At 71.1% G+C, this 56167-nt stretch carries 54 protein-coding genes, 1 pseudogene and 1 riboswitch (1 of these 56 running past the window's edge); of the genes and pseudogenes, 40 read left to right on the top strand and 15 right to left on the bottom strand.

Features of this window, described 5'->3' with window-relative positions; translation table 11 throughout:
• The 4 genes and pseudogenes from murA to CGQ25_RS09100 form a co-directional block, all read left to right on the top strand.
• Nucleotides 1-885, top strand: a pseudogene (gene murA / locus CGQ25_RS09115) (UDP-N-acetylglucosamine 1-carboxyvinyltransferase) (it extends 421 nt beyond the left edge of the window).
• An 86-nt stretch (nt 886-971) separates the two neighbouring features.
• A complete protein-coding gene (locus CGQ25_RS09110) occupies nt 972-1733 on the top strand; it encodes a lysophospholipid acyltransferase family protein (protein WP_369802327.1) in 762 nt (253 codons plus the stop codon).
• Between the two features lie 62 nt (nt 1734-1795).
• Nucleotides 1796-2794 carry an NAD(P)H-dependent glycerol-3-phosphate dehydrogenase gene (locus CGQ25_RS09105; RefSeq protein WP_208713006.1) on the top strand — a complete coding sequence of 333 codons (999 nt, stop codon included), beginning with the start codon at nt 1796-1798 and terminating at the stop codon, nt 2792-2794.
• A 3-nt stretch (nt 2795-2797) separates the two neighbouring features.
• Nucleotides 2798-3916 carry a D-alanine--D-alanine ligase family protein gene (locus CGQ25_RS09100; protein WP_208709011.1) on the top strand — a complete coding sequence of 373 codons (1119 nt, stop codon included), beginning with the start codon at nt 2798-2800 and terminating at the stop codon, nt 3914-3916.
• Here CGQ25_RS09100 and CGQ25_RS09095 read toward each other — a convergent pair.
• Nucleotides 3913-4416 carry a DUF3515 domain-containing protein gene (locus CGQ25_RS09095; RefSeq protein WP_255405216.1) on the bottom strand — a complete coding sequence of 168 codons (504 nt, stop codon included), beginning with the start codon at nt 4414-4416 and terminating at the stop codon, nt 3913-3915. The two genes, CGQ25_RS09100 and CGQ25_RS09095, sit on opposite strands and share 4 nt — an antisense overlap.
• A gap of 79 nt (nt 4417-4495) precedes the next feature.
• Between CGQ25_RS09095 and CGQ25_RS09090 the strand changes: the two genes are divergently transcribed.
• The 6 genes from CGQ25_RS09090 (at nt 4496) to CGQ25_RS09065 (ending at nt 10032) form a co-directional block, all read left to right on the top strand.
• A complete protein-coding gene (locus CGQ25_RS09090) occupies nt 4496-5515 on the top strand; it encodes a thiamine-phosphate kinase (protein ID WP_255405215.1) in 1020 nt (339 codons plus the stop codon).
• 22 nt (nt 5516-5537) lie between these two features.
• Nucleotides 5538-6530: a DAK2 domain-containing protein gene (locus tag CGQ25_RS09085; protein ID WP_208713004.1), complete on the top strand. Its 993-nt coding sequence runs from the start codon at nt 5538-5540 to the stop codon at nt 6528-6530.
• Nucleotides 6520-8763 carry an ATP-dependent DNA helicase RecG gene (locus tag CGQ25_RS09080; protein ID WP_208713192.1) on the top strand — a complete coding sequence of 748 codons (2244 nt, stop codon included), beginning with the start codon at nt 6520-6522 and terminating at the stop codon, nt 8761-8763. Before CGQ25_RS09085 ends, CGQ25_RS09080 begins: the two co-directional genes overlap by 11 nt.
• A gap of 18 nt (nt 8764-8781) precedes the next feature.
• Nucleotides 8782-9381 (top strand): 16S rRNA (guanine(966)-N(2))-methyltransferase RsmD, encoded by a 600-nt coding sequence (rsmD, locus tag CGQ25_RS09075; protein WP_208709009.1) that lies wholly within the window; start codon nt 8782-8784, stop codon nt 9379-9381.
• The gene (locus CGQ25_RS09070) at nt 9378-9764 is read left to right on the top strand and encodes a hypothetical protein (protein WP_208709007.1); all 387 of its coding nucleotides are present in this window, start codon (nt 9378-9380) and stop codon (nt 9762-9764) included. Before rsmD ends, CGQ25_RS09070 begins: the two co-directional genes overlap by 4 nt.
• Before the next feature lie 67 nt (nt 9765-9831).
• Complete coding sequence (locus tag CGQ25_RS09065) at nt 9832-10032, top strand: hypothetical protein (RefSeq protein WP_208709005.1); 201 nt, start codon at nt 9832-9834, stop codon at nt 10030-10032.
• A 9-nt stretch (nt 10033-10041) separates the two neighbouring features.
• On the opposite strand, the gene CGQ25_RS09060 is transcribed toward CGQ25_RS09065, so the two are convergent.
• The gene (locus CGQ25_RS09060; RefSeq protein WP_208712768.1) at nt 10042-10812 is read right to left on the bottom strand and encodes a spermidine synthase; all 771 of its coding nucleotides are present in this window, start codon (nt 10810-10812) and stop codon (nt 10042-10044) included.
• A complete protein-coding gene (locus CGQ25_RS09055) occupies nt 10809-12005 on the bottom strand; it encodes an aminotransferase class I/II-fold pyridoxal phosphate-dependent enzyme (RefSeq protein ID WP_208712767.1) in 1197 nt (398 codons plus the stop codon). Before CGQ25_RS09055 ends, CGQ25_RS09060 begins: the two co-directional genes overlap by 4 nt.
• 68 nt (nt 12006-12073) lie before the next feature.
• On the opposite strand from CGQ25_RS09055, the gene coaD reads away from it, so the two are divergent.
• The 6 genes from coaD to smc all read left to right on the top strand — a co-directional run bounded on the left by coaD (nt 12074) and on the right by smc (nt 18865).
• The gene (coaD, locus tag CGQ25_RS09050; protein WP_208712766.1) at nt 12074-12565 is read left to right on the top strand and encodes a pantetheine-phosphate adenylyltransferase; all 492 of its coding nucleotides are present in this window, start codon (nt 12074-12076) and stop codon (nt 12563-12565) included.
• A 147-nt stretch (nt 12566-12712) separates the two neighbouring features.
• Complete coding sequence (locus CGQ25_RS09045) at nt 12713-13243, top strand: DUF177 domain-containing protein (RefSeq protein WP_208712765.1); 531 nt, start codon at nt 12713-12715, stop codon at nt 13241-13243.
• 31 nt (nt 13244-13274) lie between these two features.
• A complete protein-coding gene (rpmF, locus tag CGQ25_RS09040; protein ID WP_066498296.1) occupies nt 13275-13478 on the top strand; it encodes a 50S ribosomal protein L32 in 204 nt (67 codons plus the stop codon).
• Between the two features lie 18 nt (nt 13479-13496).
• Nucleotides 13497-14195 carry a ribonuclease III gene (rnc, locus tag CGQ25_RS09035; RefSeq protein ID WP_208712764.1) on the top strand — a complete coding sequence of 233 codons (699 nt, stop codon included), beginning with the start codon at nt 13497-13499 and terminating at the stop codon, nt 14193-14195.
• A 15-nt stretch (nt 14196-14210) separates the two neighbouring features.
• Complete coding sequence (gene mutM, locus CGQ25_RS09030) at nt 14211-15161, top strand: bifunctional DNA-formamidopyrimidine glycosylase/DNA-(apurinic or apyrimidinic site) lyase (protein ID WP_208712763.1); 951 nt, start codon at nt 14211-14213, stop codon at nt 15159-15161.
• Between the two features lie 107 nt (nt 15162-15268).
• Nucleotides 15269-18865 (top strand): chromosome segregation protein SMC, encoded by a 3597-nt coding sequence (gene smc, locus CGQ25_RS09025; protein ID WP_208712762.1) that lies wholly within the window; start codon nt 15269-15271, stop codon nt 18863-18865.
• 5 nt (nt 18866-18870) lie between these two features.
• Here smc and CGQ25_RS09020 read toward each other — a convergent pair whose 3' ends face one another.
• Together CGQ25_RS09020 and CGQ25_RS09015 are read right to left on the bottom strand one after the other, a co-directional pair.
• Entirely contained in the window at nt 18871-19722 is an 852-nt protein-coding gene (locus CGQ25_RS09020) for an enoyl-CoA hydratase/isomerase family protein (protein WP_208712761.1), read from the bottom strand.
• Nucleotides 19719-20975 (bottom strand): CaiB/BaiF CoA-transferase family protein, encoded by a 1257-nt coding sequence (locus tag CGQ25_RS09015; protein WP_208712760.1) that lies wholly within the window; start codon nt 20973-20975, stop codon nt 19719-19721. Before CGQ25_RS09015 ends, CGQ25_RS09020 begins: the two co-directional genes overlap by 4 nt.
• A gap of 150 nt (nt 20976-21125) precedes the next feature.
• Here CGQ25_RS09015 and CGQ25_RS09010 point away from each other — a divergent pair, with 150 nt between their 5' ends.
• A complete protein-coding gene (locus tag CGQ25_RS09010) occupies nt 21126-22064 on the top strand; it encodes a LysR family transcriptional regulator (protein ID WP_255405702.1) in 939 nt (312 codons plus the stop codon).
• Between the two features lie 93 nt (nt 22065-22157).
• On the opposite strand, the gene CGQ25_RS09005 is transcribed toward CGQ25_RS09010, so the two are convergent.
• The gene (locus tag CGQ25_RS09005; RefSeq protein ID WP_208712759.1) at nt 22158-23555 is read right to left on the bottom strand and encodes an MFS transporter; all 1398 of its coding nucleotides are present in this window, start codon (nt 23553-23555) and stop codon (nt 22158-22160) included.
• 153 nt (nt 23556-23708) lie between these two features.
• Between CGQ25_RS09005 and ftsY the strand changes: the two genes are divergently transcribed.
• Nucleotides 23709-24923, top strand: a complete 1215-nt coding sequence (gene ftsY, locus CGQ25_RS09000) for a signal recognition particle-docking protein FtsY (protein WP_255405701.1) — start codon at nt 23709-23711, stop codon at nt 24921-24923.
• A 33-nt stretch (nt 24924-24956) separates the two neighbouring features.
• Here ftsY and CGQ25_RS08995 read toward each other — a convergent pair whose 3' ends face one another.
• Nucleotides 24957-26171, bottom strand: coding sequence for an MFS transporter (locus CGQ25_RS08995; protein WP_208712757.1), 1215 nt, complete (start codon nt 26169-26171; stop codon nt 24957-24959).
• A gap of 277 nt (nt 26172-26448) precedes the next feature.
• Between CGQ25_RS08995 and CGQ25_RS08990 the strand changes: the two genes are divergently transcribed.
• The 4 genes from CGQ25_RS08990 (at nt 26449) to CGQ25_RS08975 (ending at nt 30195) form a co-directional block, all read left to right on the top strand.
• Complete coding sequence (locus tag CGQ25_RS08990) at nt 26449-27840, top strand: ammonium transporter (protein ID WP_208712756.1); 1392 nt, start codon at nt 26449-26451, stop codon at nt 27838-27840.
• Nucleotides 27837-28175 carry a P-II family nitrogen regulator gene (locus CGQ25_RS08985; RefSeq protein ID WP_208712755.1) on the top strand — a complete coding sequence of 113 codons (339 nt, stop codon included), beginning with the start codon at nt 27837-27839 and terminating at the stop codon, nt 28173-28175. The genes CGQ25_RS08990 and CGQ25_RS08985 overlap by 4 nt, the downstream gene beginning before the upstream one ends.
• 284 nt (nt 28176-28459) lie before the next feature.
• Complete coding sequence (locus CGQ25_RS08980; RefSeq protein ID WP_208712754.1) at nt 28460-29860, top strand: ammonium transporter; 1401 nt, start codon at nt 28460-28462, stop codon at nt 29858-29860.
• Nucleotides 29857-30195, top strand: a complete 339-nt coding sequence (locus tag CGQ25_RS08975; protein WP_208712753.1) for a P-II family nitrogen regulator — start codon at nt 29857-29859, stop codon at nt 30193-30195. Before CGQ25_RS08980 ends, CGQ25_RS08975 begins: the two co-directional genes overlap by 4 nt.
• Before the next feature lie 19 nt (nt 30196-30214).
• Here the strand turns inward: CGQ25_RS08975 and CGQ25_RS08970 are convergent, their stop codons facing one another.
• The gene (locus CGQ25_RS08970) at nt 30215-31648 is read right to left on the bottom strand and encodes a glucose-6-phosphate dehydrogenase (RefSeq protein ID WP_369802311.1); all 1434 of its coding nucleotides are present in this window, start codon (nt 31646-31648) and stop codon (nt 30215-30217) included.
• 132 nt (nt 31649-31780) lie between these two features.
• On the opposite strand from CGQ25_RS08970, the gene ffh reads away from it, so the two are divergent.
• A complete protein-coding gene (ffh, locus tag CGQ25_RS08965) occupies nt 31781-33367 on the top strand; it encodes a signal recognition particle protein (protein WP_208712751.1) in 1587 nt (528 codons plus the stop codon).
• Between the two features lie 308 nt (nt 33368-33675).
• On the opposite strand, the gene thiC is transcribed toward ffh, so the two are convergent.
• Nucleotides 33676-35433, bottom strand: a complete 1758-nt coding sequence (gene thiC, locus CGQ25_RS08960; protein WP_208712750.1) for a phosphomethylpyrimidine synthase ThiC — start codon at nt 35431-35433, stop codon at nt 33676-33678.
• A riboswitch (TPP riboswitch) is annotated at nt 35431-35538 on the bottom strand. Its footprint overlaps the gene before it by 3 nt.
• Nucleotides 35539-35569: 31 nt before the next feature.
• Here thiC and CGQ25_RS08955 point away from each other — a divergent pair.
• The 17 genes from CGQ25_RS08955 (at nt 35570) to CGQ25_RS08875 (ending at nt 48815) form a co-directional block, all read left to right on the top strand.
• Nucleotides 35570-36676, top strand: a complete 1107-nt coding sequence (locus tag CGQ25_RS08955; protein WP_208712749.1) for an amidohydrolase family protein — start codon at nt 35570-35572, stop codon at nt 36674-36676.
• An 86-nt stretch (nt 36677-36762) separates the two neighbouring features.
• Nucleotides 36763-37644 (top strand): VOC family protein, encoded by an 882-nt coding sequence (locus CGQ25_RS08950; protein WP_208712748.1) that lies wholly within the window; start codon nt 36763-36765, stop codon nt 37642-37644.
• Nucleotides 37645-37743: 99 nt separating this feature from the next.
• Nucleotides 37744-38202 (top strand): hypothetical protein, encoded by a 459-nt coding sequence (locus CGQ25_RS08945; protein ID WP_208712747.1) that lies wholly within the window; start codon nt 37744-37746, stop codon nt 38200-38202.
• 196 nt (nt 38203-38398) lie between these two features.
• Complete coding sequence (gene rpsP, locus CGQ25_RS08940; RefSeq protein WP_208712746.1) at nt 38399-38809, top strand: 30S ribosomal protein S16; 411 nt, start codon at nt 38399-38401, stop codon at nt 38807-38809.
• Nucleotide 38810: 1 nt separating this feature from the next.
• Nucleotides 38811-39053: an RNA-binding protein gene (locus CGQ25_RS08935; protein ID WP_208712745.1), complete on the top strand. Its 243-nt coding sequence runs from the start codon at nt 38811-38813 to the stop codon at nt 39051-39053.
• A 107-nt stretch (nt 39054-39160) separates the two neighbouring features.
• The gene (gene rimM / locus CGQ25_RS08930; protein WP_208712744.1) at nt 39161-39718 is read left to right on the top strand and encodes a ribosome maturation factor RimM; all 558 of its coding nucleotides are present in this window, start codon (nt 39161-39163) and stop codon (nt 39716-39718) included.
• Nucleotides 39719-40528, top strand: coding sequence for a tRNA (guanosine(37)-N1)-methyltransferase TrmD (gene trmD, locus CGQ25_RS08925; RefSeq protein ID WP_208712743.1), 810 nt, complete (start codon nt 39719-39721; stop codon nt 40526-40528).
• A gap of 220 nt (nt 40529-40748) precedes the next feature.
• Nucleotides 40749-41108, top strand: coding sequence for a 50S ribosomal protein L19 (gene rplS, locus CGQ25_RS08920; RefSeq protein WP_208712742.1), 360 nt, complete (start codon nt 40749-40751; stop codon nt 41106-41108).
• A 33-nt stretch (nt 41109-41141) separates the two neighbouring features.
• Nucleotides 41142-41807, top strand: a complete 666-nt coding sequence (lepB, locus tag CGQ25_RS08915) for a signal peptidase I (RefSeq protein ID WP_208712741.1) — start codon at nt 41142-41144, stop codon at nt 41805-41807.
• Nucleotides 41804-42565 (top strand): signal peptidase I, encoded by a 762-nt coding sequence (lepB, locus tag CGQ25_RS08910; RefSeq protein WP_369802310.1) that lies wholly within the window; start codon nt 41804-41806, stop codon nt 42563-42565. Before lepB (CGQ25_RS08915) ends, lepB (CGQ25_RS08910) begins: the two co-directional genes overlap by 4 nt.
• The gene (locus tag CGQ25_RS08905; protein WP_208712740.1) at nt 42562-43356 is read left to right on the top strand and encodes a ribonuclease HII; all 795 of its coding nucleotides are present in this window, start codon (nt 42562-42564) and stop codon (nt 43354-43356) included. Before lepB (CGQ25_RS08910) ends, CGQ25_RS08905 begins: the two co-directional genes overlap by 4 nt.
• Entirely contained in the window at nt 43353-43676 is a 324-nt protein-coding gene (locus CGQ25_RS08900; protein WP_208712739.1) for a DUF2469 domain-containing protein, read from the top strand. Before CGQ25_RS08905 ends, CGQ25_RS08900 begins: the two co-directional genes overlap by 4 nt.
• 117 nt (nt 43677-43793) lie before the next feature.
• The gene (locus CGQ25_RS08895) at nt 43794-44150 is read left to right on the top strand and encodes a YraN family protein (RefSeq protein ID WP_208712738.1); all 357 of its coding nucleotides are present in this window, start codon (nt 43794-43796) and stop codon (nt 44148-44150) included.
• Nucleotides 44150-45694 carry a YifB family Mg chelatase-like AAA ATPase gene (locus tag CGQ25_RS08890; RefSeq protein WP_208712737.1) on the top strand — a complete coding sequence of 515 codons (1545 nt, stop codon included), beginning with the start codon at nt 44150-44152 and terminating at the stop codon, nt 45692-45694. The genes CGQ25_RS08895 and CGQ25_RS08890 overlap by 1 nt, the downstream gene beginning before the upstream one ends.
• A 53-nt stretch (nt 45695-45747) precedes the next feature.
• Nucleotides 45748-46947, top strand: a complete 1200-nt coding sequence (gene dprA, locus CGQ25_RS08885) for a DNA-processing protein DprA (protein WP_255405700.1) — start codon at nt 45748-45750, stop codon at nt 46945-46947.
• A gap of 253 nt (nt 46948-47200) precedes the next feature.
• On the top strand, nt 47201-48127 hold the full coding sequence (locus CGQ25_RS08880) for a tyrosine recombinase XerC (protein ID WP_222703731.1): 927 nt from the start codon (nt 47201-47203) through the stop codon (nt 48125-48127).
• A 184-nt stretch (nt 48128-48311) separates the two neighbouring features.
• Nucleotides 48312-48815 carry a DUF3145 domain-containing protein gene (locus CGQ25_RS08875; RefSeq protein ID WP_208712734.1) on the top strand — a complete coding sequence of 168 codons (504 nt, stop codon included), beginning with the start codon at nt 48312-48314 and terminating at the stop codon, nt 48813-48815.
• A 118-nt stretch (nt 48816-48933) separates the two neighbouring features.
• On the opposite strand, the gene fabF is transcribed toward CGQ25_RS08875, so the two are convergent.
• The 6 genes from fabF to aceE form a co-directional block, all read right to left on the bottom strand.
• Nucleotides 48934-50169: a beta-ketoacyl-ACP synthase II gene (gene fabF, locus CGQ25_RS08870; RefSeq protein WP_208712733.1), complete on the bottom strand. Its 1236-nt coding sequence runs from the start codon at nt 50167-50169 to the stop codon at nt 48934-48936.
• 93 nt (nt 50170-50262) lie between these two features.
• Nucleotides 50263-50508 carry an acyl carrier protein gene (locus tag CGQ25_RS08865; protein WP_208712732.1) on the bottom strand — a complete coding sequence of 82 codons (246 nt, stop codon included), beginning with the start codon at nt 50506-50508 and terminating at the stop codon, nt 50263-50265.
• 95 nt (nt 50509-50603) lie between these two features.
• The gene (locus tag CGQ25_RS08860; RefSeq protein ID WP_208712731.1) at nt 50604-51665 is read right to left on the bottom strand and encodes a beta-ketoacyl-ACP synthase III; all 1062 of its coding nucleotides are present in this window, start codon (nt 51663-51665) and stop codon (nt 50604-50606) included.
• Nucleotides 51662-52618, bottom strand: a complete 957-nt coding sequence (locus CGQ25_RS08855) for an ACP S-malonyltransferase (protein ID WP_208712730.1) — start codon at nt 52616-52618, stop codon at nt 51662-51664. The genes CGQ25_RS08860 and CGQ25_RS08855 overlap by 4 nt, the downstream gene beginning before the upstream one ends.
• Before the next feature lie 110 nt (nt 52619-52728).
• A complete protein-coding gene (locus tag CGQ25_RS08850; RefSeq protein WP_208712729.1) occupies nt 52729-53967 on the bottom strand; it encodes a CdaR family transcriptional regulator in 1239 nt (412 codons plus the stop codon).
• Nucleotides 53968-54124: 157 nt separating this feature from the next.
• Nucleotides 54125-56167 (bottom strand): pyruvate dehydrogenase (acetyl-transferring), homodimeric type (aceE, locus tag CGQ25_RS08845; RefSeq protein ID WP_255405699.1); only part of this gene is annotated, 2043 nt, incomplete at its 5' end.

Genomic DNA, 56167 nt, shown 5'->3' with positions numbered 1-56167 from the left:
TCGTGGACAAGCGCCCCGGCGGGATCAGCATCTCCGCGCCGCGCGGCCTGCGCGGCGCCAAGATCTCCCTCCCGTACCCGAGCGTCGGCGCGACCGAGCAGGTCCTCCTGAGTGCGGCCCGCGCCGAGGGGATCACGGAGCTCTCCGGAGCGGCGACCGAGCCCGAGGTCATCGACCTCATCGCGGTGCTGCAGAAGATGGGTGCGCTCATCAGCGTCCAGTCCGACCGCACGATCAGGATCGAGGGCGTCCCCGAGCTCGGCGGATACCGGCACCGCGCCCTCCCGGACCGCAACGAGGCCGCCTCGTGGGCCTCGGCGGCGCTCGCGACCCGCGGCGACATCTTCGTCGAAGGCGCGAGCCAGAGGGACATGATGACGTTCCTGAACGTCTTCCGGAAGCTCGGCGGCGGCCTCGCGATCGAGGACGACGGGATCCGCTTCTACCACCGCGGCGGCAAGCTCTCCCCGCTCGTCCTCGAGACCGACGTCCACCCCGGCTTCATGACCGACTGGCAGCAGCCGCTCGTCGTCGCCCTCACCCAGGCACGAGACGGTGTACGAGAACCGGTTCGGCTTCACCGAAGCGCTGCGCCGCATGGGGGCCACCATCCAGGTCCACCGCGAGTGCCTCGGCAGTGTCCCGTGCCGGTTCGGCCAGCGCAACTTCCTCCATTCGGCCGTGATCTCCGGCCCCACCAGGCTGCACGGGGCCGACTTCGACATCCCGGACCTCCGCGGGGGCTTCAGCCACCTCATCGCGGCCCTCGCCGCCGAGGGCGTCTCCCGCGCGACCGGCATCGACGTCATCAAGCGCGGCTACGAGCACTTCACGGACAAGCTCGCGGCGCTGGGCGCAGACTTCGACCTCGAGGAGGCCCGGTGAGCGCGGGACCCGTGAAGAGGGGCACGAGCGAGACGGCGGGGGAGCGGTTCGCGTTCGCCGTGGCAGCCACCATCGTGCGGCCGCTGATGAACTTCCTGATGGCCAAGGAGTGGCGCGGCACCGAGAGGCTCCGGGACCTTCCCGGCGGAGGCGGCTTCATCGCGTGCCCCAACCACTGCACGGAGATCGACCCGCTCACGGTGGGGCACATGCTCTACAACCACGGCCGTGCGCCGCATTTCCTCGCCAAGGCGGGCCTGTTCAAGCCGCCCGTGCTCGGGCAGATCATGCGCGGCACCAAGCAGATCCCGGTCGAGCGCGGCGGGGCAGGCGCGGGCACGTCCCTCGAGGTGGCGCGCCAGGTCATCGATGAGGGCGGGGCCATCATCGTGTACCCCGAGGGGACGCTGACGAGGGACCCCGCGCTCTGGCCGATGAAGGGCCACACCGGCGCAGCGCGGCTCGCGCTCAAGACGGGTGCACCGGTCGTCCCGATCGCGCACTGGGGCGACCACGAGGTCTTCCCCCGGTACGCCAAGCGCTTCCACCTCTTCCCGCGCAAGAAGGCCGTCGTCCTCGTGGGCGAGCCGGTGGACCTGAGCGACCTCCAGGACCGGCCCATGGACAAGACGACCCTCGTCGAAGCCACGGACCGGATCATGGACGCCATCACGGCCCTCCTCGCCGAGCTGCGCGGCGAGGAGCCCCCGGCCGAGCGGTGGGACCCCAGCGCCCACCAGCAGAGCCTGCACGGCCGCGACGTCGAGCGCGGTTCCAAGGCCGCGCGGCAGCCGAACCGTCAGGCCAGCCCGGCCGAAGCGCCCGACGACGCCGGGCGGAGCGCGTGAGCGCACCGCACCCGGGGCCGGGGGACCCACAGGGCCGCGGCCCGCTGCGGCGCATCGCCGTGATGGGCGCGGGCAGCTGGGGGACCACCTTCGCGAAAGTCCTCGGGGACGCCGCGGCGAGCCACGGTGCTGACCGGACAATCCGCGTCTGGGGACGGAGCCCCGAGGTCGTCGCAGACATCAACGCGCACCGCAACGCGAAGTACCTCGACGCGATGGAGCTCCCAGACTCCATCAGCGCCTCGACCGACCCGGCCGAGGTCCTCGCCGGAGCCCAGCTCGTCGTGCTTGCGGTTCCGGCACAGTCGCTCCGGGACCAGCTGCTTCTCTGGCGCGGCCACATCCCGGACGGGGCCATCGTCATGTCCCTCATGAAGGGCCTGGAGATCGGCACCGACAAGCGCATGAGCGAGGTCATCGCCGACGTCGCGTCCATTCCGGCAGAGCGCATCGCGGTGCTCTCGGGTCCCAACCTCGCCTTGGAGATCGCCCGGTGCGAGCCGACCGCGTCCGTGGTCGCCTGCACCGACCCGCAGGTCGCGCACTGGATCGCCGAGGCCTGCACCGCGCCCTACTTCCGCCCCTACATGAGCACCGACGTCGTGGGGGTCGAGATTGGCGGGATCGTCAAGAACGTCATCGCCCTCGCCGTCGGGATCTGCGAGGGCAAGAGCATGGGCGACAACACCAAGGCCACCGTCATCACCCGCGGCCTGGCGGAGACCACCAGACTCGCCGTCGCGCTCGGCGGCGACCCCCAGACCATGGCCGGGCTCGCCGGCCTCGGGGACCTCGTGGCCACGTGCTCGTCGAAGCTCTCCCGCAACCACACCGCCGGCACCCTGCTCGGACGGGGACTCACCGTCGAGGAGGTCGGCCTCCGCATGACCCAGGTGGCCGAGGGCATCAAGTCCGCGGCAGCCGTGCACGAGCTCGCGCAGCGGCACGGCGTGGACATGCCCATCACGGCCGCGGTCGTGGCGGTGCTCAAGGGCAAGCTGCCCGTGGACCAGCTCGAACCGCTGCTGCTCGCGCGGCAGCTCAAGTCAGAAGGCGACTGAACAGTGACAGACTCAAGGAAGATCCGCGTCGCACTGCTCTTCGGGGGGCGCTCGAGTGAGCACGCCGTGAGCTGCGTGACCGCGGCTGGGGTGATGGGCGCCATCGACACGGACAAGTACGAGGTCGTGCCTGTGGGCATCACACGCCGCGGCCAGTGGGTCCTCTCGGACGGCGACTGGCACCAGTGGGCGCTCAACACCGGGCACGCACCCGAGGTGTCGCCCGCCCAGGCCACGGTCCAGCTGGCGGAGGGAGGCGGCAGGCCGCGGCTCGTGGTCTCCGAGCCGAACCGCGTTCCCCGCGAGCTGGGGGATGTCGATGTCGTCTTCCCCCTCCTCCACGGTGCATTCGGAGAGGACGGGACCGTCCAGGGGCTCCTCGAGCTCGCCGACGTCCGGTACGTCGGGGCGGGCGTTCTCGCCTCGGCTGTCGGCATGGACAAGCACTTCATGAAGGTCGCCTTCGAGGCCGCCGGACTCACGGTCGGCCCGTACGTTGCGGTGACCGACAGGCAGTGGCGCCGAGACCCGCAGTCGGTGCGCGACGCCGTCGGCCGCCTCGGCTACCCGGTCTTCGTCAAGCCGTGCCGGGCCGGCTCCTCGGTGGGGATCTCGAGGGTGGAGGGTCCCGAGGGCCTCGACGCCGCCATCGAGGAGGCGCGCCGCCATGACCTGCGGCTCGTCATCGAGGCCGGGATCGTGGGCCGGGAGATCGAGTGCGGCGTCCTCGAGGGACGGGGCTGCGACGCGCCCCGGACCTCCCTCCCCGGCGAGGTCGCGGTCCGGAAGGACGGCCACTCCTTCTACGACTTCGAGGCCAAGTACGTCGAGGACGACGCCGCCGCGCTCTCCTGCCCGGCGGACCTTCCCGAGGAGGCGATCGCCCGGGTGCGCGAGCTCGCGGCCGTGGCGTTCGACGCCGTGGCGGCCGAGGGACTGAGCCGTGTCGACTTCTTCTACACGCCCGAGGGCGAGTTCGTCATCAACGAGATCAACACGATGCCGGGATTCACGCCCATCAGCATGTACCCGCAGATGTGGGCTGCGACGGGCATGTCCTACCCCGAGCTCATCGACGAGCTCATCCAGCTCGCCCTGGCGCGCCCCACCGGGCTGCGCTAGCCCTTCGCGGGCAGGCTCGCGAGGTCCTCCTGGCCCACGCAGTGCCGCGTGGCCGGGACCTTCGAGACCGCCGAGGAGAGGCTCGCGAGCACGGTCGCGGAGCTGATGCGGTCATTGTCCAGGAGGAGCTCAGTCGCCGGTTCGCGCCCGAAGGTCGTCAGGGTGTAGTACTTGTCGCCCTCCTTGATGACCCAGTCGACGCCGTTGACGCTCACGCAGCGGTCGGTGGTCGGCCCGGGCGAGGCGACCCCGCAGCGGAGCACGACGGCGGAAGGGTCGCCCCACGCCGCGGTCGCCTGGCTCGTGGTCTTGCGTAGGGCCGCATCCCCGAGCGTGTCCGGAAGGGCGAGCATGAGGGGCGCGCACGCGGGGTTCGCGGCGTCCGGCGCTGCCTGGACGGAGACGGGGGAGGAGCATCCCGCGAGGAGGGCCGCCGCGGCGACGAGGGCGACGGGGGCCGCGCGCCTGATCATGCGTGCGGGGCGACGGCGTGCGGACATGCTTCTCCATCCGGAACTCGAGGGGTCCATCCAGCGTACCGCCCGGGATGGCGGCCGGGCGCCGGACTAGGCTGGGGGCGTGACCGAGACCCAGAGGAGAACGATCCGCGTCCGCGAGCTGAGCGAGGCGGAGCTCCTGGCGAGGATCTTCCCCCGGCTCGCTGTCCTGGGCTCCGCGCTCCTGGGCCCGGGCGACGACGCCGCGGTCATCGCTGCCCCCGACGGGCGCGTGGTCGTGAGCACGGACACCCAGACCCAGGATCAGGACTTCCGCCTCGTCTGGCCCTCCGGCTACCGCAGCTCGGGCCAGGACGTGGGGTGGAAGGCCGCCGCCCAGAACCTGAGCGACATCAACGCGATGGGTGCCGTCGCAACCGCCATGGTGGTGAGCCTCACCCTTCCCGACGACACCGAGGCGGCCTGGGTCGAGGGACTCGCCGACGGGCTCGTCGACGCCGTCCGGTCCCTGGGCGCCACGGGGTGCACGGTCGCGGGCGGAGACCTCGGCCGCGGCGGCGAACTGTCCGTGACCGTGACCGTGCTCGGAAGCCTCGAGGGCAGGGACCCTGTCCTGCGCTCGGGCGCCCGCGTCGGGGACCTGCTCGCGGTCGCCGGCCGCGTGGGCGACGCCGCCGCCGGCCTTGCGCTCCTCGAGCACGGGCCCGGACACGAGGCGCTTGGCCCGGACCTCGCCGCCGTCGTGGCCGCGCACTGCCGCCCCAGGCCGCCGCTCGGCGCGGGACCGGCGGCCGCCGCGGCCGGAGCGCATGCGCTCATGGACCTCTCCGACGGCCTGCTCAAGGACGGCGACCGCATGGCGCGGGCGAGCGGCGTCGTGCTGGACCTCGACCCGGCGGCGCTGGAGGAGCATGCCGGCAGGCTGGCCGGGCCGGCGGCGGCGGTGGGCGCGGACCCGCTCACGTGGGTCCTCGGCGGCGGGGAGGACCACGGCCTTCTCGCCGCATTCCCTGCCGCGTCCCAGCTCCCGGAGGGCTTCGCTGCGATAGGCTCGGTGCTGCCTGCGAACGGCGGGACCGGCGGGGTCGCCATCGGCGGGCGCCCCGTGCAACCGAGCGGATGGGATCACTTTGCACGCTAAGATCGCCTCGAACGCAACGGCCATGCGCCGCTGGCTCGCGGATGCGGAGACCGTGCTCGCCAACCACAGCGACCGCCTCAATGCGATCAACATCTTCCCCGTCGCCGACGGCGACACGGGCACCAACCTCTACCACACGGTCAGGGCGGCGGCGCTCGCCGCGGCCGGGGACCCGCGCACGGACCTGGGCGAGCTCCTCGGGGGGGCAGGGCAGGCTGCCATGGAGGAAGCCTGGGGCAACTCCGGAACGCTCTTCGCGGTGTTCCTCGACGCCTTCGCCGCATCCCTCAAAGGACATACGAGGCTCAGCGGGCCGCTGCTCGCCACCGCGCTCCACCGGGCGCAGATCCGGGCGTGGTCGGCGCTGAGCGAGCCGGTCTCCGGGACCATGCTCTCGGTCCTCGAGGCCGCCGCGGAGGGCGCCGCCTCGACCGAAGCATCGGAAGCCGGCGCGGACAGCAACCACGCGCTCGCGGCGGCGCTCGACGCCGTCGTGGAGGCGGCCCTCGGCGCCGTGGTCGACACCGAGGCGCAGCTCGGCGTGCTCACGAGCGCCCGGGTGGTCGACGCCGGCGGTGTCGGGCTCCTCCTTGTCCTCGCCGCGCTGCGCTCCGCCGTTCTCGGGGAGGGCCTCGCCGAAGACACCCTCGAAGCGCTGCACGGCTTCCGCGTCCAGGACCCGCACATCCACGCCGACCAGCCGGAGGCGCTGGGCGTCGAGCTCATGTGCACCGTGACCCTGAGCCCGCTCGACGCGGCCGGCTTGCGCCAGCGCCTGGACGAGATCGGCGACTCCGTCATCATGAGCCCGGTCGGCGCGTTCGACGACGGTTCGGGGGTCTGCCGCTGGCGGGTGCACGTCCATGTCGCCGACCCGGACGAGGCCCTCGCCCTCATCCGATCCGTGGGAGAGCCTGAAAGGGTCGCGTTCACGGAGCTCCACGCCCCGGAGCCGGCGGCAGCGGACCGGCGTGAGGCGGACCGGCTGGCAGAGGGCGGGCCGCGTGCCAGCTGAGCGCGACCGTGACCTCGGGCGGCTGCTGGGAGCACCCTCCGCCAGGAAGCTCAAGGACCAGCTGGGGCTCACGACGGCGGGCGACCTCCTCGACTACTTCCCGCGCCGCTATGCCCAGCGCGGGGAGCTCACCCCGATCGCCCAGTTGCCGCTCGACGAGGACGTGACCCTCCTGGCCCGGGTCGTGAAGGCCCAGAGCCGGCGGATGGCGACGCGCAAGGGCAGCATCACAGAGGTCCTTGTGACCGACGGATCCTCGCCGGGAGGCTATGACGGCCGCCTCGACACGATCAGCCTCACCTTCTTCAACAGCTTCGCCGCGTCCCGGCAGCTCGTCCCGGGGACGGTGGCCATGTTCTCGGGCCGCGTGGGCCGCTACCGCGGAAACCTCCAGCTGACCAACCCCGAGTACGTGCTCCTCGACGACGAGGACGATGCCGGGCTCAGCGCCGAGGAGCTGGCCGAGCGCCCCATTCCGGTCTACCCGGCCACCGCCAGGCTGCCGAGCTGGAAGATTGCCAAGTCCACCGCGACGCTCCTGGGGCAGATCGACCTCGAGGCGCTGGCCGACCCCCTCCCCGACGAGCTGCGCCGCCGCCGCCGGCTGCCGGGGATCGCCGACGCGTACCGCATGATCCACACCCCGGCGAGCATGGACGAGTGCACGCGGGCGCGCCGCCGCTTCCAGTACGAGGAGGCGCTCGTGCTCCAGACAGCACTCGCGCGCCGCCGTGCGCAGCACGCGCTCCTGCCCTCCCGGCCGAGCCCCGCGCGGCGCGGCGGCCTCCTCGACGCGTTCGACGCCCAGCTGCCGTTCGAGCTCACCGCAGGACAGCGGGAGGTGGGGGAGGAGCTCGCCGCCGAGCTCTCGGCCGCACACCCCATGAACCGCCTGCTGCAGGGCGAAGTGGGCTCGGGCAAGACGGTGGTCGCGCTGCGGGCGATGCTCCAAGTGGTCGACGACGGGGGCCAGGCTGCGCTCCTTGCGCCCACCGAGGTGCTCGCCGCCCAGCACCACGAGTCGATCCGGCGCACCCTCGGTCCCCTCCTGAGGGACGGGATGCTGGGGGCCGCCGACGGCGTGGAGGTCGTCCTGCTCACGGGCGGTCAGAGCTCGGCGGAGCGCAAGCGCGCACTCCTGTCCGCAGCGAGCGGACAGGCCGGGATCGTGGTGGGCACCCACGCGCTGCTGTCCGAGCAGGTCCAGTTCGCCGACCTGGGGCTCGTCGTCGTGGACGAGCAGCACCGCTTCGGCGTGGAGCAGCGCGACGCGCTGCGCGCCAAGAGCCTCGCAACCCCCCACCTCCTCGTCATGACCGCGACGCCCATTCCCCGCACCGTGGCGATGACCGTCTTCGGCGACCTTGAGACGTCCGTGCTGCGCGAGCTCCCGGCAGGCCGGGCGCCCATCGCGACCCACGTCGTCGGCCTGGTCGAGAACCCCGCGTGGGAGCGCCGCATCTGGGCCCGGGCCCGCGAGGAGATCGACGCCGGCCGGCAGGTCTACGTCGTCTGCCCGACCATCGGCGAGGCGGGAGAGGACGAGGGCGACCTCGACGCGCTCGACCAGGCCACGTGGGGCGATTCTGCCCTCGCAGCCTCGGCGGGGGAGCCACCGCCGGCGGTCTCGGTCGCCGCGGCGGCCGCGCAGCTGGCCCAGGAGCCGGCCCTGTCCGGGACCAGGCTGGGCATCCTGCACGGCCGCCTCGACGCCGGGGACAAGGCGGCGGCGATGGAGTCCTTCGCGGCCGGGCGCACAGACCTCCTCATCGCGACCACAGTGGTCGAGGTTGGCGTCGACGTGCCGAACGCCACCCTCATGGTCGTGCTCGACGCCGACCGGTTCGGCATCGCCCAGCTCCACCAGCTCCGTGGCCGGGTGGGCCGCGGTGGGTTCCCCGGTACCTGCCTCCTCGTGACCTCGCTTGAGCCCGGGCACCCGAGCCGCGAGCGACTCGAGGCGGTCGCTTCCAGCACCGACGGATTCGTCCTCGCGCAGAAGGACCTCGAGCACCGCCGCGAGGGCGACATCCTGGGAGCCACCCAGTCTGGACGCCGGTCCACCCTCCGCCTCCTGCGCGTCCTGCGCGACGCCGAGGTGATCGAGCTGGCGCGCGGAGACGCGCTCGCCATTGTCGGGGACGACCCTTCCCTCGAACGCCACGCACCGCTGCGCGACGCCATCGAGGCCTACCTCGAGCCTGAGAAGGAGGTGTTCCTCGAACGTGGCTGATGCAGTTCGTGAGGCACGATGAGCAGGATCATCGCCGGGATCGCCGGAGGGACGACCCTGGCCTCGGTCCCAGGGTCTGCGACCCGGCCCACGACCGACCGGGTCAAGGAGGCGCTCTTCTCGCGCCTCGAGGCCCTCGGGATGATCGCCCGCGCCCGGGTGCTGGACCTCTACGCCGGATCGGGCGCGCTCGGCGTCGAAGCCGTGAGCCGCGGCGCCTCCACCGCGGAGCTCGTCGAGTCCGAGGCGAAGGCGGTGGCAGCGTGCCAGCGCAACGCGCGCACGGTGAACGACGCCGTCGGGCGCCGCGCCGTCACCGTGCACCGGGCCAAGGTGGGCGGCTTCCTCGAGCAGACGATGCCGGGCCGGCACTGGGACCTCGTCTTCATGGACCCGCCCTACCCCCTCGCCGACGAGCAGCTCACGCGCGTCCTCGCGGCCCTGTCCCCGCACCTCGCGGAGGATGCGCTCGTGGTGGTGGAACGGTCCTCGCGCTCGCCTGAGCCGGAGTGGCCCGCTGGGCTCCGCCATTACGCGGACCGCAAGTACGGGGAAACGCGCCTGTGGTTTGCGGAGCCGCATCCGGCGCCGGCTGCCGACGGCGAGGTGAGCGCATGATCGGCCTCACGGCCACGCCCCTCCCAGTGCAGTCCGCGGCCGCTGCGGCGGGACCCGCCTGGTGGGAGATCGTCTCCGCGCTGGCACCTGTCGGCACCCTCGCCGCCGCCGTCGTCGCGGCGATCGTGGGCCTGAACACCATCCGCCAGCGTTCCTACTCGGACCGCAGGGCTGAGTTCTGGCGCCGCGCCGAATGGGCGCTCGAGGCGTCCGTGTCGCCCGACCCGCAGATGCAGGCCATGGGGACGATGGTGCTCGCGAGCCTCGCCAAGAGCGACCTCATTGCGAGCGACGAGGAGCTCCAGCTCCTCGACGCCGTCTGGATCGACCCGATCGCGGAGGCGGAAGAGGCGGGGCTCGACGAGGAGCTCGGCGATGCGTGACGCCGCCCCGGGGCCCGGGGGATACTGGAGGGAGCGCGGCACAGCACGGGCCACGGAAGGAGAGGCAGTGAGCAAGCACGAAGCACTCCCCGCCGATCAGGGAGACGGCAGGCACGCGTCCGAGGAGACGCCCGAGCGCAGGCCCGGCTCGTCGGACCGCCGGGTGCAGATCGCCGCCGCCCGCCTCCGCGTGGTCCTCGACGAGCGCCTCAACCGCCCCACGCCCGAATGGGTGAAGCGCCTCGCGGAGCAGAAGCTCGCGAGCTGATCCGGCGTCTCAGCCGGCGAGCGGGTCCAAGTCCATCCCCCGCACGAGGAGCGTGGGGTGCGGTCCCGCCGCGGGCAGCGCCGTCTTCCATGCGTCCGGCCAGGGCCCCGGCAGCCCAATGGCCACGATGTTGCCGGGAAACCGTGCCGTGAACATGTCCGGTTCGGAGAGCGCCGCGACCTCCCTGAAGACGCCGCGCATCGCCGCGACCTGCGAGCGCACGAGCGTGAGCGGCGGGTCGTCGCCGATGTTGACCAGCATCGCCCCATCCTCGGCCAAGAGCGCGGCGGCCTCGGCGTAGAAGTCGGGGTGCGCGATGTGCGCGGGCGCCTCCGGCCCCGAGAAGATGTCCAGCGCGATGACGTCGTAGGGTCCGCGCCCGGCGGCCGCGGGAAGCTCCCACCGGGCGTCCCCCAGATGGAGCGCCAGGTCTGTCCCCGCCGGCAGCGGGAGCTGTTCGAGGACGAAGTCCACCAGCTCGCGTTCGAGCTCGACCGCGGTCTGGACCGAGCCCGGGCGGGTCGCCTCGATGTAGCGGGCGAGGGTCAGAGCGCCAGCCCCCAGATGGAGGGCATGGAGGGGCGTCCCGGCCGGGCGGACGGCGTCCACGACGTTCGCCATGCGTCGCAGGTAGGCATAGAAGACATGGGTGGGGTCGGCGATGTCCACGTGGGACTGCTCTGCGCCGGCGATCGAGAGGATGAAGGCCCCCTGCACGAGGGGATCCGCGTCAACGCTCGCATGGGCCCCGATGCCGCGCAGGTAGCGCGAGGCGCTCACACGCGGTCCGCGAGCAGGGCGAGTCGCGACGCCGCCTCCGCCAGGAGCGGCTCCTTCTTGCAGAAGGCGAAGCGCAGGAGCGAGCGGGTGCGCTCCGCGCCCTCGGGCTGGCAGAACACCGAGACAGGGATTGCGGCCACGCCGACGAGCTCGGGCAGCCGGCGTGCGAGGTCCAGGGCATTGTCGATGCCAAGCGCCCTCGTGTCGGTGGTGATGAAGTAGGTGCCCTCCGGCACGAACACCTCGAGCCCGGCAGCCCGGAGCCCCTCGGCGAGGATGTCCCGCTTCGCCCGGAGCGATGCCGCGATGCCGCGGAAGAACTCGTCGGGGAAGCCCAAGCCCATCGCCACGGCCTCCTGGAACGGGGTTCCCGAGCTGTAGGTGAGGAACTGCTTGATGGTGCGCACCCGCGCCACGAGCTCCTCGGGTCCTGTGACCCAGCCGACCTTCCATCCCGTGAACGAGAAGGTCTTGCCCGCCGAGGAGATCGTGAGGGTCCGCTCGGCGGCGCCGGGAAGCGTGGCGACAGGCACGTGCGGCCCGCCGAACACGAGGTGCTCGTAGACCTCGTCGGTGACGATCACGGCGTCGTGCTGTGCGGCGAGCTCGACGACGCGGGCGAGCACCTCCTGCCCGAACACCGCGCCGGTGGGGTTGTGGGGGTTGTTCACGACGACGACGCGCGTGCGCGGGGTGAACGCCGCCTCGAGCTCGGCGAGGTCGGGCTGGAAGGCCGGCGCGTGCAGGGGGACCGTGACGTGCTCGGCGCCGGCAAGGGCGATCATCGCCCCGTAGGAGTCATAGAACGGCTCGAAGGTGAGGACCTCGTCCCCGGGTCCGGCGAGGGCGAGGACCGCCGCTGCGATCCCCTCGGTGGCGCCCGTCGTGACGATGGCCTGCTTCCACGGGTCCAGGTCGATCCCGTAGAAGCGCGCCTGGTGCGCGGCCACCGCCTCGCGCAGGCGGGGGATGCCCTGGCCGGGGGCGTACTGGTTGGCGCCGGAGAGGATCGCGGACCGTGCTGCCTCGGCCATCTCGGCCGGACCGTCCTCGTCCGGGAACCCCTGACCGAGGTTGATGGCGCCGTGCCGCACGGCGAGGGACGTCATCTCCTCGAAGATCGTCACGCCGAGCTGGCCGTCCTCGCCGAGGAGGTTCGCCCCGGCCGCTGTTCGCTGCCACGCGGATGTCATCCGCCCATGCTATCCGCCGGGGCGGCGCCGGCCTGCCCGCGGCTGGGGGCATGCAGTATGTTGGCCGTATGCGACGCGCGGTGTGCCCTGGCTCCTTTGACCCCATCCACAACGGGCACCTCGAGGTCATCGCGCGGGCCGCCAACCTCTTCGACGAGGTGATCGTGGCGGTGTCCACGAACTACGCCAAGAAGTACCGGTTCTCCCTCGAGGAGCGCATTGCGATGGCCCGGCGGACCCTCGGTGCGATCAGCGGCATCACGGTCGAGCCGATGGGGGAGGGCCTCCTCGCCGAGTACTGCCGCGAACGCGGCGCGAGTGCCATCGTCAAGGGACTGCGCTCGAGCTCCGACTTCGACTACGAGCTGCCCATGGCGATCATGAACCGGCAGCTCACCGGGGTCGAGACGGTGTTCCTCCCGGCCGAGGCGCACTACGTCCACCTGTCCTCGACGCTCGTCAAGGAAGTGCATGACCTGGGGGGAGACGTCTCCGAGTTTGTCCCCCGTTCCGTCCTCACGCGGCTCGCCGACACCGCGCCTGGCCGCGCCTCCGCCTGATTCCCGCTACACTGGACGGGCACAGCAGCACGCCACGCTGTCCAGGCGCGCCCGGTCCCGGTTTGGGACGAACGGGCGGGCACGATAGGATAGCGTGTCGGTCTATGTTCTACAGGAGTTCTCATTAAGCGCGAAGCACGTTCGCCTTTGATGTTCGACGTCAAGGACCTCGGGCGCAGCCCGGGGACTATGCGGACCCTCACGGAGCATGTACCCGCACCGGGTGATCTCGGTGTGGCGCTCATCGGCGTCAAGGAAGGGTCCCCCGTGGACCTCGATCTGACGTTCGAGTCAGTGCACGAGGGGATCCTGGTCTCGGGAACCGCGCACGTCACCGTGACGGGCGAATGCGGGCGATGCCTGGATCCCATCGAGTACGGACTCGATGCCGGAGTGCAAGAGCTTTTCTTCTTCGAGGGCATGGGGCACTCGGACGGAGAAGACGATGAAGAGCAACGTCGAGTCGAGCACGAGTCCATCGATCTTGAACCGGTGTTGCGGGACGCAGTGGTACCTCTGCTGCCGTTCCAGCCGGTGTGCCGGGAAGACTGCGAGGGTCTCTGCTCCGAATGCGGGGCGCGCCTCGCGGACGAGCCGGGGCACCACCATGAGGTCGTCGACCCCCGGTGGGCTGCCTTGGCAGATCTGGTGAAGCCAGACCGGCACGACGATGAGTAAGTGTTGGCACTAAGAGAGAAATGAGTTAGCCGTGGCTGTTCCCAAGCGGAAGATGTCTCGCTCGAATACCCGCGCCCGCCGCTCGCAGTGGAAGGCGTCCGTCCCGACGCTCGTCAAGACCGTCGAGAACGGTCGCGTGACGTACAGCCTCCCGCACCAGGCGAAGGTCGTGACCGACTCGGCCGGTACCGAGCTGTTCCTCGAGTACAAGGGCCGCAAGGTCGCCGACGTCTGAGTTGGCGGCATCTCGCGCATGAGCCCTCATGACGAGCTTCTGAAGCGTCTCGGCGTCGTGATCGACGCCGAGACGCTTCGTCTTGCCCTGACACACCGCTCGTTCGCCTACGAGAACGGCGGCATTCCGACCAACGAGCGTCTCGAGTTCCTCGGTGACTCGATCCTCGGCTTCTCGGTGACCGACCTGCTCTTCCGCGAGCACCCGGGCCTCAGCGAGGGCGAGCTGGCCAAGCGACGCGCCGCCGTCGTGAGCACGCGCGCGCTCGCGTCCATCGCCCGCCGCCTCGGTGTCGGCGAGTACATCTACCTCGGCCAGGGCGAGAAGGTCACCGGCGGGAAGAACAAGTCGTCGATCCTCGCGGACACGATGGAAGCGCTCATCGGCGCCACCTACATCTCCAACGACCTCGAGACCGCCCGGCGCTTCGTCGTCAGCCTCATCGCCCCGCTCCTCGCGGATGCGGCGGTGCTGGGCGCGGGGACGGACTGGAAGACCCACATCCAGGAACTCGCGGCCAACCGCCAGCTCGGGCAGATCCACTACGCCGTCGTCGGCGAGGGCCCGGACCACGCGCGCGTCTACACCGCCACGCTCCTGATCGGCGGGACGCCGTACGGGACCGGGACCGGGAACTCCAAGAAGGAAGCCGAGCAGCAGTCGGCCGCGAACGCATGGAAGGTCCTGGGCCCCCAGTCTCAGGACGCGCGCGCCTAGGACCGGCGTCCGGCAATGCCCGAACTTCCCGAAGTCGAGGTGGTCCGACGCGGCCTGGCCTCCTGGGTCGCCGGGCGCACCGTGGAGGACGCCCAGGTCCTCGACCCGCGTTCCGTCCGCCGGCACGCGCTCGGCCCCGAGGACTTCCGAGGACAGCTCGAGGGCGCGACCGTCCTCGACGCCGTCCGCCGCGGCAAGTACCTCTGGCTGCCGCTCGCGGGGCGCGCGGATCCGCCAGATGCGGTCCCGCACACCGCGCTCCTGGCCCACCTCGGGATGAGCGGCCAGCTCCTCGTGGAGGATGAGGGGCAGCCCCTCGAGAAGCACCTCAAGGTCCGCCTCTCTCTCAGCGCGGCCCCCGGGATGCCCGGCGAGCTGCGCTTCGTCGACCAGCGCATCTTCGGCGGCCTCGCCGTCGTGCCACTGGTCACGACGCACGACGGCGGCGCCGGCGGCCGCTCGGAGTCTCCCCGTCCGCTGATCCCGGCGGAGGCCGCGCACATCGGACGCGACCCGCTGGACCCGCTCTTCGACCCGGCCGCGTTCCACGCGAGCCTGCGCTCGCGCCGGACGGGCATCAAGCGCGCCCTGCTGGACCAGCGCCTCGTCTCCGGGATCGGCAACATCTACGCGGACGAGGCCCTCTGGGGCGCCCGCCTCCACTACGCCAGGCCCACAGACACGCTGCGCCGCAGCGAGACCGCCCGGCTCGTGGAGGCCGTCCGCGACGTCATGGAGCGGGCCCTCGCGGCCGGAGGCACGAGCTTCGACTCCCTCTACGTCAACGTCAACGGCGCGTCCGGCTACTTCTCGAGGTCCCTCGACGCCTACGGCCGGTCTGGGCGCCCCTGCCGGCGCTGCGCGGCCGAGGGAGACGTGGGCGTCGTGGTCCGGGAGCCGTTCATGGGCCGCTCGTCCTACCGGTGCACGCGATGCCAGCCGGTCCCGCGCAACGCCCGCTGGTAGCGGATCGCCGCCCGGACCCTGCGGCACACCGCCCGCGATGACGGGCCGGGGGAGCGCGGGAGCGTAGATTAGGGCATCATGCCGGCAGCACGAAAGCCTAGGAAGCCTTGCACCTCAAGACCCTGACCATCCGGGGCTTCAAGTCCTTCGCCTCCGCGACGACGTTCGAGTTCGAACCGGGGGTCACCGCCGTCGTCGGCCCCAACGGCTCCGGCAAGTCCAACGTGGTCGACGCGCTTGCCTGGGTCATGGGCGAGCAGGGTGCGAAGACGCTGCGCGGCGGCAAGATGGAGGACGTCATCTTCGCCGGCACGGCGGGCCGGCCCCCGCTGGGCCGTGCGCACGTGTCGCTCACGATCGACAACGCCGACGGGGCCCTGCCCATCGAGTACAGTGAGGTCACGATCTCGCGCACGCTGTTCCGCGCCGGCGGCAGCGAGTATGCGATCAATGGGAGCCCATGCCGGCTGCTCGACATCCAGGAGCTCCTCTCCGACTCGGGCCTCGGCCGCGAGATGCACGTCATCGTGGGCCAGGGGCAGCTCGACCGGATCCTGCACGCCACCCCCGAGGACCGTCGCGGCTTCATCGAGGAGGCGGCGGGGATCCTCAAGCATCGCCGGCGCAAGGAGCGCACCCTCCGCAAGCTCGAGGCCATGCAGGCGAACCTCTCAAGACTATCCGACCTCACCGCAGAGCTCCGCCGCCAGCTCGGGCCCCTCGGCCGCCAGGCCCAGGTGGCTCGCCGCGCCCAGACGATCCAGGCCGACGTGAGGGACGCCCGTGCCCGCCTGCTCGCGGACGACATCGTGACCCTGAAGGACGCCATGGACGCGGAGGAAGCGGACCACACCGCCCTGGACGCCCGCCGCGCGGAGGTCGAGCGCGAGCTCGACGGCGGCCGGCGCGCCCAGGCTGAGGCGGAACGTGCCGCGGCGGCGGCGACCCCGCAGGTCAATGCGGCGCGGGAGACGTGGTACCGGCTCGCCCAGGGCCGCGAGCGGCTGCGCTCCCTCGCCTCCCTGGCCGAGGAGCGGCGTCGGCTCCTCGGCTCCTCCGATGGCCCGGTCCGGGGACGCGATCCCGAAGGCCTCCAACGCCAGGCCGATGCGCTCCGGCTCGAGCTCGAGGCGGCGGCGGAAACGGTCGAGGTGCGCTCCGAGGCCCTCGCCGCCGCCGAGGAGGAGCGGGCCGCGGCCGAGGACGCGGCGACCGCCGAGGACCGGCGGCACACGGCGCTCCTGCGCGCGCAGGCAGACCATCGCGAGGGCCTCGCCCGGCTCGCGGGACAGGTCGCCGCCGCCCGGGGCCGCGTGGAGTCAGCGGAGGGTGAGATCGGCCGGCTCGAGGAGTCCCTCGGCTCGGCCGGCGAGCGCCAGCGCCACGCCGAAGCAGAGTTCGTCGCGCTCGAGACGCAGATGGCCACGGCCGAGGCGGGGGAGGAGGACCTGGACTCCGCGTATGAGGAGGCCGCTGCGGAACTCGAGGCGGCGGAGTCCGCGAGGGCGGCGCTCCTCGACCGGCGCCATCGTGCGGCGGCGGAACGGCAGGCCCACCAGGCCCGGCTCGAGGCCCTCGCCGCGGGCCTGAGGGACCGCGACGCCACGGGAACGGTCGCCTCCTCCGCCCGCGGGGTCCTCGGGCGCGTGTCAGACCTCCTCGACGTGGAGCCCGGGTTCGAGTCGGCCGTCGCGGCCGTGCTCGGGCCGCTCGCCGAGGGGCTGGCGATGGACAGCCCGGAAGCGGCGGCGGAGGCGCTCGCCGCGCTCAAGGCGGACGACGCCGGCCAGGCCGCGCTCGTCGTCGGCAGCCCAGGGGAGGACGCGCCGGTCCGCGGTGCGTCGGGCGCGGAGCGGCTGCCGGAGGGGGCACGGTGGCTCGCCGAGGTCGTTGAGCCGGACCCGCGGATCGCTGCCGCCACCGCTCGCCTGCTCCACGCCGCTGTGGTGGTGCGCAGTCTCGCGGCCGCGCTCTCCGTCGCCGAATCCCACCCAGATCTCACCGTCGCGACCTACGACGGCGACCTGGTCACCTCCGCCGCGCTGTGCGGCGGCTCCGCGGGATCCCCGTCCACGATCGAGCTGCAGGGGCGCATCGAGCAGACAAGAGCCGCGCTGGACGCCGCCCAGGCGGAGTACGAACGGTGCGGATTCGGCCTGGCCAGCGCGCAGGAGCGCGAACGCTCCGCGCGCGAGGCTGCCGAGGCGGCGCTCGCGGATCTGCATCACTCGGACGCCACCTTCGCCGCCGTTGCAGAGCGGCTCGGGGCGCTCGGGGCGCAGCTGCGGGGCGCATCGGCGGAGGAGGAGCGGCTCAGGGCGTCCCTCGCCGCGGCCCGTTCCACGCTGGACGCCGAACAGGTGGCCCTCGAGGCCGCCGCAGAGCGCCTTGAACGTGCCGAGGAAGCGCCTGATGCCGATGAGCCGACCTCCGAGGAGCGCGACCGGCTCCAGGCCCAGGCCGCCGTCTCGCGGGCGCGTGAGCTCGAGGCCCGGCTCTCGCTGCGTGCCGCCGAGGAGCAGCAGCGCTCCCTCGAAGCCCGCGTGACCTCCCTGGAGCGGGCCGCGGAGTCGGAGCGGCGGGCGGCCGAGGAAGCACGGCTGCGCGCGGAGCGCCGGGCCCGCGAGGCCGCCCGGGCGGGCGCCGTCGTCGACGCAGCACGCCGGGGGCTGGCCGCGATGGACGCCGCCGTCGACGAGGCCGCGGGCGAGCGCGACGCCGCCGAGGCGAACCGGTCCGAGATCGATGAGAGGCTCGGCACGCTGCGCCGCCGCAATGACGGCCTGGCCAGGGAGCTCGCGGAGCTCAACGACGCTGCCCATCGCGACGAGCTGGCCCGCGCCGAACAGCGCCTGCGCCTCGAGGCCCTGGCCGAGCGGGCGGCCGACGAGCTGGGACTCGCCGTCGCGGCCCTCGTCGACGAGTTCGGGCCCCACCGCCCGGTGCCCGTCCCGCAGCAGGAGCAGGGAGACAAGTGGGCGGCCCTGCGCGTCGAGGTCGACGACGACGGCAGACCCCTCGACGCCGGTGTGCCGTTCGTGAGGGCCGAGCAGGAGAAGCGCCTGAGGAAGGCCGAACGGGACCTGGCCGCCCTGGGCAAGGTCAACCCGCTCGCGCTCGAGGAGTTCGCAGCCCTCGAGGAGCGCCACCGCTTCCTGGCGGCGCAGCTCGAGGACCTCCAGGCGAGCCGGAAGGACCTGCTGAAGATCGTCGCCGAAGTCGACGAGCGCGTGCAGCGCGTCTTCGCCGAGGCGTTCGCGGACACCTCCGTGCAGTTCGAGCGCGTCTTCGCACGGCTCTTCCCGGGCGGCGACGGCAGGCTCGTGCTCACCGACCCGTCGGACCTGCTCACCACGGGAATCGAGGTCGAGGCGCGGCCGGCAGGCAAGAAGATCAAGCGCCTCTCGCTGCTCTCGGGCGGCGAGCGGTCGCTGACGGCGGTCGCACTCCTGGTGGCGATCTTCAAGGCGCGTCCGTCGCCGTTCTACGTCATGGACGAGGTCGAGGCGGCCCTCGACGACACGAACCTCGGCCGGCTCATCACGGTGTTCGAGGAACTCCGGGAGTCGAGCCAGCTGATCGTCATCACCCACCAGAAGCGCACCATGGAGGTCGCCGACGCGCTCTATGGCGTGTCGATGCGCGGCGACGGCGTCTCGACCGTGATCAGCCAGAAGCTCGAGCGCGTCGAGGCCGGGGCCTGACCCGCCTACCCCCGGCGGCGCTGGACGGGCACGGACCACTCGAAGGCCGGCGGCTCCTTCGCGAGGAAGGCCTGGATGCCGATCCTCGCGTCAGGGCCCAGCTCCATCTCGCGCTGCCAGTGCGCGCTCACCTCGCCGACTTCCGGCGAACAGGCGGCGACGCTCTCCACGAGTGCCTTGTGCGCCCGTGCCGACAGCTGCGAACGGTGTGCGATCCTCTCCGCGAGGCCGAGGGCGGCGTCGTGGACGTGGCCCGCGGGGGCCACCTCTTCCACGAGTCCAACCCGGAGGGCCTCGCGAGCGTCGACGAGGTCCCCGGTGAAGAGGAGCCTCTTGGCGGTGGCAGGACCGACGAGTCGGACGAGACGCGCTATGCCGGACGTGGGGTACACGATGCCCAGCTTGGCCGGGGTGATGCCGATGAACGCGTCCGCTGCGGCGATGCGCAGGTCGCAGGCGCCGGCGATCTCCCAGCCGCCCCCGACGCAGTATCCGTCGATGGCGGCGATCGTCGGCTTGCTGAAGGAGGCCAGGGCCTCCTCCGCGGCGGTGAGGTCTCCGCCGTCGCGCGCGCTGCCGTCTCCGCGCAGGATCGAGGCGACCTGGGAGATGTCCGCGCCGGCGGAGAAGGTTCCCCCCGAGCCCCGGACGACGAGGACCTTGACCCCCGGATCGGCATCGAGCGAGCGGAGGGCCGGCACGAACTGCCGCCACATGTCCTGCGACACGGCATTCCGCCGGGCGGGGTTGTGGATGATGAGGCGCGCCACCGCGCCGTCGCGCTCGACGACGAGACGCCCCTGCTCCCGCCCGGGCCGGGCGGGGCCGTGTGCCTGGGCCAGGGTCCTCGCGCTCATGCCGGCACCTTCGTCCCGTCCCCGGCCATCCGCACGACGCCGGCGTCCGCCAGCGCGGCGATCTGGTCCTGGGTGAGTCCTGCCCCCTCGAGCACCGCGCGGGTATCCTCGCCCAGGGACGGCGGCGCCTTGCGCACCGGCAGCGGCGCCCGGTCGAGCGAGATCGGCCCGCGCAGGAGCGGCAGCGGCGATCCGTCGGCGCGCTCCACGGTCGTGACCATGCCGAGCGACAAGACCTGTTCGTCGGCGAATGCCTGGGCGTACGTGTAGATCGGGCCCGTGGGGATCTTGGCGTCGCGCAGGGCTGCGAGCCACTCGTTTGCGGGACGTCGCAGGAGCCTGTCCTCAAGGGCGTCGGTGAGGGCGGCGCGATGCTGCCCGCGGAGGGCGCCTGTGCGGTAGTCGGGGTGGTCCGCAAGGTCGGGGGCCTCGACGAGGGCGCACAGCTGTCTCCACTGCCGCTCGTTCCCGACGGCGATGATGATGGGGATGTCCGCCGTCGCGAAGACCCCGTAGGGGGAGAGGACGGGGTGGCTGTTGCCCTGCGGGGTGGGGACGCGCCCTGTGCTCAGGTAGGCCTGGCCCTGGAACGCGGAGAGCGAGAGCGCGGATTCCAGCAGGGACGTCGCCACCTGGGAGCCGCGGCCTGATCCGTGGCGGCCCACGAGCGCCGCCGCGATGCCGAGCGCGAGGTAGATCCCGGAGACCATGTCGATGATCGGGACGCCCACGCGGGTGGGGTGGTCGGCATCCGGGCCCGTGACCGACATGAGCCCGGACATGCCCTGGGCCACCTGGTCCAGGCCGGCGGACTGGGCCAGAGGACCGCTCGTCCCGAATCCGCTGACGGAGGCCACGATGAGGCCCGGCTTCGCGTCCCTGAGTGCGTCGGGGTCCAGCCCCATCTCCCTGAGCACTCCGGGCCGGAAGTTCTCGACGACGACGTCGGCGCCGACTGCCAGGTCCCAGAGCAGCCTGCGGCCCTCCGCGGAGTAGAAGTCGACGGCGATCGACGACTTGCCGCGGTTCGTGGAGTCGAAGTACAGGCTGTGCTCTCCCTCGAACGGGGGCCAGGAGCGGCTCGAGTCGCCGCCCGAGATGCTCTCGACCTTGACGACTTCCGCGCCCAGGTCACTGAGCAGTGCCGTGGCCCACGGGCCGGCGAGCGCCCGGCTCAGGTCGAGGATGCGGACTCCGTCGAGTGGCAGCCGCGGCGCGTGGCCGCTCGGGAGCGCTCGGCTCGTGTCGTTCATGTCTGACTCCTGGGATGAGGTCTGCGGGCGGCGCCTGACGGCGCGTTCTCGGACCGCCGTCTGGCCGTAGGACCACGATCGCGCTCCTGCTACAGTGCATACAAGAACAATTCAGGCAGACCATATGTGCACGAACGCACGGGAGGACCTGTGGTCGAGTTCAAGGGGCTGCCCAGTCCGGACGACCTTCTCATCCTGCTCACCGTCGCGCGCCTCGGCCGGTTCACCGCGGTGGCCGAGGCGCTCGAGACGACGCACACGACCATCTCGCGTCGGATCGGCGCGCTGGACAAGCGGCTCGGCGGCCGCACCCTCGCCCGGACGCCGCAGGGCTGGGAACTCACCGAACTCGGCCGCCGCGCAGTCCAGGCTGCCGAGGGCATCGAGTCGAGCCTCGGCAGCCTGTCCGCGCGTCTGACGAACAAGCGGGAGTCGCTGACGGGCCTCGTCCGCGTCGGTGCCTCCGACGCGTTCGGGGCGCTCTTCGTCGCTCCGGCGCTGGCCCGGCTCCAGCAGGACCACGAGCTGCTGAGGGTGGAGCTCGTGACCGCGACTCGGCGTCTGAGCCAGAACCGGTCGGGCCTCGACCTCGAGGTCGTCCCCGGGACCGCCGAGGCGCCGCGGATCCAGGCCGTCGCCGTGACGGACCACGTCCGGCGCCTCTACGCGGGACGGGAGTACATCCGCCGGCGCGGGATGCCGACAGGGGTCGAGGAGCTCGCTGGCCACTCGTTCGTCGGCTACGCCGAATCCGCCCTCGAGGTGTCGGAGCTCGCATACGGGCGCCAGAGCGTGACGGGCGAGGCGGCGTCGTTCCAGGCGACGAGCATCTTCCCGCAGGTCGAGGCGGTCCGTGCAGGGGCCGGGATCGCCCTCCTGCCCGAGTACGTGGTCCGCGGCGATACCGGTCTCGTGCCGGTGCTGCACCACGAGATCGAGCGCCACGTCCGCTTCTGGGCGGCCGCCCGGTCCGAGTCCATGCGCTCGCCCGCTGTGCGCGCCGTGGTCTCGAGCCTCATCGAGGAGGCGCGGAGCCGGCAGGACCAGCTCCTTCCTCGTCCTCGCGTCTGGGACGGACAGCTCGAGTGAGGATCATTTCGGCCGGGCGGTGCGCGGCAGGGGCGGCCAGGCTGTCAGCCCGGCCGCCCCTCCATCTCTGCGGTGAAGCCCCGCGGTGATCCCTCAGCGCGTCGGGAGGTCCTGCAGGGCCGAGCCGCCCCGCCCCGCCGCGCGCCCGTCAGCGGCCGCCATGCGGGCGGCGTGCGCCGCATCGAGATCCCGCAGGTCGATCCCCTTGGTCTCCTTCAGGGCCAGCACCGCGATGATCGTGACGACGCAGCTCGCGAGGAGGTAGAGGGCGATCGGAACAGAGGATCCGAACGCGCCCAGGAGCGCCGTCGCGATGATGGGCGCGAGCGAGCCCGAGAGGACCGACGTGACCTGCGAGCCGATCGACAGTCCGGAGTAGCGCATGCTGGTGGGGAACATCTCCGCCATGATCGAGGGCTGGCCCGCGTACATGAGGGCGTGGCTGGCGAGGCCCAGCACGATGGCCGCGAGGATCAGCCCGTCCTGCCTGCTGTCCATCATCGGGAAGGCGGCGAAGCCCCAGGACGCGCCCACGACGGCGCCGAGGAGGTAGGTGGGCTTGCGGCCCCACGCGTCGAGCAGCTTCCCGGCGGCCGGGACCATGAAGCAGTGGATCGCGTGGGCGACCAGCAGCAGCAGCAGGACGTGCGAGGTGTCCATGTGCAGGATCACCTTCAGGTACGTGATGGAGAACGTCACCACGAGGTAGTAGATGACGTTCTCGGCGAACCGGACTCCCATCGCGGCCAGCACACGGCGCGGATACCGGCGGACGACCTCGAGCACGCCGGAAGGCCCAGCGGCCTCCTCCTGCTCCCGGGCGGCCTCGAGGAAGATCGGTGCGTCGCTGATCTTGGTGCGGATGTAGTAGCCCACGACGACGATGACCGCCGACAGCCAGAACCCGATGCGCCAGCCCCACGCGAGGAAGCCCTCCTGGCTGACCGTGGCGGAGAGGATGAGGAGCACGGCCGTTGCCAGCAGGTTGCCGAGCGGCACGCCTGTCTGGGGCCAGGAGGTCCAGAAGCCGCGCGACCTGTTCGGGCTGTGCTCCGCGACGAGGAGGGCAGCGCCGCCCCACTCGCCGCCCACGGCGAAGCCCTGGATGAACCGGAGGGTGACCAGGGCCAGCGGTGCCAGATAGCCCCACTCGGCGAAGCCCGGCAGGCACCCCATGAGGAACGTCGACGCTCCGACGAGGATGATGCTCAGCTGCAGGAGCTTCTTGCGGCCGAGCCTGTCGCCGAAGTGGCCGAACACGAGGCCCCCCAGCGGCCGCGCGACGAACCCGACGGCGTAGGTGAGGAAGGCGTCCATGATCCCGTCGAGCTCTGAGTGGGCGTTCGGGAAGAACATCTTGCCGAAGACGAGATTGGCGGCCGTGGCGTAGAGGAAGAACTCGTACCATTCGACGACGGTCCCCGCCATCGACGCAGCGACGACCCTTCTGAGCCCCGACGTCGCTGGCTCTGTCCCGCTTCTCTGGACCATGGATGTCTCCTTCGACTTCTCAGCGCTCGCATGTGACGGCTGCCACATCAGGTGTCCCGAGTATGTCAACGCCGGGTGTGCGGAACAACGACAGTTCGCGCAGAGTCAATGAACGAAAATGCACTGTCCGGCCGCTGTGAGAAGCTAGGACCCGTGACAGACCTTTCCGCCCTGCTGCCCGTCATCATCATCGTCGGAATCGTGGTCCTCGTGATCGCCGGGATCGTCGTCGGCCTCGTGAGCGGCCGCCGGAAGAAGATCGACTACACCGGCACGCGCGACGCCAACGACCAGGTGATCGCCCCCGAGCGGCCAGCCTCCGCCGAATCCGAGCCCGCGCCCGCCGGGGTCGGGACCCTGCCGCCCCCCGCGGAACCGCAGGAGGCGCCCACGGAGGATGTCCTCGACGAGGCCGTCATCGAGCGGGTCCCCACCGAGGCCCCCGCGCCCGTCGCGGGCCGCCTCATCCGGCTGCGCGAGCGGCTCGCGAAGAGCAACAGCATCTTCGGCAAGGGACTCCTCGCGCTCCTGTCGAGCGACAGGATCGACGAGGGCGTGTGGGAGGAAGTGGAGGAGACGCTCCTGCTGGCTGACATCGGCACCGATGCCAGCATGGACCTCGTGGACACCCTCCGCGAGCGGGTCCGGGTCATGGGGACGCGCAGCCCGGAGGAGGTACGCGCCATGCTGCGCGAGGAGCTCGTCAAGCTCGTCGATCCCACGATGGACCGCACCCTGAACGTCGCGCGCACGGACGGCAAGCCCGCCGTGGTGCTCGTGGTGGGCGTCAACGGCGTGGGCAAGACGACGACGGTCGGCAAGCTCGCCCGCGTGCTCGTCGCCGAGGACAAGGACGTGCTCCTGGGCGCCGCGGACACCTTCCGGGCGGCCGCCGCGCAGCAGCTCGCCACGTGGGGCGCCCGGGTGGGAGTGCCCACGGTGAAGTCGGACGTCGACGGCGCCGACCCGGCCTCAGTCGCCTTCGAGGCCGTCAAGTCCGGCATCGAGCAGGAGGTCGACGTCGTCATGGTCGACACCGCCGGCCGCCTCCAGAACAAGGTCGGCCTCATGGACGAGCTCGGCAAGGTCAAGCGCGTCATCGAGAAGCAGGCCGACGTCGACGAGGTCCTCCTGGTCCTCGACGCCACGACGGGCCAGAACGGCCTGGCCCAGGCGAAGGTCTTCGCCGAAGTCGTGGACATCACCGGAATCGTCCTGACCAAGCTGGACGGCACCGCGAAGGGCGGCATCGTCGTCGCGATCCAGAAGCAGCTCGGCGTCCCCGTCAAGCTCGTGGGCCTCGGCGAGGGCCCGGACGACCTCGCCCCGTTCGACGCCGAGTCGTTCGTGGACGCCATCCTCGCCTGATCCGCCGCTCCGGCGCACGCGGAGCGGCGCGCCTCAGCCGTTGTGGGTGCGCACGACGGCGTCGGCCTCCTGGGCGGGCCGGCGCCTGCCCGCCCAGAGCGGCACGGCCGCGAGCAGGCAGGCCCCCGAGACCGCGAACGCCCACCCGTAGCCGACCCCGTCAGCGAGGGCGCCGGCAGCGAGCGGGCCGAGGATGCTGCCGATGTCGGCCGCCATCTGGAACACCGCGAGGGGTCGGCCGCCGCTGCGCTCCGAGCCGATCGAGTCCGCGACCGTGGCCTGGAGCGACGGGCCGAGGAACCCCGAGCCGAACCCCGCGGCGATGGAGAGGGCGAAGAAGACGGGCTCGTTCGGGCTCACACCCAGGAACGCCGTGGGGAGTGCGGTGGCGATGAGGCCGAGGACCGCGACGGGCCGCCGCCCCCACCGGTCGCTCAGGCGTCCCGTGAAGGTGAGCGCCCCGGCCGTGCCAAGGGCGAAGAGCGCGAGCGCGAGGCCCGCCGCCTGGGAGCCGGCGCCGAGTGCGGCCGTGACGAAGAGCGGCACGAGTGCCATGCGGATGCCGAAGGTCGCCCACCCGTTGGCGAAGTTCGAGCCGACGGCGGCCCGGTACGAGGGCTGCCCCAGCGCCTCGGCGAGCAGCAGCGGCGGGCGCGCGGGCGCCGTCGTGCGCGCCGTCCCGCCCCGGCCCAGCAGGAGGTGGACGACGGCAGCGGCGACGACGAGGGCCGCCGCGTAGGCGAGGAAGGGCACGCGCAGCCCGAACCCTGCCAGCATGCCGCCGAGGACCGGGCCGGTGATGCTGCCCAGCAGGAACGAGGACGCGTAGAGGCCGCTCACGCGGCCTCGGGCGTCCGGCGGCGCGAGCCGGACAATGAGTCCGGAGGCGGAGATCGTGAACATGGTCGAGCCGATTCCGCCCAGTCCGCGCACGGCGAGCAGCGTCCAGTAGTCCGGGGCGAAGGCGCAGGCGGCACTCGAGGCTGCGACGAGCAGGAGGCCCGTGACGTACACGGGCCGCTCTCCGAGCCGGTCCACGAGGGACCCGGCGGCCGGCGCGAGCGTCAGGCGGGCCAGCGCGAAGGCGCTCACGATCACCGAGGCGGCCGTCGCCCCGACCCCGAAGCTCGTCGCGAGCTGCGGGAGGACGGGGGAGACCAGGCCGAAGCCGACGGCGATGACGAACGCCGCGGCGACCATGACCCAGACGTCGCGGGGCACCGGGACTCGTGCAGAGGTGCGGGGCATGGGTCAACCCTAAGTGAGGCGAGCCGGCGGGCCGCGTCCCGCCCCGGGACAGGCCGGCGACAAGCGGCGTCGGCCGGCAGAGCCCGCGGAAACATGCCGGAAACGTCCCGGTGTCCGCGCGTTAACGTGCCGAGGCAACTTGTAACGGACGCGCAATGTGGCCCGCGTCTCGCCGAAACACCGGGGGAGGAATCTGTTCTCAGTGGCCCGAACCGCCCGCGGACAGCGCGGCGGCGCAGGGCCGGAGAGTTCCGTCCACCCCCCGAAAGGCAAGGCCATGACCCCCACCCTCAGCGCGGGCGACACCGCTTGGGTGCTCGCCTCGGCAGCACTCGTGTTGCTCATGACGCCCGGGCTCGCGTTCTTCTACGGCGGTATGACGCGCGCCAAGTCGGTCCTGAACATGATGATGATGAGCTTCGGAGCAATCGCCCTCGTCGGCGTGCTCTGGGTGCTCTTCGGCTACTCGATGTCGTTCGGCTCCGACTGGTTCGGCGGCCTCGTCGGCAACTTCGACAAGTTCGCCCTCCACGGCATCCTCTCCACAGGTGACGACATGCCGCTGGCCGGCACCATTCCCGAGCTTGCCTTCGTCGGGTTCCAGGGCGTCTTCGCGATCATCACGGTTGCGCTCATCTCCGGCTCGATCGCCGACCGCGCCAAGTTCGGCGCCTGGATGGTGTTCGCATTCTTCTTCGCGATCCTCGTCTACTTCCCGGTCGCGCACTGGGTCTTCGACGCCAACAAGGACGCCGACGGCAACTTCATCGGCGGCTGGCTCAACGGCCTCGGGGTGATCGACTTCGCCGGCGGCACCGCCGTCCACATCAACGCAGGCGCGGCGGGCCTGGCCCTGGCCCTCGTCCTCGGCAAGCGCAATGGGTTCGGCAAGGACCCGAACCACCGCCCGCACAACCTTCCGTTCGTGATGCTCGGCGCCGGCCTCCTGTGGTTCGGCTGGTTCGGCTTCAACGCAGGCTCCGCCCTCGGCGCCAACGGCGTCGCGGCGTTCGCGTGGATCAACACCCTCGTGGCCCCCTGCGCCGCGGTGCTCGGCTGGCTCGTGGTCGAGAAGCTCCGCGACGGCCACGCAACGTCCCTGGGCGCGGCCTCGGGTGCGGTGGCAGGTCTCGTGGCGGTCACGCCGGCCTGTGCCGCGATCAGCCCGCTCTGGGCCATCGTCCTCGGCCTCCTCGCCGGCGCGGCCTGCGCCCTGGCCGTGGGCCTGAAGTACCGCTTCGGGTACGACGACTCTCTCGACGTGGTCGGCGTCCACCTCGTCGGCGGCATCATCGGCACGCTGTTCATCGGTCTCGCCGCCAGCCCCGGCGCCCCCTCCAAGGGCGAGGGACTCTTCTACGGCGGGGGCTTCGAGCTCCTCGGCAAGCAGGCGCTGGGCGCCGGTTCGGTGCTCCTCTACTCGTTCGTCCTCTCCCTCGTGATCGGCTGGATCATCAGCAAGACGATGGGCTTCCGCGTCTCGAGCGAGGCGGAGGAAGCCGGGGTGGACATCGCCCTCCACGCCGAGACCGCCTACTCGGCGAGCTCGGCGGGCACGGGCTTCCACCCGCTCGGTGCGAAGGCGGAGGCGGAGGTCGCGGCCTTCAATGCCGACGACCTGCTCACGGCGCCCTCGGCGAAGACCACGGAGAAGAAGGTCAAGGCATGAAGCTCATCACAGCGATCGTCCGGCCCGAGAAGCTCGACGCCATCCGCGAGGGCCTCGAGGCCTACGGGGTCCAGGGCCTGACCGTCAGCTCCGCGAGCGGCTACGGCCGCCAGCGCGGATACACGGAGGTGTACCGCGGCGCCGAGTACAGCGTGGACCTGCTCCCGAAGATCCGCGTCGAGGTGCTCGCGACCGACGAGCAGGCCGACGACATCCTGGACGTCATCATCACCACGTCCAACACCGGACGCGCCGGAGACGGCAAGGCCTGGACGGTCGACGTCCATGAGGCGGTCCGGGTCCGCACCGGGGAGCGCGGGGCCGCGGCCATCTAGGTCCCATCCACCAAGGCGCGAGGACGACGGCGGGTGCCCACCCGCCGTCGTCCTCCCGCCGTGTTCGGGGCCCGAGCGCAGCGAAGCCGGCTCCTCGGAAACATGGCGTTAACGTGGCCGTGACGAGGGATTAATACCGGTGGCCGTCCTGTAACACGCGGGCAACACGGCGCTAGCGAAGAGGAAACACCCCCGCGGGATTCTTGATGAGGTGGTCCTGCAGGCGTCTCGGGGGAGCGGAGGCGGGACCGGTTCCGCGATCCGTTCCTCGAAAGGCCTCACCGATGAATGCTGGCGACACCGCCTGGGTCCTCGTCTCGGCAGCCCTCGTCCTCCTGATGTCCCCCGGCCTCGCCATCTTCTACGGGGGCATGACCCGCGTGAAGTCAATGCTCAACATGATGATGATGAGCTTCGGCGCGCTGGCCCTGGTGGGGGTCCTGTGGGTTCTCTTCGGCTACTCGATCGCCTTCGGGACGGATGCCGGGGACGGGCTGTTCGGGGACCCGTTCGAGCGGTTCGGCCTGCACGGACTGCTCGCCACCGACAGCTCGATGCCGCTCGTCGGCACGATCCCCGAGATCGTCTTCGTGGGCTTCCAGGGCGTCTTCGCGACCGTCACTGTCGCCCTCGTCTCCGGAGCCATCGCGGACCGCGCCAAGTTCGCCTCCTGGATGGTGTTCGCAGGCCTGTTCGCCGTCTTCGTGTACTTCCCCGTGGCCCACTGGGTCTTCGACTCGAAGGTTGACGCCCAGGGCACGTTCATCGGCGGATGGCTCAACCACCTCGGCCTGATCGACTTCGCCGGCGGTACTGCTGTCGAGGTCCTGGCAGGCGCTGCCGGCCTCGCCCTGGCGCTCGTGCTCGGCAAGCGGGTCGGGTTCGGCAAGGACCCGGAGCACCGCCCCCACAACCTCCCGCTCGTCATGCTCGGCTGCGGACTGCTGTGGTTCGGCTGGTTCGGCTTCAACGCAGGCTCCGCGCTGGCCGCGAACGGCGAGGCCGGGTTCGCCTGGATCAACACCCTCGTCGCACCCTGCGCGGCGGTCCTGTCGTGGCTCGTGGTCGAGAAGGTCCGCGACGGCCACGCGACGTCCTTCGGCGCGGCTTCCGGTGCGGTCGCGGGGCTCGTGGCCATCACGCCGTCGTGCGCCACGATCGAGCCTGCCTGGGCGATCGTCCTCGGAGCAGTCGCCGGCGCCGTGTGTGCCCTCGCGGTCGGCCTGAAGTACCGGTTCGGCTATGACGACTCGCTCGATGTCGTGGGCGTGCACCTCGTGGGCGGCATCGTCGGCACGCTCTTCATCGGTCTCGCGGCGAGCCCCGATGCCCCCGTCCCGGGCCGTGGCCTCTTCTACGGCGGCGGGCTGGACCTCCTCGGCATCCAGGCTCTCGGCACCGCATCGGTGCTCGGCTACTCGTTCGGCGTGGCCCTCGCCCTGGCGCTGGGGATCAAGGCGGTCATGGGCTTCCGCGTCACGAAGGACGTCGAGGAGGCCGGCGTCGACCTCGTGATCCACGCCGAGACCGCGTACTCGTCCTCCTCGACCGGCGGCGGCTTCCACCCGCTCGGCGTCAGGCACACCGTCGAGACCCTGCTGAAGGAGCACCTCGAGAAGCACCGGGAGACGCCCCGTGAGGAGGTTCTGGCGGGAGCTGCCCGTGCCGGTAGTGTTGGCCCGTGAAGCTCATTACCGCCATCGTCCGGCCCGAGAAGCTCGACTCCATCCGCGAGGGCCTCGAGGCCTACGGGGTCCAGGGGCTGACCGTGAGCTCCGCAAGCGGCTACGGCCGCCAGCGGGGCTACGTCCAGGTCTACCGGGGCGCCGAGTACAGCGTGGACCTCATCCCCAAGGTGCGCGTGGAGGTGCTGGCCGCCGACGAGCAGGCGGACGAGATCCTCGAGACCATCATCACCGCCGCCTCCACGGGCCGGCAGGGCGACGGGAAGGTGTGGGTCGTGGACGTGCACGACGTCGTGCGGGTCCGCACGGGCGAACGCGGCAGCACCGCGATCTAGAGCAGCGTCGTCTTCGCTCTCAGCCGTCCTCGCCGTCGGTGTCCCCGCTCCGTGAGGTTTCCCAGGCCGCCGGTCCAGTACTCCCCGCCGTGTACTCCTCGAGGGGGACATCGCCCGCCGCCCAGGCGGCCAGCACCGGGTCGATGACGCGCCAGCAGTCCTCCGCGGTGTCGCCGCGGACGGAGAGGAGGGGGTCGCCCTCCAGGACCCCGTCGAGGACCTCGCCGTACGGCAGCAGGTCCGGCGCGTTGAGGTCGGCGTCGAGGGTCACACGGTTGAGCGTCAGCACGTCGCCCGGGCCGTTGACGTCGACCTCGAGCTGGAGGGTGTCAGGGCCGAACCCGACGCGCAGCCGCGTGGGGGCATCGGAACCGAGGAACCCCACCGGAAGGTGCGGCACGGGCCGGAACGTGACTACGGCCTCCTTGCGCTTCCTCCCGAGGCCCTTGCCCGAGCGCAGCACGAAGGGAACGCCCGCCCACCGCCAGCTGTCGACGCGAACCTCGACTTCAGCGAGAGTCTCCGTGCCGCGGGCGGGGTCCACGCCCGGCTCGGCAGCATAGTCGGGGACCGGCCGTTCGCCGATGCTGCCCGCGGTGTACCGGGCCCGGCGCGTCGACTCGGTATAGGGGTGCGGGACGCGCGCGCTGCGCAGGACCGTGCTGACCGCGTCCCGGAGGTCCCGCTCGTGGAGGGCCGCCGGCGCGTCGAGCGCGATGAGCGCGAGGACGTGCAGGAGGTGGCTCTGCACCATGTCCCGCAGCGCACCGGCCGTGTCGTAGTAGCCAGCGCGCCCTTCGAGGGCCAGATCCTCGTCGAAGACGATTTCCACCTTCTCGATGTGGTCCCGGTTCCACACGGGCTCTAGCACCCGGTTGGCGAAGCGCAGCCCGAGGATGTTCAGCACCGTGCCCTTGCCCAGGAAGTGGTCCACGCGGAACACCTGCTGCTCGGGGACAAGCCGACGCAGGATGGCGTTGAGCGCTTCCGCGCTCTGTTCGCCGGTCCCGAACGGCTTCTCCAGCACCAGGCGGGTCCCTGCCGGGAGGTCCTCATGGGAGAGGAGGGAGCAGGCCTTCTCGGTGATCGAGGGCGGGAGGGCGAAGTACACGGCGACCGGCGGCGTGAGGGAGCCGATGAGTGACGCGAGGGCGCCGGGCGCCGTGACGTCGGTCTGGCGGTACGCGGCCTCGGTGCGGAGACGTCGGAGAGCCGCCTGACCGGCGTCGTCCGATGCCGTGAGGGCCTTCTCCGTGGCGGCGTGCACGCGTTCGGACCACTGCTGGTCGGTCCAGGCCTCGTGGCCCGCGCCCACCACGACGAGGTCCGGGTGCCGGCCGGTGGCGAGGAGCTGGGCGAGCCCGGGAAGGAGCAGGCGGCCCGTCAGATCGCCCGACGCGCCGAGGATGAGCAGCGTCCGGGTGGGTGTCGCGGTGGTCTCAGTCGCAGTCACGAGTGCCAGCATGCCATTCGGCCCGCACCAGTTGGTACCCTTGAGAGCTGGAGCCGCGGCGCGTCGGGTGTGCCCTCATGCGCACGGCGCCGGTCCGGACAGACACCCGATACTGAAAGAAGTGCACTCCGCGTGTTCAATTCCCTCTCGGATCGCCTGACAGCCACCTTCAAGAACCTCCGCGGCAAGGGCAGGCTGAGCGAGGCGGACGTCGATGCCACGGTCCGCGAGATCCGCCGTGCGCTGCTCGACGCCGACGTCGCCGTCCCGGTCGTGCGCGACTTCGCGGCCAGGATCCGTGAGCGTGCCCTCGGCGAGGAGGTCTCGGGGGCGCTCAACCCGAGCCAGCAGGTCGTCAAGATCGTCAACGAGGAGCTCGTCGGGATCCTCGGCGGCGAGACGCGCCGGCTCCGCCTGGCCAAGAACCCGCCGAGCGTCATCATGCTCGCCGGCCTCCAGGGCGCGGGCAAGACGACCCTCGCGGGCAAGCTCGCGAAGTGGCTCAAGGGCCAAGGCCACTCGCCCATCCTCGTCGCCGCCGACCTGCAGCGGCCCAACGCCGTCACCCAGCTCCAGGTGGTCGGCCAGCGCGCCGGCGTCGCCGTCTACGCGCCGCACCCCGGGGTGCAGTCGGAGTTCGAGGCCGCCACCGGCGATCCGGTCGCCGTCGCACGCGACGGCGTCGCCGAGGCCCGGGCGAAGCTCCACGACGTCGTGATCGTCGACACGGCCGGCCGCCTCGGCGTCGATGCCGAGATGATGCAGCAGGCCGCGGACATCCGAGCGGCCGTCAACCCGGACGAGGTCCTCTTCGTCATCGACGCGATGATCGGCCAGGACGCGGTCACGACCGCGAAGGCCTTCGAGGAAGGCGTCGACTTCACCGGCGTCGTGCTCTCCAAGCTCGACGGCGACGCCCGCGGCGGCGCGGCCCTCTCAGTCGCGTCCGTGACCGGCCGCCCGGTCATGTTCGCATCCACCGGCGAGGGCCTCGACGACTTCGAGCTGTTCCATCCGGACCGCATGGCCTCGCGCATCCTCGACATGGGCGACATCCTGACGCTCATCGAGCAGGCCGAGAAGAGCTGGGACAAGGACGAAGCCGCCCGGATGGCGAAGAAGTTCGCCGACCAGGAGGACTTCACCCTCGAGGACTTCCTCTCCCAGATGCAGCAGATCCGCAAGATGGGCTCGATGAAGAAGATGCTCATGATGATGCCGGGTGCGCAGAACATGCGGCAGCAGCTCGAGCAGTTCGACGAGCGCGAGATCGACCGCGTCGAGGCCATCGTCCGCTCGATGACGCCGCACGAGCGCCTCGCGCCCAAGATCATCAACGGCTCCCGCCGCGCCCGCATCGCCAAGGGCTCGGGCGTGCACGTCTCGGAGGTCAACGGCCTCCTCGAGCGTTTCGGCCAGGCGCAGAAGATGATGCGCAAGATGGCTTCCGGCGGCGGCATCCCCGGCATGCCGGGCATGCCCGGACCGGGGGGCTTCGGCGGCTCCAAGAAGGGGCCGGCCAAGGGCAAGAAGAAGGCCAAGTCGGGCAACCCCGCCAAGGCAGCCCAGCAGGCACGGGAGGCTGAGGCACGGCGCGCGGCCGGCGCGTCGAAGGCGCTCGGTTCGCAGGGCTCGGCGTTCGGCGGCCAGCAGGGCCAGGACTTCGACCCCTCGAGCCTCAACCTGCCCAAGGGCTTCGAGAAGTTCCTCGGCAAGTAGCGGGTGCATGGGCGGCCGAAGCACGACGGTCGCCCGAAGCACGACGACGGAAGGGGGCGCCTCCCAGCGGGAGGCGCCCCCTCCGCCGTCCCCCGCCCCCGCCGAGGTCACCCCGTGTGGCGCCGAGGTCACCCCGTGTGGCGCCGAGGTCACCCCGTGTGGCGCCGAGGTCACCGGGTGTGGCGCCGAGGTCACCCCGTGGCCACGTCGTGCAGCGCGGCACGGGGTGACCTCGGGCGCAGAAGGGGTGACCTCGGGCGCAGAGAGGGTGACCTCGGGCCCAGAAGGGGTGACCTCGCGGGACCGGGCTACTCGGGTGCGCCCACCGAGATCGTCTCCGGCAGGTACACCTTGCCGCCCTGGGCGAGGAACTCCGCGGACTTCTCGGCCATGCCGGCGGCGATCGCCTCCTGCGCCGTCTTGGACCCGAACTCGTTGCGGATGTCCTGGGAGATGCGCATCGAGCAGAACTTCGGCCCGCACATCGAGCAGAAATGGGCCGTCTTGGCCGGCTCCGCCGGGAGCGTCTCGTCGTGGAACGCCTCGGCCGTGGCCGGGTCGAGCGAGAGGGAGAACTGGTCCCTCCAGCGGAACTCGAAGCGTGCCTTCGAGAGGGCGTCGTCGCGCTCGTGCGCCCCGGGGTGGCCCTTGGCGAGGTCGGCGGCGTGGGCGGCGATCTTGTACGTGATCACACCGGTCTTCACGTCGTCCTTGTTCGGCAGGCCGAGGTGCTCCTTCGGCGTCACGTAGCACAGCATCGCGGTGCCGTACCGGGCGATCTCGGTCGCGCCGATGGCCGAGGTGATGTGGTCGTAGCCCGGCGCCACGTCCGTGACGAGGGGACCCAGGGTGTAGAACGGGGCGCCGTCACACAGCTCCTGCTGCCGCTCGATGTTCTCGCGCACGAGGTGGAACGGGATGTGCCCCGGCCCCTCGACCATGACCTGGACGTCGTACTCCCAGGCCCGCTTCGTGAGCTCGGCGAGCGTGTCGAGCTCGGCGAACTGCGCGGCGTCGTTCGCGTCGGCAGTGGAGCCGGGGCGGAGGCCGTCGCCGAGCGAGAATGCGACGTCGTACTGGGCGAAGATCTCGCACAGCTCGTCGAAGTGGGTGTACAGGAAGTTCTCCTCGTGGTGCGCGAGGCACCACCCCGCCATGATCGAGCCGCCGCGCGAGACGATCCCGGTGACGCGCTCGGCCGTGAGCGGCACATAGCGCAGGAGCACGCCGGCGTGGATGGTCATGTAGTCCACGCCCTGCTCGCACTGCTCGATGACCGTGTCACGGAAGACCTCCCACGTCAGCGCGGAGGCGTCGCCGTTGACCTTCTCGAGGGCCTGATAGATCGGCACCGTGCCGATCGGGACGGGGGAGTTGCGGACGATCCACTCACGCGTGGTGTGGATGTCGTCGCCCGTGGAGAGGTCCATGACCGTGTCCGCGCCCCACTTCGTGGCCCACTGGAGCTTGTCGACCTCCTCCGCGATCGAGGACGTCACCGCGGAGTTGCCGATGTTGGCATTGATCTTGACCAGGAACGCCTTGCCGATGATCATCGGCTCCGACTCGGGGTGGTTGATGTTGGACGGGATGATGGCCCGGCCCGCCGCGACCTCGGAGCGGACCAGCTCCACGTCGCAGTTCTCCCGCAGCGCCACGAACCGCATCTCGGGCGTGACGACGCCGGCGCGCGCGTAGTGCATCTGCGTCACCCGCCGCCCGGGCTTCGCGCGCAGCGGGACGGGCTTGGCGCCCTTCCATTCGGCCGACGCCGCGCCCCGCCGCAGGGCCGAGCGGCCGTCGTCGAGGAGGTTGCGCTCGCGGCCTTCATACGCCTCGGTGTCGGCCCGCTCGGCGATCCACGCGGCGCGGTAGGCCGGGAGCCCGACGACCGGGTCGCTTCCCGGACCCGATGTCCGGTAGACCCGCAGCGGGGCGTTGGCCTCGCCATTGGGGGAGTCGTCGAGCGCGATCTCGGTGACCGGGACGCGGATCGCATGCTCGGCATCCTCAAGGAACGCGAGCGAGTGGGCAGGGTGCTGTTCTTGCAGGTTCTCAGTGCTCAAGGGAAAGCTCTCACTTCCTACGCCGGCATGACCCGGACAGGTTCGACGGTCGCAGGCCGCGTCAGCCCGATCTCAGCCCTTGCGAGGGCACCCGTGTGGACGCGTTGGACCCTAGCACGCCCGATACTCTGGGCGCATGCATGACGTGGTTCACCTGACCGGTCCCGTGCTCGCCGGGCCCGACGACGAGCGGCCCGAGGCGTGGATCGTCGACGGTCGTATCACCTACCACCGTCCGGCGCAGGAGCCGTCAGAGGCGGTGGGCGGCTGGGCCCTGCCCGGCCTCGTCGACGCGCACTGCCACCTCGGGCTCGTGGCTGGCGGGGCCGCGGACGACGGCGAGACGCTCGCCCAGGCGCGGGCAGAAGCTGCCGCCGGGGTGCTCCTGGTCCGCGACTGCGGCAGCCCCGCCGACACCCGCTGGCTCCAGGCGCGGGACGACGTGCCGCGACTCGTGCGCGCCGGGCGCCATCTGGCCCGGCGCCGCCGCTACCTGCGCGGGCTCGCCGTCGAGGTCGAGCCGGAGGACCTCGTCGAGGCGGTGCGCAAGGAGGCCCTTGCGGGGGACGGATGGGTCAAGCTCGTCGCGGACTGGATAGACCGCGATGCCGGCGACCTGGCACCCGCCTTCCCGCCCGACGTCGTGCGCGCGGCCGTCGCGGCCGCGCATGCCGAGGGCGCACGCGTGACGGCCCATACCTTCGCGGAGGAGACCATCGATCACCTGCTCGACGCCGGCATCGACTGCCTCGAGCACGCGACGGGGCTCCAGGAGCGGCACATCCCGCGTCTCGCGGAGGCGCGGATCCCCATCGTGCCGACCCTGGTCAACATCGCGACCTTCCCGGACATCGCGGCGCGAGGCGAGGCGAAGTTCCCGCGCTATGCGGCACACATGCGTGCTCTGTGGGAACGGCGCCACGAGCGTGTCGCACTCGCGCACGCGGCGGGGGTGCCGGTCTATGCCGGCACCGACGCCGGCAGCGTGATCGCACACGGCCGGATCGCGGACGAGATCGGCGAGCTCGCCGTCGCCATCGGGCCGGCCGCCGCGGTGGACGCCGCGGTCTGGGGCGCGCGGGCATGGCTCAGTGCCGCGGGGCTCGCCGAGGGGGACCCGGCCGACGTCGTCATCTCAGCCGAGGACCCCCGCCGGGACGTTTCGGCGCTCCGGGCCCCACTGCACGTGTTCCGCGGGGGTCGGCGGGTTGCGGCCGGTGGGGAGGCGGACGCGAAAGCCTAGGGGGCGTGACCAGGGAATATCTGCGGTTGATTGAAGCTTCAACAAATCATACACTTGATGCAGACCCCACCACCCAGGAGCACGCCATGACCGTTCCCGCCTCCACCCGAGACCTCCTTCCCGCTGACCTGCAGATGGGCACCGTGATGCTCAAGGTCGGCAGCATGAAGCTCATGCTCGACTACTACGAGCGCGCCCTCGGCCTCGTGCCGTTCGCCGAGACGCTCGGCGGCGTGGTCCTCGGGCGACGGGGCGTGCCGATCGTGCACCTGAGCCCGGCGGCGGGCCTGCAGATCCCGAGCCGCGGCGAGGCCGGCCTCTTCCACACGGCCATCCTCTTCGACAACCGCGCCGATCTGGCCGCGACCGTCGCCTCCGCCGCGCAGTACAACCCGAGCCTGTACGCGGGCAGCGCCGACCACCTCGTCTCCGAGGCCTTCTACTTCACGGATCCCGAGGGCAACGGGGTCGAGCTGTATTTCGACAGGCCGCGCGAGACGTGGACCTGGAACGGTGATCAGGTTGTCATGGACAGCCTCCCTCTGCCCCCGCAGGCCTTCCTGAACCAGAACCTGACCGAGGCATCGGTGGGCGGGCAGCGCGAGGCCGTGGCCGGCGTCGGCCACGTCCACCTCCAGGTGGGCGACGTCGCCGACGCGCACCGGTTCTACGTGCAGACCCTCGGCTTCGAGCAGACGGCCGGATGGCACGGCCAGGCGCTCTTCGTCTCGGCGGGCCGCTACCACCACCACATGGCCATGAACGTGTGGAACTCCCGCGGCGCCGGCCCGCGGAAGGACACGCTGGGCCTCGGCGAGGTGCTCATCAGGGTCCCCGCGCAGGACGACCTCGGCGCCGCGGCGGACAGGCTCAAGGTGGCCGGCGTCGCGAGCCACCACACAGGTGCCGAGCTCCGGTTCGAGGACCCGTGGAAGAACCAGATTCGCATGGCCCTCGTGGAAGGCTGATCCGGCCTGCGCTACGCTCAACGTGTCCGCTCCAGACGGGGCGGGCACGTTGTGCCTTTCCGACCAGCGCCGAGCGCATCAGCCGCAGAGGGGGAAGAAGTGTCCGCTCCCAGTCCCTTCGCCGAGGTCTTCGTGTCCACGCACACCCAGGCCCTCGCCCGTGCCGCCCAACTCGACGGCGGTGACGCCCCGGACGACGCCGGGAGCCTCCGTATCCCGGGCGTCTCGGACTACGAGATCGAACAGCTCGGCAGCCTCGTCGGTGCCGCCGTGCACGCCCCCGGCGCGGACTACGAGCTCACCATGGTCGACGTCGCATCCGACAGCCTCCTCGCAGTCCCCGGCACGATGGTGCGGGCGCTCGCGGAGCTCCTCGCGTACGAATCCGACGAGGGCGAGGGGAACGCCGTCGAGAGCGTCGCGGCGGCGTGGGTCGACCAGGAGGACCTTCCCTTCGACGCGCGCGAGGCGTACGACTACGTCGAGCAGCTAGCCAAGCTCGCGACCGACGTCGACGACTCCGACCACCAGGAGCTGTTCGTCTGGGCCGGGTCCTGACCCTACCGGCCAGCCACTGCCGGGGCGGAATGCAAAGCGCCACATCATCTGGCACAATAGACAGGTACTCGATCCGTGCGGCCCCCTCTCTCCGCGCGCATTGTGTCCATACGAGCCCTCACGAAGTACGGCCCGCCCCACGGGAGCGGAAAAGTCCGGGCTCACCTCATGTGCAGAAACAGGAGTGACCACACCAGTGGCCGTAAAGATTCGACTCAAGCGCTTCGGCAAGATCCGCGCCCCGTACTACCGCATCGTCGTCGCCGACTCGCGCACCAAGCGCGATGGCCGGGCGATCGAGGAGATCGGCAAGTACCACCCGACCGAGCAGCCCTCGTTCATCGAGGTGAACTCCGAGCGCGCCCAGTACTGGCTCGGTGTCGGCGCGCAGCCGACCGAGCAGGTCCAGGCGATCCTCAAGGTCACCGGTGACTGGCAGAAGTTCAAGGGCCTTCCCGGCGCCGAGGGTACCCTCAAGTACCCGAAGGGCAAGGAGCCCTACGTGGCCCCCGAGAAGGGCTCCGTGATCCTTCCCGAGGCCGTCACGCCGAAGGCATCCAAGGCCGACGAGGCCGAGGCCCCTGCCGAGACGACTGAGGCTGAGTAGTTTGCTGGCCGAGGCCCTCGAGCATCTCGTCCGCGGGATCGTCGACAACCCCGATGATGTTGCGGTGGTCGCCAAGAGCAACCGCCGCGGCGACGTCCTCGAGGTGCGCGTCCATCAGGACGACCTCGGGCGCGTCATCGGCCGTCAGGGCCGGACCGCCCGTGCGCTCCGCACGGTCGTCGCGGCCCTCGCCGAGGGTGAGCCGGTGCGGGTCGATGTGATCGATACCGACCGCCGCCGCTAGCCGGCATCCTTTCGAGGTCCTTTTCCGGCCCCTCTGCCCGCTAGGGTGGAGGGGCCGGAGCCGTCTGCGCCCCATCCACCACACTCCCCGAGGAGAGCACACACCCGATGCACGTTCAGGTCGCCCGGATCGGCAAGCCCCACGGAATCCGCGGAGAGGTCACCGTTCAGGTCCTCACCGATGCCCCGCAGGACCGATTCGTCCCCGGTGCCGAGTTCATCGTCGAACCGGCCTCGAACGGCCCGCTGACCCTCCGCGGCGCCCGCTGGAACAAGGATGTCCTCCTGCTGACCTTCGCGGAGGTGCCCGACCGCAACCGCGCGGAGGAGCTCCGTGGGACCCGCCTCTTCGTCGAGACGGACGAGCTCGAGGACGCCGAGGACGAGGACGAAGGCTGGTACGAGCACGAGCTCGTGGGGCTCCAGGTGCGCATCGAGGGGCGCACGGTCGGGACCGTCGCGGCGCTGCAGACGATGCCGGTCCAGGATTTGCTTGTCGTCGACACGCCCGACGGCGAGGTCCTCGTGCCCTTCGTGGAGGAGATTGTGCCCGAGGTCGACGTCGAGGCGGGCTTCGTCGTCGTCACGCCCCCCGCGGGGCTCTTCGAGCTCAACCGCGGGGGCGACGACGGCGAGCCGGAATCCGCGGCGGGCGGGGAGGACTAGGTGCGGATCGACGTCGTCAGCATCTTCCCCGAGTACCTCGCCCCGCTCAGGCTCTCCCTCCTGGGCCGCGCCCAGGAGGACGGTCTGCTGAGCCTCGCGGTGCACGACCTGCGGGACTTCACCTTCGACCGCCACCGCACGGTCGATGACACGCCCTACGGCGGCGGCGCCGGCATGGTGATGAAGCCCGAGCCGTGGGCGCTCGCGCTCGAACGCGTCCTCGAGGAGCAGCTCGCGCACGACGGCGCCGGGCTGGGACCCGCGCGACGCCGGCCTGTGCTCGTGGTCCCCTCGCCGGCCGGTGAGGTGTTCACGCAGGCCATGGCGTATGAACTCGCGGAGCAGCCGACGCTCGCCTTTGCGTGCGGGCGCTACGAGGGGATCGATGAGCGCGTGCTCGAGTGGGCAGGTGAGCATTTCGATGTCCGGCCGGTAAGCCTCGGCGACTACGTCCTGAATGGGGGAGAGGTCGCGGTCATGGCGATGGTGGAGGCGGTCGGGAGGCTGCTGCCGGGCGTCGTCGGAAACCCCGAGTCACTCGTCGAGGAGTCGCACGCGGACGGGCTCCTCGAGTATCCGGTCTACACCAAGCCCGCGTCCTGGCGGGGCCACGATGTCCCGGACGTGCTGCTGTCGGGGAACCACGGGAAGATCGCCTCCTGGAGGCTCGAGCAGCAGCTGCGGCGGACGGCCGCGCGCCGTCCGGAACTCCTCGACGGAGCGGACGCCTCCTCGTACGGGAAGTCGGAGCGTGCGGTGCTCCGCGAGCTCGGCTACGAGATTGCCGACGGCCGGCTCCGGCGCCCCTGAGACTGGACCCCCGGTGTGACTCCGGGGCCGCGGGTGTGGCAGAATGGAGCGTTGTGTCTGCCGGACATCGGGCCTGCCACAGGGGGCCCGGGTCAACGGCATGTGACACGCCGCCTCGCCGGGTCCTTCGGCTGGCGGTCACGGATTCCGGGCTCCGCCGCATGGACGGGGGAGCCAGCGACCAAAGCGAGTGACCTGTGGCATTCGCCAGGAGAAGATCATGCACATTCTCGACTCCGTCGACGCCGCCTCGCTGCGCTCCGACGTTCCCGCCTTCGGCCCCGGCGACACCATCAAGGTGCACGTGAACATCATCGAGGGCAAGAACACCCGCGTCCAGGTGTTCCAGGGCTTCGTCGTCGGCCGTCAGGGCCACGGCGTCCGCGAGACCTTCACGGTCCGCAAGGTCTCCTTCGGCGTCGGCGTCGAGCGCACCTTCCCGGTGCACTCCCCGATCATCGAGAAGATCGAGCTTGTCACCAAGGGCGACGTCCGCCGCGCCAAGCTCTACTACATGCGCGAGCTCCGCGGCAAGGCCGCCAAGATCAAGGAGAAGCGCGACTTCAGCTCTGCCAAGTAGCCTCAGGCTGCCCAGACGCAGACCGCGCCGTCCATGGTCCGCACCGAACGCCAGTCCCACCGAGTGGGCTGGCGTTCGGTCGTTCTCGCCGTGGTCCTGGCCCTTGTCGTGTGGGGTGTCATCCGGGGACTGTTCTTCGACGTCTTCTTCATCCCATCAGGCTCCATGGAGCCCCTCCTCGCGCCCGGGGACAGGATCGTCGTCGCCCGGACCGCCCTTGACTCCGCGCCGGTGAGCCGGGGCGAGGTCGTCGTGTTCGACGGCCGCGGCTCGTTCGCGCCGCTGGATTCCGGGCGCGGCTGGTTCGGCGACGCCGTGCGGGGCGCCGCCGAGTGGCTCGGCATCGTGGCCAGCGACACGGTCTACGTCAAGAGGGCGGTGGGCGTCGCCGGCGACCACGTGCGCTGCTGCAGCCCGGACGGGCGTCTCGAAGTCAACGGGAAGGCGCTGGACGAGCCCTACCTCTACCCGGGCGACCAGCCCAGCGCCGAGGCGTTCGACGTCGTCGTGCCCGAGGGGCGCCTCTGGCTCCTCGGGGACCACCGCGCCGAATCGGCGGATTCGCGCTCCCTCCTCGGGGCGCCTGGCGGGGGGCTCGTGCGCACCCAGACCGTGATCGGACGCCCGGTCGCAATCATCTGGCCGCTTGATAGATTGGGCGGGTTGACCGCCGACGCCACCCAGAAGGACCATCAGTGACAAGCACCCCCGGAACCGGCCCCGACGCAGCGGGAACGGGGGCCGAGCCCCACGGCAGCGACGGTCGGCCAGCGAAGCCGGCGAAGCGCGCCCGCGGCGGCCTGCTCGGCTGGCTCCGTGAGATCGGCATCATCCTGGCCGTCTCCATCGTCCTCTCCTTCATCATCAAGACCTTCCTCTTCAAGGCCTTCTACATCCCGTCGGAGTCGATGGTGCCCACGCTCGAGGAGAACGACCGCATCTTCGTCAACCTGATGATCCCGCGCAATGCGGCCCTCCAGCGCGGCGACGTGGTGGTCTTCAAGGACACGAAGGGCTGGCTCCCGTCGCTCCCGCCCAGCACACCGAATCCCGTCACCGAAGCGCTCGAGTTCGTCGGGCTCCTGCCTGACACGTCGCAGCAGCACCTCATCAAGCGGGTGATCGGGCTCCCGGGCGACCACGTGGTGTGCTGCGACGCTTCCCAGCACATCACGGTCAACGGGGCGCCTCTCACCGAGCCGTACGTCAACCCGGCTGAGACACCTCGCCCGATGCCTTTCGATGTGACAGTCCCGCAGGGCACCATTTGGGTCATGGGCGACAACCGCAACCACTCGTCGGACTCGCGCTTCCACGACGCAGCGCAGCCCGGCTCGGGCTTCATCTCGCTCGACGACGTCGAGGGGAAGGCGACCGTGATCGCGTGGCCGCTGAACCGGATCCAGGTCCTCGACAACTACCCAGGCACGTTCAGCGCCGTGCCGTTCCCACGATGAGCACCTCGGCAGAACGCGCCGCCCCAGTGAAGCGCCGCGGGCCGGGCGCGCCCGCCCCGACCCTCCGCTTCGTCAACCGGCTGGCCGCTGAGTTCGGCCCGCTCATCGCCGGCTGCGACGAGGTGGGCCGTGGGGCTCTGGCGGGCCCTGTCACAGTGGGGATCGTCGTGGTGGATGCACGGAGTGTCGTGACCCGCACGGTGCTGCGCGACAGCAAGCTCCTGACCCCGGAGCGCCGGGTCGAGCTCGTTCCCCTCGTCCGGTCCTGGGCGGTTGCGGCCGCTGTCGGCCACGCCTCCGCGGAGGAGATCGACGCGTTGGGCATCATGGCCGCCCTCCGCCTCGCCGGTGTGCGGGCGCTTGGCGAGGTCTCCGCGGCCGGGATTGTGCCCGACGTCGTGCATCTCGACGGGAACTACGACTGGCTCGGCCGTGGGGGCCAGGGCTCGCTCTTCGAGGAAGCGGTCGAGCTTCCGTCGGTGCCCGTGCGCACCACGATCAAGGCCGATCTGAAGTGCCAGGCGGTCGCAGCCGCGAGCATCCTCGCGAAGGTCGCCCGCGACGCGCTGATGGTGGAGTACGGCACCGACGATCCCCGCTTCAACTGGACCGTCAACAAGGGCTATGCGACGCCCGAGCACCGGGCAGCGCTCGTGGAGTTCGGCCCGAGCTCCCTGCACCGGCGCTCCTGGCGTCTGGGCGTGGACGGTCCCGCTGAGGAGTACGACGACGCCGGAGCCGGATTCATCGATGAGGCCTCGCCTCTGGCTGGGGGGAAGATAGGACTATGAGCGCCGAAGACCTTGAGAACTACGAGACCGACATGGAGCTCCAGCTCTACCGCGAGTACCGTGACGTGATCTCGCTGTTCAGCTACGTGGTGGAGACCGAGCGCCGCTTCTACCTCGCCAACCATGTCGATCTGCAGGCCCGGTCGGCGGACGGCGAGGTGTACTTCGACCTGACCCTCCAGGACGCCTGGGTCTGGGACGTGTACCGGAGCGCCCGCTTCGTCAAGAGCGTCCGCGTGATCACCTTCAAGGACGTCAACGTCGAAGAGCTTCCGAAGGTCGAGGACCTCGGCCTGCCCAAGGGCGGGCTCGGCACCTAGCCGACTCGACCCGCGTCCGAGGGCCGTTGGTCCTCCACAGGGACCCGTTCCGGCGTGTCGTCCACATAGGGCGGCCGGGCGGGTCCCTTCGTCGCCCCCGGGCGGGAGTCTGGGCTCATGAGAGCGAAGGACAGGCTGGGAGCCCGGGGCGAACGCCTCGCTGAGGAGTATCTGCGGTCGCTGGGAGCGGAGATCCTGGACCGGAACTGGCGGTGTGCCGAAGGGGAGCTCGACATCGTCGCGTTCGATGCCGGCGTCCTGGTCGCTGTGGAGGTGAAGGCCCGCCGGTCCTGGGACTACGGCCATCCCTTCGAAGCCGTGGACTCCGTGAAGCTCGCGCGTCTGGTCCGGCTCTTGGGGCTGTGGGCCCGCGAGCACGGGGCCCGGAGGCGCCAACGCAGGGTCGACGTGGTCGCTGTCACGGGCCCGGCCGGCGAGCAGTCGGTCCTGGAGCACCTCATGGGCGTGGCGTGATGGGCGTCGGTCGCGCGCTCGGGGTCGCACTGGTCGGACTCAACGGCTACCTCGTCGAGGTCGAAGCCGACATCGGCCAGACGCTGCCCAACTTCGTGCTGCTCGGACTGCCCGATTCGGCGCTCAACGAGGCCCGGGAGCGGATCCGCAGCGCCGCGCACAACAGCGGGCTTCCGTTGAGCAGGCGGAAGCTGACCGTCAACCTCATCCCGGCGTCGCTTCCCAAACGGGGCACCGGGTTCGATCTGGCCATAGCGATTGCGTCCCTCGCAGCAGCCGGCGATCTCAGGCCACCCCTGGGGGTGGTCTTCCTCGCCGAGCTCGGGCTCGACGGACAGCTGCGGCCGCTGCGGGGCGTCCTCCCGGCGGTCATGGCCGCGGTGCGGGCCGGACGCCCGGACGTGGTGGTAGCCTCGGGCAACGCCCAGGAGGCGTCCCTTGTCCCCGGCGCCCGGGTCCACGCCTACAGCTCCCTCGGCCAGCTCGCGCTCGAGCTCGGCGCGGACCCGAAGGCAGTCGAGCTGCCGTCGGCGGACCCTGTCGAGACGGCGTCCCAAGCCCCGCCTGCCCTGCCCCTGCTGTCCGTGCCCGACCTCCGGGACGTCGCGGGGCAGTCCGAGGCGCGGGCGGCAGTCGAGGTGGCAGCGGCCGGCGCCCATCACCTGCTCCTCGTCGGGTCGCCCGGCGCAGGGAAGACGATGCTCGCAGAACGGCTCCCTGGAGTCCTGCCGGACCTCGACGACGAGGGCGCCATGGAGGTCACCGCAATCCACTCGCTCTCCGTCGACCCCGCCGCGCAGCGGTCCCTGATCAGGCGGCCGCCGTTCGAGAGTCCGCACCACACGGCCAGTGCGCCGGCGATCATCGGCGGCGGTTCGGGAGTGCCGAGGCCGGGAGCAGCCTCCCGTGCGCATCGCGGCGTCCTGTTCCTCGACGAGGCGCCCGAATACGAGCGACGCGTTCTGGACTCCCTGCGCCAGCCCCTCGAGTCGGGCGAAGTCGTGGTCCACCGCGCGGCCGGGACCGCCGCGTACCCGGCGAGGTTCCAGCTTGTGCTCGCCGCCAACCCCTGCCCCTGTGGCCAAGGGACCGGCAAGGGGCTCGAGTGCACCTGCACGGCCCAGGCCAAACGGCGGTACTTCGGACGCATCTCAGGGCCGCTCCTCGACCGGGTGGATATCCAGTTGGCAGTCCGAAAGGTGGGGGCGGCGGATCTCGGCGGCACGTCTCCGGGCGAGTCGACGGCAGAGGTCGCGGCCCGCGTGCTCCGCGCCCGGGCCCATCAGGCTGAGCGACTGGCGCCGTACGGCCTCGAGACGAACTCGCAGGTGCCTGGGCGGCTTCTGCGGGGACGCTTCCGTCTTGATGCGGGCAGTACGTCCTCGCTCGAGCGGGCGATGACGGCGAACACCCTCACTGCCCGCGGCTACGACCGCGTCCTCCGGCTCGCGTGGAGTATCGCGGATCTCGCGGGCCTCGATCGGCCCGGCGCCGACGAGGTCGGTCAGGCTCTCCTGCTGCGCCAGCCCGTGGCGGCGGCATGAACAGCACCTACCAGACACGAGGCGGCGGACTGGGCGTCGCAGAGGGAGAGACCATGGACGACGTACGCATCGCCCGAGCAGCGCTGTCGAGGCTCTTCGAGCCGATGGATGGAGTGGGAACCGCCCTCGTGGAGGTGCTTGGCCCCGTCGAGGCACTGAGAATCGCAGTCGGCGAGGTCGCACCGCCAGCCGCGATGACCGCGGTGACGGCCGGTACGGAGGGGGCACACCGGGGTCCGGGGCAGCACGGCTCAGCCCGCCAGGAGGCGTCTGCGAGCCTCCAGACGGCCCTCGAGCGGTGGCGGCCCCGCGTCGCGCATCTGGCGCCTGAACGCGATCTGGAGACGATCGCCCGATTCGGCGGGCGGCTCGTGATCCCTGAGGACGGAGAGTGGCCCGAGGGGCTCAGTGATCTCGGCACGGACGCTCCTCTCTGCCTCTGGGTCCGGGGTGAGGAGCCGCTGCCAGATACCCGGAAGTCCGTGGCGATTGTCGGCTCGCGCGACGCGACCGGCTACGGACTCTCGGTCGCCGGCGAGCTGGCGAAGGGCCTCGCGGACCGGGGAATCACCGTGGTCAGCGGTGGTGCCTACGGCATCGACGGGCAGGCGCACAGGGGCGCCCTCGCGTCCGCAGGCCGGTCCCTGCCGACCGTTGCCGTCATGGCTGGAGGCGCCGACCGGTACTACCCCTCCGGACATGAGGATCTGCTGCGGGAGGTCGCCCGGCGCGGCCTGGTGGTCTCCGAGGTGCCCCCCGGCTCTGCGCCGACCAAGCACCGGTTCCTCAAGCGCAACCGGCTCATCGCTGCGCTGTCCTCCGCCACGGTCGTGGTCGAGGCGCGCTGGCGGTCGGGCGCGCTCAGCACCGCCCGCAGGGCGGCCGATCTGGGCAGGAACGTCGCAGCTGTTCCGGGATCGGTCTACAGCGCGAACTCGGCAGGCTGCCACGCCCTCCTGCGCAACGGGGCGACCTGCGTTGTGGACGAGAAGGAGGTCTATGAACTGCTGGCGCCCGCCGGTGAGGGCCTCGTCGAGGATCCCCAGGGTCCCCCTGCTCCGCACGACGGGCTGTCGCTCGTGGACCTTGCGGTGCTTGAGGCTCTTCCAATGCGGCGCGGGGCAGAGGTGGAGCGGCTCGCTGTCGTGGCGGGGCTGAGCGAGGCCGAGGTCCGGGCCGGTCTGGGTCGCCTCGCGCTCGAGGCGCTCTGTGAGCGGACCGATGAGGGATGGCGCAGGGCGAAGCGGGGGTGAGCGATGCAGCGGGGGCAGGCACCGCTGGGCGCGACGCGCGTGTCGGCTTGCGGGGAGCGGGGAGCGCAGCCAGAGTGGCAGGGGAGCAGGAGCAGGCCGACCCAGCGTCAAGAGGAGGAACGATGATCCCATCCGCGGTGGGATCGGCCCTCACAGCTGCGACTCCAGGTGCTGGGAGCCGGCAGTGAGCGCCCCCGGCCCCCATCAGCCGCTGCCGCGCGAGCAGCCGGAGCCCGCGCGGCCGTCAGGGGAGCTGCAGCAGGCGTCCAGCCTGGACCCGGTCCTCGCCGGCGCGCTGTCCGATTTCCTCCGGTACCTCGCGCTCGAGCGCGGACGATCTGCCCACACCGTCCGGGCCTATGAGTCGGACATCGCGTCGATGCTCGCGTCGGCCGCCGGGGACGGCGCCTGGGACCTCGGCGGGATCGATCTGGCCATGCTCAGGCGGTGGCTCGGCCGGCAGAGCGACTCAGGCCTGTCCCGGGCAACTCTGGCCCGACGCGCGTCGTCGGTCAGGGCCTTCATGGCCTGGGCCCTGAGGGAAGGGCGCGTCGAGGCGGACCCCGCGCTGCGTCTCGCCGCGCCCAAGCGCGACAAGCACCTCCCCGCGGTCCTCCATCGCGAACAGGCCGAGCGGCTCGTCGAGGGTGCGGCCAGCGCCGCGTCGGAGGGCGACCCGGTCGCGGTACGGGACCTGGCCCTGGTGGAGTTCCTCTACGCCACCGGGGTGCGGGTGGGCGAGCTGGTGGGCCTCGATGTCGACGATCTGGACTTCGAGCGACGCACAGCCCGCATCCTCGGCAAGGGCAACAAGGAACGGACCGTCCCGTTCGGGCAACCGGCTGCCGCAGCGCTCACGCGATGGCTTGCCGTTCGCCATACGCTCGCGAGCGCCGCCAGCGGCCCGGCCCTCTTCCTCGGCCGCCGCGGCGGCAGGCTGGGACAGCGGCAGGCAAGGGACGTCGTCGACCGCGCCCTGCGCGCGCTCGGGGACACATCGGCGAGCGGCCCGCACACCCTGCGGCACACAGCGGCAACCCACCTGCTCGATGGGGGCGCAGACCTGCGCAGCGTCCAGGAACTGCTCGGGCACGCCAGCCTCGCCACGACGCAGCTCTACACCCACGTCTCTGTGGAACGGCTGCGAGCCAGCTACCTCTCGTCGCATCCACGCGCCTGATCGGCGGGGCGCACTGGCGCATGGCCGGTGTCTCGTGCAGAATGGTCGCGAACCCGCCGGTTCATGGCGCCTCGTGGAATACGGGGCGGCAGCGGCGGAACAACTGCATAGCCACGGGTCGATTGGGGACACCCGCCAGCTGACGGTCGTAGGGGAAGACGTACCGACAGCGATGGAGGATGGAATGTCTGCAGTGATGACGCGTGGTCTGCTGTTCGTGCACTCGGCACCGAGCGCGCTGTGTCCCCACGTGGAGTGGGCCATCGGCTCGGTCGTCGACAAGCGCACTGATCTGGACTGGACGGCTCAGCCAGCCGCTCCGGGAATGTTCCGTGCGGAGCTCTCGTGGATGGGGGCTCCGGGGACCGGCGCACAGCTTGCGTCCGCCCTGAGGGGCTGGGCGCACCTTCGCTATGAGGTCACGGAGGAGCCCAGTCCCGGCGTCGACGGCGCCCGGTGGTCACATACCCCCGAGCTCGGGATCTTCCATGGAATGACGGACGTCCACGGCAACATCGTGGTCTCCGAAGACCGGATCAGGTACGCCTACGAGGCCGGTGCGGGCGATCCCGCCGTCGTCTACCACGAGCTTTCCCTCGCACTGGGCGAGGCATGGGACGAGGAGCTGGAGCCGTTCCGGCACGCCGCGGAGGGCGCTCCCGTCCGCTGGCTGCACCAAGTGGGCTGAAGCCCCTCTCGTCCGATCCAGCCTCCTTCTCGTCCTCCAAGCATCGCCGCGGCACAGACGAGGGGGCCCGCCGTCGTACACGGCGGGCCCCCTCGTCGTCGTTTGCAGCGGAGCGTGGTCAGTGGTTGCGGATGACCACGACGGCGTTGTGGCCGCCGAAGCCGAAGGAATTGCTCAGGGCCACGATGTCACCCTGCGGGAGGTCGCGGGCGGTCGTCACAACATCGAGGGGGATGTCCGGGTCCTGATGGTCCAGGTTGATCGTCGCCGGCGCCTTGCGCTCGTGGACGGCGAGGACGGTCAGCACAGCCTCCACGGCGCCCGAGGCCCCGAGGAGATGGCCCATCTGGGACTTCGTCGCCGACACCGCGACATTGTCGACATGCGTGCCGAGCGCCGCCTTGAGCGCGGTGTACTCGGGCCTGTCGCCGACCGGCGTGGACGTCGCGTGGGCGTTGACGTGGATGACGTCCTCGGGCTGGATGCGGGCGTCGAACATCGCCGCCTTGAGGGCGCGCGTGGCGCCGAGCCCCTCCGGGTCCGGAGCGGTGATGTGATAGGCATCAGCCGTCACGGACGTGCCGGCGAGCTCACCATAGATGCGCGCGCCGCGGGCCAGGGCGTGCTCCTCGGCCTCGAGGACCAGGGCGCCGGCTCCCTCGCCCATGACGAAGCCGTCACGGTCGATGTCGTAGGGGCGCGAGGCATGCTCGGGGTCGTCGTTGCGCTTGGACAGCGCCTGCATCGCGGCGAAGGACGCGAGCGGCATGGGGTGGATGGCGGCCTCGGCGCCGCCGACCATCACCACATCGGCCTTGCCGGCACGGATCAGCTCGAGTCCGACATTCATGGCCTCGGTCCCGGACGCGCAGGCCGAGACGGGCGTGTGGGCGCCGGCGCGCGCGCCGAGGTCGAGGCTGACCGCGGCCGCGACACCGTTGGGCATGAGCATGGGGACCGTCATCGGAAGGACGCGGCGCGGGCCCTTCTCGCGGAGCGTGTCCCATCCGTTCAGGAGCGTCCACACGCCCCCGATGCCGGTGGCGAAGGCGACGGCGAGCCGATCGTGGTCGATCTCCTCGATCCCGGAGTCCCGCCACGCCTCACGGGCGGCGATGACGCCGTACTGGGTCGAGGGGTCCATGCGCTTCATCTCGACGCGGCTCAGGACGTCCTCAGCAGGAGTGGAGAGCTTGGCGGCGATCTTGACGGGCAGGTCGAATTCCTCGACCCAGTCGTCGGTGAGCCTGCGGACCCCCGAGACGCCCTTGAGGGCGTTCTGCCACAGGGTGGGGACGTCGCCGCCGATCGGCGTCGTGGCCCCGAGGCCGGTCACAACAACTTTGCGCGCCATGCTTCGCTCTTTCGGTTCGCGTCAGCGCCAGCGGTGCTGGCGGAAGTCTTGGGTGGCGGCCGGCGTGGTGGGCGCCGGCCGCCGCGGCCGCACTTAGGCCTGGGCCTTGGCGATGAAGTCGACAGCGTCGCCGACGGTGGAGAGGTTCTTGACCTCCTCGTCGGGGATGCGGACCCCGAACTTCTCCTCGGCGTTGACCACGATGGTCATCATGGAGATCGAGTCGATGTCGAGGTCATCCGTGAAGGACTTGTCGGGCTCGACGGCCTCGGTGGCCAGGCCCGTCTCCTCGTTGATGATCTCGGCCAGACCGGCGAGGATCTCTTCGTTGGTTGCCATGTCGGCTCCTTTTCTCGGTTCCCGGCGGTCGCCGGATCAGGGTTCCAGCCGCTCATGCGGCTTGGTCTCGGCCGCCTGGAGCAGGCGGCGCAGTCTCAGGGGAGGACGACGACCTGGGCGCCGAACACAAGGCCAGCGCCGAAGCCGATCTGCAGGGCGAGCTTGCCGCTGAGGTCCGGGTTCTCCTTCAGCAGGCGATGGGCGGCGAGCGGGATGGAGGCCGCCGACGTGTTGCCCGCGTCCGCGATGTCACGCGCGACGATGACGGACGCCGGCAGGCCGAGCTGCTTGACCATCTCGTCGATGATGCGCATGTTGGCCTGATGGGGGACGAACGCGGCGAGGTCCTCCGGGGCGATCCCGGCAGCGTCGAGCGCGCGCTTGGCGACCTTGGCCATCTCCCACACGGCCCAGCGGAACACGCTCTGGCCGTCCTGACGCAGCGTCGGCCAGATCTTGGCTTCGGTGCCGAGCACCGCGGCGGCGTTGCCGGCTCCGTCGCGCTCCGCCTCGTCGGACAGGTCTCGCACATCGAGCAGGGAGTGCGTCATGCCGATCGTGCCCCACTTGCTGCCGTCGGAGCCCCACACCGAGGGCCCGATCCCCGGGGTGTCGGACGGTCCGATGACGACGGCGCCCGCGCCGTCGCCGAGCAGGAACGAGATCGTGCGCTCCGTGTTGTCGATGAAGTCGCTGAGCTTCTCGGCACCGATGACCAGCACGTACTCCGCGGCGCCGGAGCGCACGAGTGCGTCGGCCTGGGCGATCCCGTAGCAGTAGCCGGCGCATGCGGCCGAGATGTCATACGCGGGAGCCGGCGTCGCGTCGAGCCGGTCGGCGAGCTGGGCAGCAGCAGAGGGCGTGGCGAAGGGGTGGGTCACCGTGGAGACGATGACGGCGCCCAGCTGGCTGCCGGTGATGCCCGCAGACTCGAGGGCCTCACGCGCCGCGCCTTCGGCCATGTCGATGACGCTCACGTCAGCTGGGGCGCGGTGGCGGGTGACGATGCCGGTGCGCTGGCGGATCCACTCGTCGGAGGAGTCGATCCACTGGCAGACGTCGTCGTTGGTGACGACCACCGAGGGCCGGTAGGCCCCGATGCCGGCGATCCGGGAGTGCTCGCGGGTGGGGGACTGCTTCAGGGTCGGCTCGCTCACACGGTCTCCTCTTCGCTCCGGGCCTCGCTGCTCTCGGCATCCGCGGCGAACAGCTCAAGCGCCGCGGCCACGTCGGCGGGCGTCTTGACGGCCACTGTCTTCACGCCGGGCATGCCGCGCTTGGCGAGGCCGACAAGGGTGCCGGCCGGCGCGAGCTCGATGACGCCCGTGACGCCGCGCGATGCGAGCGTCTCCATGCAGAGGTCCCAGCGGACGGGCCGCGAGACCTGGGCGATGAGACTCGCGACGGCGGCGTCGCCCGACGCGACGGGTGCGCCGTCGTAGTTCGACAGGAGCGGCACAGCAGGGTCGCTCACGGAAAGCGAGGGCCGCAGGGCCTCGAGATCTGACACGGCCGAGGCCATGTGGTGCGTGTGGAAGGCCCCGGCCACCTTCAGCGGCACAATGCGGGTCTTCGCGGGCGGGTTCGCTGCGAGCGCCTCGAGCTGCTCGAAGGTGCCTGCCGCGACGATCTGGCCGCCCCCGTTGACGTTGGCCGGTTCGGCGCCGGCGGCAGCAATGGCAGCAAGCACCTCCTCGCGGTCGCCGCCGAGGACGGCGCTCATGCCTGTCGGAGCGACGGCCGCTGCGCGGGCCATGCCCTGGGCGCGGACGGAGACGAAGCGCATCGCGTCCTCGGCGCTCACGACGCCGGCGAGCGCCGACGCGGTGATCTCGCCGACCGAGTGGCCGGCCAGGACGATGGGCAGCTCCGAGAGCTCGACGTCGAACAGCGCCTCGGCGGTGACGATGCCGGCGGCCACGATGAGCGGCTGGGCGACGGCGGTGTCCTTGATGGTCTCCTCGTCCGAGGTGGTCCCGTGGGCCACGAGGTCAAGGCCGGCGACCTCTCCGAGGGCGCCCAGGCGCTCGGCGACGGAGGGGACCTCTAGCCAGGGGGCCAAGAAGCCGGGCGTCTGGGAGCCCTGTCCAGGGCAGACAATTGCAAGCACGAATCCAAGCTTTCCAAATCGGCGGGCGTCCGCGGCGTGGGTGCACGCACCAAGCTCCAGAACGCGGTTTGTGGGAAGTCTACAACGAGTGGGACCGTCGGCGGGGCCCGTCAGGAGCGTCCGGCGGGCCTTTCTCCGCCTGGCTTGCCTGTGCTTGCGAGCCGTCCGACCACCAGAGCGGTCTGCAGGACGAAGGCCTCGCGGGGGAGCAGCGGATCCCATCCCGTGACATCGCACACGCGGCGCAGCCGGTACCGGACGGTGTTGGCGTGGACGAACAGCTCCCGCGCCGTGGCCTCCAGCGAGTGGCCGAGTTCGAAGTAGGCGCTGAGGGTCTCCACGAGCCCGTTGGACGCGGCGACGAGCGGTCGGTAGATCTTCTGGACGAGGGCCCGGCGCGCGGCGTCGTCGCCGGCGACGACACGCTCGGGGAGGAGGTCGTCGGCCGAGACGGGGCGGGGAGCGTTGGGCCAGGCGCGCGCCGCGGACAGGCCGGCGAACGCCGCCTGCGCGGACATGCTCGCCTCGGGGAGCGTGGGTGCCTCGGGGCCGAACACTACGGGGCCCGGCGCGAAGAGGTCGGCGAGACGGGACATCGCGCCGGGGGGGTCGTCGAGTCCGCCGAGGATGAGGATGAGCCTGTCGCCCTGGATGCCCACGAGCGCGTCCTGGGCGTAGCGGCCGGCCAGGCGCCGCAGCTCGCCCACGTAGGTCGGGCTCGGCTCGAGGGGAGCGCTCCCCACCATGACGGTGAAGCGCTCCTGGGCCTTCCACCCGAGCGCCGCGATCCGCGAGCGAAGGGCGTCGGTGTTCTCGCCGCGCAGGATCGCGTCCACGATGAGCGCCTCGAGCCGCGTGTCCCACGAGCCCCGGGTCTCGGCGGCGCGTGCGTAGACGTCGGCAGCGGCGAAGGCGACCTCGCGGGAGTAGCGCAGGACGGCTTCGCGCAGGGCAGGCTGGTCCTCTTCGGGTGCGAGGTGGGGGACCTGGTCCTCGACCGCCTCGACCACGATCCGGATGAGCTGGAGCGCCTTCTGGAGGCTGATGGAGCGGGTGAGCTCTGTCGGTGCGCTGCCGAAGACGTCGGACAGGATCCACGAGGGCATGGTGGGCCGCTCGTACCAGGTGACGAAGGCCGCGATCCCGTTCTGCGCCACGAGTCCGAGCGCGGACCGCTCGTCGGCGCTGAGCCGGCTGTACCAGGGCAGGGCCCGCTCGAGCTCCCGCATGGTGGTGGTCGAGAGCTGGCCGACGTTGGCCCGCAGCTTCTTGACCGTCTCCGCCTTCGCCGGGGAGATGGTCAGCTTGCCGTTCGGCGAGCCGCCGGTGGACTGCTTGGGCTGGCTCATGCCTAGAGCATAGGCGAGCTGGGCCCCGGGGTGAATTTTGTGCGAAGGCTACAAGCCGGAGTGCCTGGGTTCACACACGACGGCGGCCCTCCCCGAAGCTGGGAAGGGCCGCCGTGGGTCTGGGGCGGCTGCAGGCCGCCTGGGACGGGGGAGTGGGCTAGGACTCGCCGCCCGCGTTGCCGGTCGATCCGGCGTTCACGTCGTTGAGGCGGTACCGGTCGAACGCCTGACGGGGTGCGTCGGCGTCGACCTCGCCGCGCCGGGCCAGCATCTGGAGCGCACGGACCACGACCGAGTGGCTGTCGATGTGGAAGTACCGGCGCGCCGCGGCACGGGTGTCGGCGAAGCCGAAGTCATCGGCGCCGAGCGTCGCGAACTCGTTCGGGAGGAACTGGCGGATCTGGTCGGGGACGGCCTTCATGTAGTCCGTCACCGCCACGATCGGACCGGTGGCGCCGGCGAGCTGCTGGGTGACGAACGGCTGACGGGGTTCCTGGCCGGGGTTGAGGAAGGCTTCCTCCTCGGCCGCCAGGCCGTCGCGCCGGAGCTCGTTCCACGAGGTGACGCTCCACACGTCCGCGGAGACTCCCCACTCCTCCGCGAGGATCTGCTGGGCCTCGAGGGCCCAGGGCACGGCGACGCCCGAGGCGAGCAGCTGGGTGCGCGGGCCGTCGATCTTCGCCGGCGCGAGGAGGTAGATGCCCCTGACCAGGCCTTCGACGTCGAGCTCTTCCGGCTCTGCAGGCTGGACGATCGGCTCGTTGTAGACCGTGAGGTAGTACATGACGTTCGGGTTCGGGTGCTTCCCGCCGTACATGCGCTCGAGGCCGGACTTGACGATGTGGCCGATCTCATAGCCGTAGGCGGGGTCGTAGGCGACGACCGCGGGGTTCGTCGAGGCCAGGAGCGGGGAGTGCCCGTCGGCGTGCTGGGTGCCTTCGCCGGTGAGCGTGGTCCGACCGGCGGTGGCGCCGATGATGAAGCCGCGGGCCATCTGATCGGCGGCGGCCCAGATGCCGTCGCCGGTGCGCTGGAAGCCGAACATCGAGTAGAACACGTAGATCGGCACGAGGGTTTCGCCGTGCGTGGCGTAGGAGGTGCCCGCGGCTGTGAACGCCGCAATCGACCCCGCCTCGTTGATGCCGGCGTGGAGGATCTGGCCGGCAGGGGACTCCTTGTACGCGAGCACGAGGTCGCGGTCCACCGAGAGGTAGTTCTGGCCCTTCGGGTTGTAGATCTTCGCGGTCGGGAAGAACGCGTCCATGCCGAACGTGCGGGCCTCGTCGGGGACGATGGGGACGACGCGCTTGCCGAACTCCTTGTCCCGCATGAGGTCCTTGAGCAGACGGACGAACGCCATGGTCGTGGCGGCCTGCTGCTTCCCGGAGCCGCGCTTGGCCACCTCGAACGACTTGTCGTCGGGCAGCGCGATGCCCTCGTGGGGATCGCGGCGCTCGGGCAGGAAGCCGCCGAGCTCCTTGCGGCGCTGCATCATGTACTGGATCTCGGGGGCATCCTGCCCCGGGTGGTAGTACGGCGGCTCGTAGGGGTTCGCCTCGAGCTGCTCGTCCGTGATCGGGATCCGCAGGTGGTCGCGGAAGTCCTTGAGGTCCTGCAGGGTCATCTTCTTCATCTGGTGGGTCGCGTTGCGGCCCTCGAAGTGCGGACCCAGGCCGTACCCCTTGACAGTCATCGCCAGGACGACAGTCGGCTTGCCCTTGAACTCGGTGGCGGCCTTGTAGGCGGCGTAGACCTTCCAGTAGTCGTGGCCGCCGCGCTTGAGGTTCCAGATCTGCTCGTCCGAGTAGTCGGCGACGAGCTCCTTGGTCTCGGGCGTCTTGCCGAAGAAGTGCTCGCGCACGAACCCGCCCGACTCGGCCTTGTAGGTCTGGTAGTCGCCGTCGAGCGTCTCGTTCATGATCTTGACGAGCTGGTTGTTGTCGTCGCGGGCCAGCAGGCTGTCCCACTCGCGTCCCCAGATGACCTTGATGACGTTCCAGCCCGCGCCGCGGAAGAACGCCTCGAGCTCCTGGATGATCTTGCCGTTGCCTCGCACCGGGCCGTCGAGGCGCTGCAGGTTGCAGTTGACCACGAAGGTGAGGTTGTCCAGGTTCTCGTTGGCGGCGAGCTGGAGCAGGCCGCGGGACTCGGGCTCGTCCATCTCGCCGTCGCCGAGGAAGGCCCACACGTGCTGGTCCGA

It is taken from the genome of Sinomonas sp. R1AF57, from assembly GCF_002224485.1.
In the GTDB taxonomy this organism is placed as follows: Bacteria; Actinomycetota; Actinomycetes; order Actinomycetales; family Micrococcaceae; genus Sinomonas; species Sinomonas flava.
Note: the sequence above shows the minus strand (reverse complement) of the source record. Positions and strands in the feature narration are given on the sequence as shown.

What these genes read in the sequence shown, in the direction of transcription:
- CGQ25_RS09110 (WP_369802327.1), top strand. Translation starts at nt 972, where the DNA reads ATGAACTTCCTGATGGCCAAGGAGTGGCGCGGCACCGAGAGGCTCCGG.
- CGQ25_RS09105 (WP_208713006.1), top strand. Translation starts at nt 1,796, where the DNA reads ATGGGCGCGGGCAGCTGGGGGACCACCTTCGCGAAAGTCCTCGGGGAC.
- CGQ25_RS09095 (WP_255405216.1), bottom strand. Translation starts at nt 4,416, where the DNA reads ATGTCCGCACGCCGTCGCCCCGCACGCATGATCAGGCGCGCGGCCCCC.
- CGQ25_RS09085 (WP_208713004.1), top strand. Translation starts at nt 5,538, where the DNA reads ATGCGCCGCTGGCTCGCGGATGCGGAGACCGTGCTCGCCAACCACAGC.
- rsmD (WP_208709009.1), top strand. Translation starts at nt 8,782, where the DNA reads ATGAGCAGGATCATCGCCGGGATCGCCGGAGGGACGACCCTGGCCTCG.
- CGQ25_RS09070 (WP_208709007.1), top strand. Translation starts at nt 9,378, where the DNA reads ATGATCGGCCTCACGGCCACGCCCCTCCCAGTGCAGTCCGCGGCCGCT.
- CGQ25_RS09055 (WP_208712767.1), bottom strand. Translation starts at nt 12,005, where the DNA reads ATGACATCCGCGTGGCAGCGAACAGCGGCCGGGGCGAACCTCCTCGGC.
- coaD (WP_208712766.1), top strand. Translation starts at nt 12,074, where the DNA reads ATGCGACGCGCGGTGTGCCCTGGCTCCTTTGACCCCATCCACAACGGG.
- rnc (WP_208712764.1), top strand. Translation starts at nt 13,497, where the DNA reads ATGAGCCCTCATGACGAGCTTCTGAAGCGTCTCGGCGTCGTGATCGAC.
- mutM (WP_208712763.1), top strand. Translation starts at nt 14,211, where the DNA reads ATGCCCGAACTTCCCGAAGTCGAGGTGGTCCGACGCGGCCTGGCCTCC.
- CGQ25_RS09020 (WP_208712761.1), bottom strand. Translation starts at nt 19,722, where the DNA reads ATGAGCGCGAGGACCCTGGCCCAGGCACACGGCCCCGCCCGGCCCGGG.
- CGQ25_RS09015 (WP_208712760.1), bottom strand. Translation starts at nt 20,975, where the DNA reads ATGAACGACACGAGCCGAGCGCTCCCGAGCGGCCACGCGCCGCGGCTG.
- CGQ25_RS09005 (WP_208712759.1), bottom strand. Translation starts at nt 23,555, where the DNA reads ATGGTCCAGAGAAGCGGGACAGAGCCAGCGACGTCGGGGCTCAGAAGG.
- CGQ25_RS08995 (WP_208712757.1), bottom strand. Translation starts at nt 26,171, where the DNA reads ATGCCCCGCACCTCTGCACGAGTCCCGGTGCCCCGCGACGTCTGGGTC.
- CGQ25_RS08990 (WP_208712756.1), top strand. Translation starts at nt 26,449, where the DNA reads ATGACCCCCACCCTCAGCGCGGGCGACACCGCTTGGGTGCTCGCCTCG.
- CGQ25_RS08985 (WP_208712755.1), top strand. Translation starts at nt 27,837, where the DNA reads ATGAAGCTCATCACAGCGATCGTCCGGCCCGAGAAGCTCGACGCCATC.
- CGQ25_RS08980 (WP_208712754.1), top strand. Translation starts at nt 28,460, where the DNA reads ATGAATGCTGGCGACACCGCCTGGGTCCTCGTCTCGGCAGCCCTCGTC.
- CGQ25_RS08955 (WP_208712749.1), top strand. Translation starts at nt 35,570, where the DNA reads ATGCATGACGTGGTTCACCTGACCGGTCCCGTGCTCGCCGGGCCCGAC.
- CGQ25_RS08950 (WP_208712748.1), top strand. Translation starts at nt 36,763, where the DNA reads ATGACCGTTCCCGCCTCCACCCGAGACCTCCTTCCCGCTGACCTGCAG.
- rimM (WP_208712744.1), top strand. Translation starts at nt 39,161, where the DNA reads ATGCACGTTCAGGTCGCCCGGATCGGCAAGCCCCACGGAATCCGCGGA.
- rplS (WP_208712742.1), top strand. Translation starts at nt 40,749, where the DNA reads ATGCACATTCTCGACTCCGTCGACGCCGCCTCGCTGCGCTCCGACGTT.
- lepB (WP_208712741.1), top strand. Translation starts at nt 41,142, where the DNA reads ATGGTCCGCACCGAACGCCAGTCCCACCGAGTGGGCTGGCGTTCGGTC.
- CGQ25_RS08905 (WP_208712740.1), top strand. Translation starts at nt 42,562, where the DNA reads ATGAGCACCTCGGCAGAACGCGCCGCCCCAGTGAAGCGCCGCGGGCCG.
- CGQ25_RS08900 (WP_208712739.1), top strand. Translation starts at nt 43,353, where the DNA reads ATGAGCGCCGAAGACCTTGAGAACTACGAGACCGACATGGAGCTCCAG.
- CGQ25_RS08895 (WP_208712738.1), top strand. Translation starts at nt 43,794, where the DNA reads ATGAGAGCGAAGGACAGGCTGGGAGCCCGGGGCGAACGCCTCGCTGAG.
- CGQ25_RS08890 (WP_208712737.1), top strand. Translation starts at nt 44,150, where the DNA reads ATGGGCGTCGGTCGCGCGCTCGGGGTCGCACTGGTCGGACTCAACGGC.
- dprA (WP_255405700.1), top strand. Translation starts at nt 45,748, where the DNA reads ATGGACGACGTACGCATCGCCCGAGCAGCGCTGTCGAGGCTCTTCGAG.
- CGQ25_RS08875 (WP_208712734.1), top strand. Translation starts at nt 48,312, where the DNA reads ATGTCTGCAGTGATGACGCGTGGTCTGCTGTTCGTGCACTCGGCACCG.
- fabF (WP_208712733.1), bottom strand. Translation starts at nt 50,169, where the DNA reads ATGGCGCGCAAAGTTGTTGTGACCGGCCTCGGGGCCACGACGCCGATC.
- CGQ25_RS08865 (WP_208712732.1), bottom strand. Translation starts at nt 50,508, where the DNA reads ATGGCAACCAACGAAGAGATCCTCGCCGGTCTGGCCGAGATCATCAAC.
- CGQ25_RS08850 (WP_208712729.1), bottom strand. Translation starts at nt 53,967, where the DNA reads ATGAGCCAGCCCAAGCAGTCCACCGGCGGCTCGCCGAACGGCAAGCTG.